Source organism: Pseudomonas sp. LBUM1641 (assembly GCF_059716235.1).
Map to the genome: position 1 here is coordinate 6,336,573 of NZ_CP166815.1, position 56,291 is coordinate 6,392,863.

Sequence of the window (56,291 nt, forward strand, 5' to 3'; positions counted from 1 at the left end):
TTGCGGCTCAGACAACCAAGCGTAATAACCACTGGGATGGACTTTCAGCGTCAGGCAAAGCCGTCGAATGGAATAGTCGCCCGCGCGCTGCTTGATAAAGGCGTACTTCAGCCGCACTCCTTGGCAAAGTACGCGGCGGCCTTTTTTAAGATGTCTCGCTCTTCAGTGACCCGCTTGAGTTCCGCTCGCAGACGACGCAGTTCAGCGTGCTGATCGTCGTCTTGCTGCCGTTCTGCCTGAGGTTTGCTGTAGCGCTTTATCCAGGCATAGAGGCTATGCGTCGACACGCCAAGACGCGCCGCCACATCAGCGACAGGCAGCTTCTTTTCGGTCACTTGATTGACCGCTTGGATTTTGAATTCTTCGGGATAACGTGGGTTGCTCATGGCACCTCCTGATTGGCCTCAGTTTAAGGCATGGAGGTGTCTACGAAACCCGGGGCGATTCATTCTTCAGGTCAACGCCGTTTTCATGGATTACCACTTCAAGAAGCGAAGGATCGTAGAAGCTGTCTCGTACCTTAAGAATCGAAAGCATTCTTCTTAGTTCAGAATGAATCTCGAAGAAACGCATCAGCATCAGGTTATCGACAATACTGGACAGGTCCGGGGTCGGAGAACTGACCTCCGAACCAAAAACGTCACGCATCTCCCATGAGGCAAACACCGTTACGCCACGGGCACGAAGCTCGCTCATCAGGGCGCTGTAGAAATCAGTGATACGTGCCGGGTTTGTCGACACTCGGGTCATGCCGCTCAAGCTGTCGATGAACAGGCGCTTGATGCCCTTTTCCTCAACCATTTTCAGCAGCCGTGCGCCGAGACCATCAAGCAGGCCTTCTGTAGTGGGTTGCCAGGCAATACTCAGCGCACCACTTTCTTCCATACCCTTGATATCAATACCCAGCGATTGGCCTTTGAGGCGTAACCGCTGCGGGCTTTCATAAAAACCGAAATGCAGGCCCGGCGCTTCCACTGTCGACTCAGCGAGGAACTTGAGCCCCAACGTGGTTTTCCCGACGCCCGAAGGCCCCATGACGAGCGTAACGGAAGAACTGTGCAGGCCACCGCCGATGATGGCGTCCAGCGAACCGATGCCGCTGGTGATACGCGTCAGATCGGCACTGTCAGGTAACGATGGATGGCTGTAGAGGCTTTCCAGACGCGGATAGACCACCAGGCCATCGTCGGTAATTTCACACTCGTGCAGTCCGGTCAGTGCACCACTGCCTCGAGTTTTGCGCAGGTGAATACGGCGCACCGAACGGCTGCCGTGAAGCTCTTCACCCATCTCGATCACACCATCAACCATGGTGTGCTCAGGACTGCCGTCGTCCAATCGGGAACTGGTGAGAAACAGCACCGTACAACCGGCGAACGCGGCGTGCCCCTGCAGCTCGGAAATGAATTTTTTGGTGTCGATGGGCGAGTCAGCCTTGGAGCGTGCATTGAGCAAGCCGTCGACCACTAACACGGTGGCCTTCTGACGACTGATCTCACGCCGGAGCAGCTTGACCACTTCATCGAGACCTTCGTTCTCAAGGGTGTCAAACGCACTGACGAACTGAATTTCGGCTCCCACCCGGGAAACATCAAAGAAGTTCAGGGTGGAGAGGAATTGAAATAAACGGTCGTGGGACTCGGCCAGCAACGTGGCGACCAGGACACGGCCCCCGTTGCGCGCATGATTAAACCCCAGTTGATTGGCGAGGATGGTTTTACCCGATCCTGGGCGCCCCTGGATAATGTAGGAGGCACCTGCGACTAGCCCGCCCTTGAGCAGAGCATCCAGCCCTTCTATTCCGCTTTGAAGGCGATTTAGCTTTTCCACAATGCAACCCTGATGTGAACAACAGGCTCTTAAGCCGAAGGTTTACGATGCTAACTCCATTTGCGCAATCGGGCTATCTGCTCATCCAGTTCAAGGGCGGGGCAAATAAAGCGTGAACGTACTTCCCTGACCCAGACGACTCTCTACCCTGATCTCTCCCCCCGACTGTTTGGCAAAACCAAATACCTGACTGAGCCCCAGCCCGGTTCCCTGGCCTTTGCCTTTGGTGGAGAAAAACGGTTCAAAGATTCTATCGAGACTGAACGGAGCGATACCCGAGCCATTGTCTGTGATGGACACGGCAACGAAACGCCCCTTGATAATCGGATAACCATCGGACGCAGGGATAAGGTCCATCGACTCAACACGGATGACCACCTCGCCCTTATCCATCATGGCGTCTCGGGCGTTCACGACCATATTGAGAATGGCGGCTTCAAACTGTCCTGGGTCAACGTGAACAACGCAGGGTACTGCTGTGGACTCGATGCGTACGTTGATACCTGTGCCAACCCGCAAAGCAATCGTATCGGCCATGGCCAATGTGCTTGAATTGACATCCAGCGGTGCAGGATGCAGGGCTTGCCGGCGAGCGAAGGACAACAATTGACTGGTGAAATGAGAACCACGCTCCACCGCCTCGGAAATGGCTTCCACCAGGCGCAGCCGCCGCTCTTCTGATACGGAAGGACGCTTCAAAAGATCCGCTGAAGAACGGATCACCGTCAGCAAATTGTTAAAGTCATGAGCCACTCGGCCAGTCATTCGCCCCAGCGTTTCCATCTTCTGCGACTGAAGTAACTGCTCTTGGGTAACATCCTGAACGGTTCCCGCCATCGCGACGGGTAGACCATCATCGGCATAACGGGGTCTCGCGCACACGTGCAGCCAGCGAGTTTCACCACATGGTGTGATGACGCGGTAGTGAACGTCGTAGTCGCAACGTTGAGCGATCGAGCGATCCCACGCTTCAGCCACTCGACTCCTGTCTTCGGAGTGCACCGAGCGCTGCATGTGTTCATAACTGAACGGTATCTGTGGTTCGAGTCCGAAGTTGAGGCGGCAAGTGGCCGAGGTCTTCAGCTCACCCGTCGTCAAATCCAGGCGCCATATACCAAGCCCGGCGGTACTCAAAGCGAACTGCAGTTCGTGCTCCTCCTCATACACATCATCGTGAGGCGGCGGCGAACCATTCACCGGAGAATTTGTTGCCATGATGGGCAGGGCTCCTCTTTTAGGCTGCCCATGGCTGGATGGGCGAAGTCTTCTTCTGAATCCAGACTTTTGCTTTGCTGAACGAGCCGTAAGCACAATCAATCTCTATTGGGATGGATGACCGCGCGCACCAAAGGTTTCAAATTTTTCGTATGCCGTGGCGCACCCCACTTGGCCAACACGCATTAACTGAATCCGTCCGGACTCCGCCACAAAAAAGGCGCCGGTTACAGGCGCCTTTTTTTATGTTTGACCGTGTCGGTAGAACCGGTCGAGCAACGCCGGCAACCCGGCCCGCCATGCCCGTGGCTTGATGCCGAAGGTGTGGAGGATTTTCTTGCAGGCCAGCACCGCGTGTTGCGGTTCATCGGCGGCATCCGGACGGGCGGCGTGGGCCTGGGCGGTCGGGGCTTCCACGGCCAGCGGGTGGAAGTTGCGCGCTTCGGTCAGGATCGCCTGCCCGAGCGCCAGCGGGGTGGTCGCTTCGTGGCCGGCGTAGTGATAAGTGCCCCACAACGGCGCGGCGCAATCGAGTTGCTTGAGCACCGAAATGATCACCCGCGCAGCATCGTCTACCGGCGTCGGGTTGCCCCGGCGGTCGTCGGCCATCAGCAGTTCGTCAGGTTTTTCGGCCCGGGCCAGGAAGCGCCCGAGTGTGCCGTCGACGCTGTCATCCAGCAGCCAGCCGAAACGCAACAGCACGTGCTGCGGGCAGGTGGCGCGTACGCTCTGCTCGATGCGCCACAACGCCTGACCCCGCAGGCCCAAGGGCACGGGTTCGTCTTTTTCGCTGTAGGCGGTGGCGCGGGAGCCATCGAACACCCGGTAGCTGGACGGTTGCAGCAAAGTGATGCTGTGGTGCTGGCACAGTTCCGCCAGGCGCTCGATCGCATATTCCTGGGCAGCCAGACGCGTTTCGCTGACCGTCTCCGCCTGAAACCAGTCGAAGTAATAGGCGAGATTGATCAAGGCATCGGGACGGGTGTCGTCGAGCAGTTGCGTGAGGCTCGCGGCATCCCAGCCGTCTTGGGGCGGACGCGGGGCGAGGAAACCGATGTCTTCCTCCGCACCGAGGCGAATCAGCGCCTGCCCGAGGGCATTCCCGCCGCCCAGTAACATAAGGCGCATTCGCATAGATTGAGCAGGCCCGGTCTGTTTGGAACGATGGTTATTATCGACAGGCTTGTGAGCCATGCCGTTGGCATTTGCCAGAATCGTTGCATTTTGCGTGTTTGTAGCGCAACCGTCACTTATAAAGTGCGCCGCCCATTGCGGCCTGGGTGCTTTAGATAGAGAGAGCGCATTTTTGTGGCTAGGGTGCTTGTTGTGGCGAGGGAGCTTGCTCCCGCTGGAGTGCGCAGCCCTCCCGCTTTTTTTGGGGCCGCTACGCAGCCCAGCGGGAGCAAGCTCCCTCGCCACAACAAGCTCCGTCACCACAGCAAGCCTCCTCATCACACCAAGCACCCTCACCACTGCAAGGTCCCTCGCCAAAGGGAATACGTGCCGGGGTTGCAAGTTGCCGGGGCTGGCCGCATAAATTGGGGTATGAACCTTCCTGAATCAACGGACACGGTCTTGAACGGTTTCCACCCCGCCGTCAGCGCCTGGTTCCGCAGTACGTTCCCGTCGGTGACCGCCGCCCAGGCCCAGGCGTGGCCGCTGATCCGCCAGCGCCGCTCGACGCTGATTGCCGCGCCCACCGGCTCGGGCAAGACCCTGACCGCCTTTCTCGCCGTGCTGGACGACCTTGTGCACCAAGGCCTGGCCAATGGCGGCCAACTGCCAGACCAGACGCTGGTGGTCTACGTCTCGCCGCTCAAGGCGTTGTCCAACGATATCCAGATCAACCTGCAAAACCCGCTGGCCGGCATCACCGACCACTTGCAACGACTGGGCCTGCCGCCGCTGGCGATCCGCACCGCCGTGCGTACCGGCGACACCCCGCAGAAAGACCGCGCCCTGATGCGCAAGCACCCGCCACATATCCTGGTCACCACCCCGGAATCGCTCTACGTGCTGCTGGGCTCGGACTCGGGCCGGCAGATGCTCGCCAGCATCCGTACGGTGATCGTCGACGAAATCCACGCCATCGCCGCCAGCAAGCGTGGCAGCCACCTGGCCCTGACACTGGAGCGCCTGCAGGGTTTGTGCAGTGAACCGCTGACCCGCATCGGCCTGTCCGCTACGCAAAAGCCCATCGAAGCGGTGTCGCGTTTTCTAGCAGGCACCGGCCGGCCCTGCGAGATTGTCGACATCGGCCACGCGCGCCCACGGGATCTGGATATCGAAGTACCGCCGGTGCCGCTGTCGGCGGTCATGGCCAACGACGTGTGGGATCTGGTCTACGACCGCCTCGCCGAACTGGCCAAACAACACCGCACCACGCTGATTTTCGTCAACACCCGGCGCTTGGCTGAACGCCTGGCCCGGCACTTGAGCGAGCGCCTCGGCAAAACCGCCGTCGCCGCCCACCACGGCAGCCTCGCCAAGGAACTGCGCCTGGACGCCGAACAACGGCTCAAGGCCGGCGAGCTGCAAGTGCTGATCGCCACCGCGTCGCTGGAGCTGGGGATTGATATTGGCGATGTTGATTTGGTGTGCCAGATCGGCTCGCCCGGCTCGATCAACGGTTTTCTGCAACGGGTCGGACGCTCCGGGCATCAGGTTGGCGGCACGCCCAAGGGCCGGTTGTTCGCCACCACCCGCGACGACCTGATCGAATGCGCCGCCCTCCTCGACTGCGTGCGCCGGGGCGAACTGGACACCTTGCTGATCCCGGTCGCGCCGCTGGATGTGCTGGCCCAGCAGATCATCGCCGAAGTCAGCTGCCAGGAATGGCAGGAACAGGCCCTGCTCACGCTGATCCGCCGCGCCTCGCCCTACGCCGAGCTGGATGAACGTCACTATCAGGCACTGCTGCAGATGCTCGCCGAGGGCTACAACGGCCGCCAGGGCATCCGCAGCGCCTACCTGCACCGCGACGCCATTACCCGCACCCTGCGCGGCCGGCGGGGCGCCAAGCTCACTGCGGTGACCAGCGGCGGCACCATTCCCGACAACGCCGACTACAGCGTGCTGCTGGAGCCGCAAAGCCTGAACATCGGCAGCGTCAACGAAGACTTCGCGGTGGAAAGCATCGCCGGGGATATCTTCCAGTTGGGCAACACGTCCTACCGCATCCTGCGGGTAGAAGCCGGCAAGGTGCGGGTCGAGGATGCCCACGGCCAGCCGCCGACCATTCCGTTCTGGCTCGGCGAAGCACCGGGGCGCAGTGCCGAGTTGTCGTTTGCTGTCGCGCGCTTGCATGGGCAACTGGACGAATTGCTGGCCGCCATGCCGGGCAACCTGCAACCGGCGCTCGACTGGCTCACCGGCACCCTCGGTTTGAACCTGGCCAGCGCCGAACAACTGGTGGATTACCTGGCGCGGGCGCGGCTGGCGTTGAGCGCGCTGCCGTCCCAGGACACGTTGATCATGGAGCGGTTTTTCGACGAGTCCGGCGGCACCCAATTGATCATCCACACGCCGTTCGGCAGTCGCATCAACCGCGCCTGGGGCCTGGCGCTGCGCAAGCGGTTTTGCCGCACCTTCAACTTTGAACTGCAAGCCGCCGCCAGCGAGGATGCGATCGTGTTGTCGCTATCCACCAGTCACAGCTTTGAGCTGGATGAGGTATGGCGCTACCTGAACAGCAACACCGCCGAGCACATCCTGATTCAGGCGGTGCTGGATGCGCCGCTGTTCGGCGTGCGCTGGCGCTGGAATGCCGGGGTTGCCTTGGCATTGCCGCGTTATACCGGCGGGCGCAAGGTGGCGCCGCAGATCCAGCGCATGAAGAGTGAAGACCTGATCGCCAGTGTGTTCCCGGACCAGATCGCCTGCCTGGAAAACCTCGCCGGCGAGCGGGAAGTGCCGGCGCATCCGCTGGTAGAGCAAACCCTCGATGATTGCCTGCACGAAGCCATGGACAGCGAAGGCTGGCTGGCCCTGCTGCGGCGCATGGAGCGCGGTGAGATCCGCCTGATCAGCCGCGACCTGCCGGCGCCGTCACCCTTGGCGGCGGAGATTCTCAGCGCGCGCCCCTACACCTTTCTCGATGACGCGCCCCTTGAAGAGCGCCGCACCCAGGCCGTGCTCAACCGCCGCTGGAGCGACCCGCAAAGCACCGACGACCTCGGTGCGCTGGACGCCGAGGCCATTGCCGGTGTGTGCGAGGAAGCCTGGCCGGCACCTAATGGCCTGGATGAGATGCATGAAGCGTTGATGAGTTTGGCGTGCATCGCCGAATCCGAGGTCACGCCGCAGTGGGCCGAATGGCTGCAAACCCTGGCCGATGGCGAGCGCGCCAACCGTTTGCAGATGGGTACTGATCAGGCCGTTTGGGTGGGCGTGGAACGTCTGAGCTGTTTAACGGCGATCTACCCGAACGAGCTGCCACTGTTGCCCGGTTTTGATGAGCCCTGGACCTTCGACGAAGCGCTGGTGGAAGTACTGCGGGCGCGCCTGAGTGGCTTCGGCCCGTTGACGTTGATCGAGATCGCCGCGCCCCTGGCCTTGCCGGTGGCCGACGTGTCACAGGCCCTCGCACGGCTGGAAAGCGAAGGCTACGTACTGCGCGGCCGTTTCAGCCCCGGCGCCAGCGACGAACAATGGTGCGAACGCCACCTGCTGGCGCGGATTCACCGCTACACGGTCAAGCGCCTGCGCCGGGAAATCGAGCCGGTGGCGTTGCAGGATTTCATGCGGTTTCTGTTCGACTGGCAGCACCTGTCGGACGGCACCCGTGGCCAGGGCAGCGCGGTGTTGCCACAGATCGTCGCGCAGTTTGAAGGGTATGCCGCAGCCACGTCGGCCTGGGACAGCGATTTGCTCAGTGCGCGGATCAAGGATTACGCGCCCCACTGGCTGGACGATTTGTGCCGCAGCGGCAAGGTGGTGTGGACACGCCTGAGCAACAAGGCTGGCGCGACGGCCTTGCGTAGCACGCCGGTGGTGCTGTTGCCCCGCAGCCAGGTGCCTTTGTGGAGTGGATTGACCGACGCGCCCGACAGCGCCGAGCTGTCGCCCAAGGCACAGAAAGTCCATCAGGCACTGCGGGAAAACGGCGCGCTGTTTTTCGATGAATTGATCCACGAAGCCCATCTGCTGCGCAGCGAACTGGAAACCGCCTTGCAGGAATTGGTGGGCGCGGGGCTGGCGAACGCCGACAGCTTCGCCGGCCTGCGCGCCCTGACCACGCCCGCGAGCAAACGCCAGGCCCGCAGCAGTCGGCGCGGGCGTGGAGCGTTTGTCGGCGGGATGGACGATGCCGGGCGTTGGGCCCTGGTGCGGCGTGCGCCGGTGGCGGACGGCACACGTCCGGCTGCGCACTCGGCCGAGACGCTGGAGCATGTGGCGATGACCTTGCTGCGGCGATACGGCGTGGTGTTCTGGCGCCTGCTGGAGCGCGAGGCGGACTGGCTGCCCAGTTGGCGGGAATTGCTGCGCACCTTCCACCGGCTGGAAGCCCGGGGCGAGATTCGTGGTGGGCGGTTTGTGAGTGGTTTGGCAGGGGAACAGTTTGCGTTGCCGGAAGCGATTCCCCTGCTGCGGGAAGTTCGGCGGCGGCCTCACGATGGCAGCTTGATTGCGGTATGCGGCGCGGATCCGCTGAACCTGGTGGGCACGCTGTTGCCGGGTAGCAAGGTGCCGGCGCTGAGCGGCAATCGGCTGGTGTACCGCGATGGTGTGCCGGCGGCGGTGGAGATTGCCGGCAAGCAGCAGGTGTTGCTGGAGTTGGATGCACAGGCGGCGGGGTTGGTGCGGGAGAAGCTGATCAGGCGCTGACTCCCCCCTAGCCCCCGTAGCAGCTGTCGAGCCCCAGCGAGGCTGCGTGGGGCGCGACTCGGTCCCAGCGCCAGGCTCAACTTTGGCGGTGCTGCCAACGCAGCCTCGCTGGGGCTCGACAGCTGCTACGGGGGTATCTGCACTATTGGGTTCTCGGCTGCTCAGTAAGCACCACCGACGAAGGCACTTCCTCTTCCGGCTCATCCACCTGCTGCCCAACCCGCTGCGGCACCATCACCTGCTGTGGATAAGTTTGCGCGAAGTGAACGAACGCGCAGTTATCCACAAGCTTTTTCAACCGCTGGTTAAACGCACGACTCACCGCATATTGCCCGCCCGACACCGTACGGAATTGCGCCGTCAGCACCACGCCGTTGAGGTCCATCTTATCGACGCCAAATACCTCCAGCGGCCCTTGCAGGTTGTACTTGAGGAACACGTCGTCGCGGATCGACTGCCCCGCCTCGCGAATCAACTCCACGGCCTTGTCGACGTCGGTGTCGTAGGTGAACTGCACCGAGAAGAACGCGTAGGCAAATTGCCGCGACTGGTTGGTGACGGCCTTGATCTGCCCGAACGGCACCGAATGCACAAACCCCTTGCCGTCCCGCAGGCGCAGGGTGCGGATGGTCAGGCCCTCGACGGTACCGGCGTGGCCGGAATCGAGCACCACCCAGTCGCCGATCGACAGCGTGTCTTCGATGATGATGAACAGCCCGGTGATCACATCCTGCACCAGTTGCTGGGAACCAAAACCAATAGCCAAACCCACCACCCCGGCACCCGCCAGCAGCGGTGCGACATTGATCCCCAGGTTCGCCATGGTGGTGATCGCGCAGATCACCACCAGGATGATTTTCACCGCGTTGCGCAGCAGCGGCAGGATGGTTTTCACCCGTGTGCTGGGCTGGCGGCTGGAGCGTTTGTTGACCGGTGGTTTCAGCGCTTCCTGGATTGCGGTGTCGAGCACCACCCAGAACAGCCAGGTCACCAGCAGGATCAACCCGATGCTGCTCAGGGAATCACTGATGGCCCGGCCCACGGAATTGCGCTGGGCAAATTCAAACAGCGAAACGCCCCAGATACGCCCGAGGATTTCGATAAAGGCGATGGCCATCACGATGCGCAACAGCGCGTGCAGCAGGCTGAGGAAACGCTCCTTGTAGGCGCTGCTGCGCTGGACCGCCACCGTGCTGCGGGACTGGAACAGGTGCTGCAACACCGTGCTGAGGAACACCGTGCCGATCAGCAGGATCGTGGTGAACAGTGCGCAGCGCAGGGCTTTTTGGCTGTCGTCGCCGGCGCCGATCAAGTTGATCGCCGACACCAGCACCATCAACAGAATCGGCCAATACCACAGGCCGGAAAACACTCGCAGGGTTTGCTGCACCGCCGGGTGTTTCAAGCGCTGGGCCAAGGGTCGGTTGCGGATCAAATGCGCCACCGGACGGCGCAGGCGAATCACCAGCATGCCGAAAATCACCGAGGCAAACAGCCCAGTGAAGATCGCCACGCTGTCGGTGATATTGCCCCCCAATTGGCGGGCGATCTGCGGGCTGGTCAGCGCATCGCTGAGGGCCGCAAGGAAGCCGATCAGGAACAGCGGCTTGGGGCAGTAGTCACGAATAATCTGCACGGCCGGGCGCTTGTGTCCGACGTTGAACATCACGATCACGCACAGCAAGATCGAGGTGGAAAAAATACCGCTGCTGGTGGCGTAGGCAAAACACAGCGCCAGCGCACGGCCCACGGAAGTGGGCAGGAAGTGGCTGACGTATAGCGTTAACGGCAGGCAGATCAACGCCGGGACCGTATAGGGAATCAGGTATCCCAACAACGCCTGGAGGCGCTGGCGCGGTGCGATATGTCGCTGCAGGCTCAGGCGCTTGACGATAACCCGCCCGAGCAGGGTCAGCACGGCGAAGGCGCCGACCCACACCCCGGACAACAACAGGAAATCCCCGGCCACGCTCCATGAGGAGCGCTCGGACGGCTGGTTGACCAGCTTGTCCACTTCATCCGCCGCCCGATCGGCCCGCAGGCGCCAGGCGTCGACCAGGTTCTGGTTGAGGTCGAGTTTGTCCTGCACATTATCGATGCTGGAGCTGATGGCGCCGAGCAGGCCACCTTCCACCAACAGTTCTGGCGTGGCCGGGGCGGCAGGCGCTGGAGCCGCGGGGGCGGTGGCCGCTTGCAGCGCGCCACTGCCGCAAAACAGCAGCGTGCCGAGCAGTAGCACAGTCTTGAAATTCAACAAAACACCGGGCTCCTTCAGAAGGGTCTGTAAGGAACTGACGGGTTTGGGGCCGGATCGTTCCCCCAGCACGTCGATCCGTGCGTTCCAGGCAAATATCAAATGCCAATACCTGTCTTTTTCCGCACAAGCCAAAACCCGAGACTGCGCTCCTGATTGAAACCCACCGGAGTTGCAGCCATGCCCATTGCCTTGCTCGCGCTGACCCTCAGCGCTTTTGCCATCGGGACGACCGAGTTCGTCATCGTTGGCCTGTTACCCACCATCGGCGCCGACCTTGGCGTCAGCCTGCCGTCCGCCGGCCTGCTGGTCAGCCTCTACGCCCTGGGCGTGGCCATCGGCGCGCCGGTGCTCACCGCCCTGACCGGCAAAGTGCCGCGCAAATTGCTGCTGTTGTCGCTGATGGTGCTGTTCACCCTCGGCAACTTGCTGGCCTGGCAAGCGCCGAGCTATGAATCCCTGGTACTGGCGCGGATCGTCACCGGCCTGGCCCACGGGGTGTTCTTCTCGATTGGCTCGACCATCGCCACCAGCCTGGTGCCCAAGGAAAAAGCCGCCAGCGCGATTGCCATCATGTTTACCGGCCTGACCGTCGCGTTGGTGACCGGTGTACCGCTGGGGACATTTATCGGCCAGCACTTCGACTGGCGTGAAACCTTCCTCGCCGTCTCGGCCCTGGGTCTGATCGCGTTTATCGGCAGCCTGCTCTACGTGCCGAAAAACATCGCCCACAGCAAACCCGCGTCGCTGTTGCAGCAACTGCAAGTGTTGAAACAACCACGCCTGATGCTGGTGTACGCCATGACGGCGGTGGGTTACGGCGGCTCGTTCATCGCGTTCACCTACCTGGCGCCGATCCTTCAGGACATCTCCGGGTTCAGCGCCGGTACCGTCAGCCTGGTGCTGCTGGTGTACGGTATCTCGGTGGCCGTCGGTAACATCTGGGGCGGCAAACTGGCGGACAAACGCGGCCCGATCAGCGCCCTGAAAATCATCTTTGCCCTGCTCGCTGCTGTGTTGTTTGTATTGACCATGACCGCAAGCAACCCATGGCTGGCCCTGGCCACTGTGCTGGTGTGGGGCGCGGTGGCTTTCGGCAACGTGCCGGGCTTGCAGGTGTATGTGGTGCGCCAGGCGGAACATCACACGCCAAACGCGGTGGACGTGGCTTCCGGGCTGAACATCGCGGCGTTCAACCTGGGGATTGCCGGTGGTGCGTGGGCCGGTGGTTTGATCGTCGCCCACATGGGCTTGATCCACACCGCGTGGATTGGCGGTTCGGTGGTGTTGGTGGCTTTGGCGCTGACCGCCTGGAGTGGGCGCCTTGACCGGTTGGGGCCGGTGTATGCCGAGAGTTCGACCCGGGTGGTTGGCGGGCACTGATCCCGCAGCGATAAAGAACCCAATGTGGGAGCGGGCTTGCTCGCGAATGCGGTGTGTCAGTCCACAGAGATATCGACTGACCCACCGTCTTCGCGAGCAAGCCCGCTCCCACATTTTGAGAGGTGCCGTCTGTAGGACCGTCGAAACTTTCTCCCGATCATCACAGTCACCCTAAAACGGAGGTCACCACACAGTTAACCCACGGGAGTCATCATGGCCGCGATTCATATCGGCATTTCCGGCTGGCGCTACACGCCCTGGCGGGGGGATTTCTACCCCGAGGGCCTGACCCAGAAGCGCGAGCTGCAGTTTGCCTCACGGGCGGTCAACAGCATCGAGATCAACGGCTCGTTCTACGCGCTGCAGACACCCAAGCGCTATGCCGAGTGGTATGGCGACACGCCTGAAGGCTTCATGTTCAGCGTCAAGGCGCCGCGCTATATCACGCATATCCTGCGGTTGCGGGAGGTACACAAGCCGATGGCGAATTTCTTCGCGTCCGGCGTACTGGAGCTCAAGGAAAAACTCGGGCCGATCCTCTGGCAGTTCCCACCCAGTTTCAAATTCGACCCGCCTTTGTTTGAAGCCTTTCTCGCCGAATTACCCACTACGACCCAACAGGCCGCCGCCCTCGCCCGCGAGCATGAGCCGCGTTTGAACGGCAAGGCGAGCATGCAGGCCCACGGTAAAAAGCCGCTGCGCCATGCGGTGGAGATTCGCCATAAGAGTTTTGCCGTACCGGCGTTTGTCGAAATGCTCGACAAGCATGGCGTGGCCCTGGTGGTGGCAGACACGGCCGGCAAGTGGCCCTATCTGGAAGATGTCACGGCGAACTTTGTCTATCTGCGGTTACATGGGGACAAAGCGTTGTATGCCAGCGGCTATACGCCCGAAGCGCTCAAGCGCTGGGGAGATCGCATCGAACGCTGGAGCCACGGCAAACAGCCCACCGATGCACAGTTGATCGACCCGAAGCACAAGCCCCGCGCCCGCAAGCAACGCGAAGTGTTTTGCTATTTCGATAACGACATCAAGGTGCGCGCGCCCTTCGACGCGCGCCAATTGCTCCAGCGTTTTGGCCTGGACCAGGCATTGGCCACCGAACCCGGCACGTTGCCGGACGCGGGGGTGTTGCCATGACCCATCCGGAGCTGATGCCGACCACGCCCACCGAAACCATCACCCGCTTCAGGGTGCTGACGGTCAATACCCACAAGGGCTTCACCGCGCTCAACCGGCGCTTTATCTTGCCCGAGCTGCGGGAGGCGATTCGCAGTGTGGCCGCCGACGTGGTGTTCCTCCAGGAAATCCACGGCACCCACGAGCGTCATCCCAAGCGCTACAGCAACTGGCCGAGCATGCCGCAGTACGAGTTCCTCGCCGACAGCATCTGGCCGCAATATGCCTACGGGCGCAATGCGGTGTATCCCCATGGCGACCACGGCAACGCGTTGCTGTCGAAATTCCAGATCATCCGCTACGACAACCTCGACATTTCCCAGAGCGGCCACGAAAGCCGCGGGCTGCTGCATTGCGTGCTGCGTTTGCCGGGCAACGTGCAGGAGGTGCATGCCATCTGCGTGCACCTTGGGTTGCGGGAAGTGCATCGCCAGCAGCAGTTGCGCCTGATCACGCAGCGGATCGCCGAGATTCCCGCCGACGCGCCGGTGATTGTCGCCGGTGACTTCAATGACTGGCGCCAGCGGGCCGATCTCGCCCACTGCGGGCTGCGGGAAGTGTTTATCGAAACCCATGGCAAACCGGCCCGCACGTTCCCCGCTCGCCTGCCGCTGCTGCCGCTGGACCGTATCTATGTGCGCAACCTCAAGGTGCATCAGCCACAAGTCCTGACCAGCCGCCCATGGTCGCATTTGTCGGATCACGCGCCGCTCTCGGTGGAGATTGAACTATGAACAGCGCGCCCCTGGAAAAGGTCGCGGTAGAACATATTGCGACCGACCAACCGCCGGACGATGCCGTCGCCCGGGACCTGGATTATGGCTGGCAGAGCGGCAACCAGATTGAATTGCTGGAGAACGGCGAGGCCTACTTTCCCAAGGTGTTCGAGGCGATGCGCCTGGCTCAGCGGGAGATCCTGCTGGAGACCTTTATCTTGTTTGAAGACAAGGTCGGCCACGAGCTGAAAGACATTTTGATCGAGGCGGCGCAGCGTGGCGTAAAGGTCGTCGCGAGCCTTGATGGCTTCGGTTGCGGCGAGCTGAGCCCGGGGTTCCTCAGCGAACTGAGCCAGGCCGGCGTGAACGTGCAGATGTTCGACCCGGCGAACAAGACCCTGGGCTTTCGCACCAACTGGTTTCGCCGTCTGCACCGCAAGATTGTGGTGGTGGACGCCAGCGTCGCGTTTATCGGCGGGATCAATTTTTCTGCCGATCACCTGGGGGATTTCGGCCCCGAGGCCAAGCAGGATTATGCGGTGCAGGTCAATGGCCCGGCAGTCGCCGACCTGCATCATTTCGCCCTCGCCCAAAGTGGCCGCCGCGTGCGCAAACGCCGTGGCTGGCGGCGTGAGCAACGGCCATCGCCATGGGCCGCGGGTGACGGCGATGGGTTGGTGCGATTGATTTACCGGGACAACCTGCAACACCGTTCCGACATCGAAGAAGCCTACTTGCACGCCCTGCGCCAGGCCGAACGGCGGGTGGTGATTGCCAACGCTTACTTCTTCCCCGGCTACCGCCTGCTGCGGGAAATCCGTAATGCTGCGCGGCGCGGCGTGCAGGTGCAATTGATCATGCAGGGCCAGCCGGATGTGCTGCTGGCCAAGCTCGCCGCACGCATGCTCTATGACTATTTGCTCAAGGAAGGCGTGGTGATCCACGAGTACTGCCAGCGCCCACTGCACGGCAAGGTGGCGTTGGTGGATGAGCAATGGAGCACGGTGGGTTCGAGCAATCTCGACCCGCTGAGCCTGTCGCTGAACCTTGAGGCCAATGTGCTGATTCGTGATCGTGGCTTCAATCAGCAACTGTTCGAGCGCCTGGAATATTTGAGTCAGAACCACTGCAAGACCATGCCGGAAAACCGCACGCCTCGTGGCTGGTTCTGGCGAGTGACCGTGGGCTTCGTCGTGTTCCATGTGCTGCGGCATTTTCCATCGTGGACCGGCTGGCTGCCGGCCCACAAGCCGAGGTTGAAACCCTTCGTCCATGAGGAGCGCCCGGATCATGACGCAAGCTCGCACCGCTGAAGAAAGCGCTCAACCCGGCTTTTTCAAACGCTGGAAAAAACCGCTGACGGTGGTGTTTTTCCTGGTGTTGATCGTGTTGTTCACCCTGCTCGCCCGGCGTATCGACTGGAGCGAAGTGTTCGACACCCTTGGGGATTTCAAGCTCCGCACCTTGCTCATCGCAGGTGCGCTGACGGCGTGCAGTTTCCTGGTGTATTCCTGCTTCGATCTCATCGGCCGCACCTACATCCGCCAGCCTTTGCGTTGGAAGCAGATCCTGCCGGTGGGCATCATCAGCTACGCCTTCAACCTCAACCTGAGCGCCTGGGTCGGAGGCATCGCCATGCGCTATCGGTTGTATTCACGGCTAGGTGTGAGCAGCGGGAATATCGCAAAAATTCTCGGTTTGAGCCTGGCCACCAATTGGTTCGGCTACATGGCGATTGCCGGCGCGGTGTTCAGCAGCGGGCTGGTGACATTGCCGCCGGGGTGGAAGCTCAGCAGCGGCGCGCTGCAAGGCGTCGGTGTGTTGCTGGTACTGGCGAGCCTGGGTTATCTGCTGGCCTGTCGCTTATCGAAAAAGCGCGCGTGGTCGGTGCGCGGGATTGAAATCAGCCTGCCGTCGCTGCGCATGGCGGTGTTGCAGCTGGCACTCGGTGCGCTGAACTGGTCGCTGATGGCGGCGGTGATCTTCACGCTGCTGCCCAAGCAACTGGATTACCCGGTAGTGCTTGGGGTGCTGCTGATCAGCAGCATTGCCGGAGTGGTCACACACATCCCGGCGGGGCTTGGTGTGCTGGAGGCTGTCTTCATTGCCTTGCTGCAGCACGAAGCGTCCCGCGGCAGCCTGCTCGCGGGATTGATCGCCTACCGCGCGATCTACTTCATCCTGCCGCTGCTGGTGGCCCTGGTGATGTACCTCGCGGTGGAAGCCAAGGCCAAGGCGCTCCGGGTGAAAAAGGCGCCTACGACTGGATGATGCTCAAGCGTTCGCCCACCACCATCTCGGTGATCCAGTCCACCAGGATCGAGGTGTAGGCCTGCTGGGACACCGGGTCGCTCAGGGAGTGATCCGCACCGTCGATAATCCGGTGGGTCAGCGAGTGCGTCTGCTGGCAGGCGGCGCGGTAGCTCATGATGGTGGCGTGGGGCACATGGTCATCCGTTTCGGACTCAACGATCAGCACATCACCGGTGAACGCTGCGCAGGCATGCAGCGCGCGATTGGTTTCGGCGTGCACAAAGGTCCCGCGATAATCCATCAAGTCGGCCTTGTCGAGGTCGCGCTTGGGCTTGAGCCATTCCTGGTCGCGGTACAACGCCGGCACCCGCAGCGCCAGCCAGCGCACGGGGCGCAGCGAGGTAAGGATGGCAGCCAAATAACCGCCGTAGCTGGTGCCGACCACCGCCACCGCCGAGGTGTCGATGGCCGGGTGTGACAGCAGGCGATCATAGGCTGCGAGCAGATCGCGCAGGTTGTCTTCACGGGTGACGCGGGATAACGGAATGCCGTTGCCGGCGTGGCCGCGAAGGTCGAATGTGAGGCATACACAACCGAGTCCGGCGATGCCTTTGGCGCGTTCCAGATCACGCTCCTGGCTGCCGCCCCAGCCGTGGACAAATAACACCCCCGGTACTTTCGATTTGGGACTGAGGAAGGTCCCGCTCATCTGTTCGTCGTCGATATCAATGGCAATGGTTTCGCTTCTAGCCGTCATAAGATTTGACCGTTACGTACTTGAGAAGAAAGTCGCTGTTTTCTGCCGGGCCCCGGTACACCTCGATCGCGTCAGCGGGCAGTGGCTGGTCGATGTAGGTTTCTACCGACGAGACGTAAATTGCCCGCAGCCCTGGGTTGTTGACGAAGCTTTGCAGCGCCGCGACTTCCGCGCTGCTGGCCCCGCCCATGCGCCAGGATTGCTCGAGCACGCCACTGCGGCGCTGTCCGTCGCTGTCGAGGCCCTGGGCGATGTCGTAATTGCGCCGCGAGGCATAGAACCCGGGATACGCCTCGTCCGCCGCGTTATCGAAGGCTTGTGCCTGTTCGATAGCCAGGCGCACGTCATCAGGCAGGTCGAGCTTGAGCAGGTCTTCGTAGTAGCCCTGGACCACCAACAGGTTAGAACCACCATAGACCTCTTCGCCCTGCCCGTCCCGAGTCAGGTATTGATCACCGCAGTAGCTGATGACGTGATCACCGATAAAGCTCTGGCCCACACTGTGGGTGACCACGTCACTCAGGTCCTGCTCCAGTACCACGCCTTCGCTGAATAATTGCGCCGCGTCGGGGCGCGCGAGAATGGCGTCGAATTCATCCAGACTGCGGATCACTTCCTGGCCGCGACCGGCGCAGGCATGAACGGGCTTGAGGCGGATCGGGCCGGTGTAGAGCAAATGGGTCGCTGCCGGTCGTGCATCTTCCAGGGAGTGCACGCTCAAGCCATCCAGCACGACGTTGCGGATGCGCTCGGAGAACAGTGGCGACCAACCTTCGGGGGCAAACGCGTTCTTGTTCAACAAGCCGTGGCTGATGGCCTTGGTGCAGATGAAATCGTGATCGACATAGCCGCCCCACAGATCCTCAGGTCCTTTGACGCCCAATTGCCGCGCCTGCGCCGCGCCGACCAGCGTCTGGGTGGGTAATAGATAGAGGTCGCGCCCACTGTGCAGCTCAGGGTTATAGCTGCCGCCATATTTGAGCCCGAAGACGTGCGCCAGCCAACGGGCCAGGGCGCGGTTGGTTTCCACCTCGTGCAAGGGCGCTTGCGGACGGATTGAATGCGCCACCACGATTTTTTTGCGATTTGTCGGGGTCATGCGTCCCCCTTGGCTGTGCTGCCATGTGTGTAGGGAAACGGTAGCAGGGATCAAGCCAAGGCGGCGTTTGTTTAAACGCCCGGGGAATCAAACGGTTGCGGGAAAAGCGATAGCACTTGGCCTGCTTTATTCTGCACGAAGTGCTCAAGGTGTCGCGGCGTTCTGCACGATTTCAGGCTTGGGTCTTGGTGGGTGTCACGCCAAAACGGTTGCGGTAGTCGCTTGGCGCCAGCCCGGTGATTTTCTTGAAGGTGGCGCGGAAGGCGCCGGGGTCCTGGTAACCCACGGTCCAGGCGATGTGGTCAATGGTGCCATTGGTAAATTCGAGCATCTGCCGTGCCTTGCCGACCCGAAGGTGTTGGCAGTATTCCGTGGGTTTCAAGCCGGTGGCAGCACGGAACCGTCGCAAGAACGTGCGTTCCTCAAGGCCCGCCTGTTGCGCCATGGCAGCCAACGAAACATCCACCGCACCGCTGGTCTGCAGCCAATGCTGCACCTTGAGAATCGCGCCGTCGCCATGAGCGAGGATCGGCGCAAAGTTACTCCCGCATTCACTGGCGCTGTCGCTGTGTTCGATCACCAGGAAACGCGCAGTGCTGGCAGCGATGCTCGGGCCGAGCAAACGGTCCACCAGGCGCAGGCCCAGTTCGGACCAGGCCATGAGGCCGGCGGTGGTGATCAGGTCGCCGTCGTCGACGATGGGTTTGTCGGCTTCCAGGCGAATCGCCGGATAACGGGCGGCGAAGGATTTCGCCGACGTCCAGTGCGTCGTGGCGCTGCGACCGTCCAACAGGCCGCTTTCCGCCATCAGGATCGAGCCCACGCACACCCCGCCCAGAATGGTCCCGGAGCGATGTTGCTGGCGCAGCCAATCCAGCAATTCGGCGGACGCCTGTCCCTCGGAAAAGCCGGCAATGGAGGGTGGAATCAGCAAGGCCGTCAACCTATCCCCGCTACCGGGCTCGCTATCGAATACACGGGTCGGCGCACCGCCTGTTTCAGCCTGCCAATGGCTGATGCGCAGGGACGGCAGTTGCTCGGACTGATGCTCGGCCGCAATCCGGTTGGCGACCGCGAACAGGTCGGTCAAGCCATGCACGGCGGCCATTTGCGCACCGCTGTAGATCAGCACGCCGAGCTCGACGATCGCCATTGTCAGTTTTCCCTCTGTTATTGTCGGTGCGGCCAATCCCCAGGCGCCGCGCCAGCCAGGATACTGGACGCATCAACCCTTACAAGGAAACCAACATGGCCAAGCAAGCACTCATCCTAATCGATATCCAGAACGACTACTTCCCCCAGGGCAAGTGGCCGCTTGACGGAGTGGACGCAGCGGCGGACAAGGCACAACAAGTGCTCCAGGCGTTTCGCCAGGCCGGCGATGCGGTGATTCATGTACGTCACGAATTCACCTCCGACGATGCACCCTTCTTCACCCCGGGTTCGGAAGGTGCGCATCTGCACCCCAAAGTATTGAACCAGGCCGATGAGCCGGTGGTGCTCAAACATTTCGTCAATGCGTTCCGCGAAACCAACCTGCGGGCGCTGCTGGAACAACGCAGCATCACCGAGCTGGTGGTGGTGGGCAGCATGAGCCATATGTGCATCGACGGCGTGGTGCGCGCCGCGTCGGACCTCGGCTACAGCGTGACCGTGATCCACGATGCCTGCGCGACGCGGGACCTGGAATTCAATGGCACCACTGTGCCGGCAGCCCAGGTGCATGCGGCGTTTATGTCGTCGTTGGGGTTTGCTTATGCGAGCGTGGTGTCGGCTGAAGCGTATTTGAACGCGCAAAAATAAACCTGAAACCGTGCGGCCTCACAAGAGGCCGCCGATTAAATGGTTTCCTCGAAAATCGCTACCGCCCGCACAAAACCGGCAGAGGCGTGTTTGATCTTGTAGGGGAAACAGGACACTTCAAAACCGTGGGCCGGCAGAGCGTCCAGGTTGGCCAATTTTTCCATCTGCCCATAGCCGATATCCCGTCCAGCTTTGTGCCCTTCCCAGATGATCGAGCTATCACCGCTGGCCGCAAACCGCGCCCGGGTATGGCTGAACGGTGCATCCCAACTCCAGGCATCAGTGCCTACCACCCGCACCCCGCGCTCCAGCAAATACAAGGTGCCTTCGCGGCCAATCCCCACGCCTGCGTCCAGGTAGCCCGGCTGGCCGAACAAGGCACCGGCACGGGTATTCACCAGCACAATGTCCAGCGGCTGCAATACATGGCCGATGCGCTGCAGCTGGGCCTCGATTTGTGCAGCGCTGACCACATGGCCGTCCGGCAGGTGGCGAAAGTCGAGCTTTACGCCGGGCCGCAGGCACCAGTCCAACGGGATCTCATCAATGCCATAGGCCGGCTTGCCGCCATCGGTGGTCGAGGCGTAATGCCACGGCGCATCCATGTGCGTGCCGCTGTGGGTGGTGATGTTCAGGCGCTCGGCCGCCCAGGCCTCCTGGCCGGGCATATCGTCGATACACAGGCCCGGAAACATCGCGAGTAGCTCCTGGATACCGCCTTGGTGGTCGACGTACTCGATCTTCGGCAGCAGCGGGGGCGGGTCGGTATAGGGGTTGTTTTCAAGGGTGACCGACAGGTCCACCAGACGACGTTTGCGTTCAGTCATGAAAGCGCCTCTTGAGTGAGCAAGGTGGAGTCAACCAGGCGCTGGTCGATGGCGCCGAATACCGACTCGCCCTCGCTGTCCAGTGCTTCGATGCGTATGCGGTCGCCAAACTTCATGAACCCGGTCAGCGGCTGCCCATGGTCAATCATCTCGATGGCCCGGCGCTCTGAAATACACGCCGAACCCACAGCGCGGTCGACATTGGACACGGTGCCAGAGCCAATGATGGTGCCGGCGCGCAAGCGTCGGGTGCGCGCGGCATGGGCGATCAGGTCAGCGAAGCTGAAGCTCATTTCAGCGCCATGGGGCGCACCGAACCAGCTCTGGTTCCAGGTGACGCTCAGGGGCAGGCACACTCGCCCGTTGTGCCAGGCGGCGCCAAGCGCTTGCGGAGTGACGGCCACCGGCGAAAAACTCGACGAAGGCTTGGCCTGGAAAAACCCGAAGCCGGTGCTGACTTCGTGCAGCAGGAAGCCCCGCAGGCTGACGTCGTTGACCAACAGCACCAGCCGCACGTATTGCAATGCCTGATCGACGGGGCAGCCCATCGGTACTTCATCGACGATCACGGCGAATTCGCCCTCGAAATCGATTCCGTGATTCACGTCCGGCAAGGGCACATCGTCGCAAGGCCCGAGGAAGTCGTCGCTGGCGCCCTGGTACATCAACGGAATGCGCTCATCGGCCATGGGCGGCAGGCTGAAGGCTTTTTGCAGCAGGTGCGCATGGTTGAGAAACGCCGAACCGTCGCACCACTGATAAGCCCGGGGCAATGGCGCTGCGGCGTGTGTGGGGTCAAACGCAAACGCCTCGGACGCCTGCCCCAGGTTGAGCAACTGGTAGTGCCGGCTCAGCACCGGCTCGGCCTCGGCCCAATGCTCCAGCGCCTGTTGCAAGGTCGCAAAAGGCGGAGCGATTAACGCATGGCGCAGGTCCCTGGAGACCACTACCAACTGGCCGTCACGCAGGCCGTTTTTCAACGTAGCGAGTTTCATCGAGCATTCCTCAAGGAATTAAACGGTTAATGCAGGACCATGTCGTCCGACACTTGAATCGGATCAAGCAGCCGCACACCGGCCAGCCACGGAGCGACCAGCGAAACCAGGGCCGCCAGCAGCAGGCCCCAGCCGACCATGGCCACCGCGCCTACACGCCCATCGGACACACCGGACAACGCCATGACCAATAACGGGCTGGCAAACTGGCCGCCGAAAAAGCCCGCGTTGAACAGGCCGGTGCCTTTGCCGCGGTGTTCGAAACTCAGGGTGGAAAGTGCCCAGCTGAGCACCGTGGGCAACGCCAGCCCGCCGCCCAGGCCGTTGACCATGACGGCGATGACCGCCGTGCGGTAGTCGACGGCGTTGGCCAGCAGCAAAATGCCGATGCCGGAGACCACAAACGCCAGCGCCAGCAGCAAGCCCGGCCCGAAACGGCTCAGGCGCCGGAAGCACAGGGCACCGACAAACACCGCCGAATGGCCCAGACCGATGGCCATGCCAATGCGCTGCGGTGAATCAATGCCGATGTGCTCCAGCAAGAAACCGGTTTGTACCGGAACAATGAAAAAGCCCAGGGACGCCAGCACGGTCATGCCGCAAATCACCGACAGCGAGCGCAAGGGAAAACGCGTGCCCAGCGCCACTTCGACCGCCGCACTGGCGCCACGCAACGACTCGCGCAACGCCAGGTGCATCAACGGCGCAAGCAGCAGGCCCACGATGTACACCGCAAACGGCAGGCGCCAACCGTGCTCACCGATGATCCCGCCCAGCATGAAAAACGCAGTGGCCGAGAGTGAGGTGACGATGGTTTGCCACGACAGCAGTTGCACCCGGTCGCGGCCGTCGAAGTAGTCGCCGATCAACGCCGTGCAGCAGGTCATGATCGCTGCTTCCGCCAGGCCCAGGCCGGCGCGGCTGAGCAGGATCGCGTCGAGGTTATCCAGCACCAGCGGCAGCGGCCCGCAGATGCCATACAGCAACATCGCCAACACCAGCAGACGCTTGCGCCCGATGCGGTCGGAGAGCCAGCCGGCGAACGGCGAAAACAACGCGATCATCAGCGCCGGCAACGTCAGCACGATGGGCACGATCAGCCCCACGTTGGCGGTACCGGAAAAATGTTCGGCGATGCGCGGCAACACCGGGGCAATCAACACCCCGCCGAGAATCGGCAGGCAACTGCCGAGCAACAACAACGGGCCTGATCCGCGCGGGCGAGGCGCGGGGGCAGCTTGCGAGGACGGGTTCATGCGGGGTTTCCTATTGTTGTTATCGGGTGTTCGGAAGGTGCATCAGGCAGCAGGAAGTGCGCCAGGGCCGGCAGCAACACCAGTGCGCCGAGCATGTTCAGCAGGAACATGAAGGCCAGCAGAATGCCCATGTCTGCCTGGAACTTGATCGGTGAAAACGCCCAGGTGGCAACGCCGACCGCCAGGGTGACGCCGGTGAGCATCACCACTTTGCCAGTGAACAGTAGCGCCTGGTAATAGGCACGGGACAGGCTGTCACCTGCCTTGCGCCGCGCCAGCAAAATGCTCATGACGTACAGCGCGTAGTCCACGCCGATACCGACGCCCAAGGCAATCACCGGCAGGGTCGCTACCTTGACGCCGATGCCCAGCCAAACCATCAGCACCTCGCACAGGATCGAGGTGAGCATCAGCGGCAGGATCACGCAAACCACCGCCGCAAAGGAGCGGAAGGTCAACAGGCACAGCACGATCACCGCGCCGTAGACCCAGTACAACATGTCGTGGTTGGCCTGCTTGACCACGATATTGGTCGCGGCCTCGATGCCCGCATTGCCGGCCGCCAGCAGGAACTTCACGTCGGCGGTGTTATTGGCCTGGGCGAAGGCCTCGACTTCGTTCACCAGCCGCGTCAGCGTCACGGCTTTGTGGTCACGCAAGTAGGTGTAGAGCGTGAGGGTGTTGCAACTCTGGTTGAACAACTCACGCGGTGCGCGCCCGGTGATGGAGTTGAGCAGCGCCTGGTTCTGTGTCAGGTCATACCACTTTGGGTTGCCTTCGCTCATGCCCACCAACAGGCTGCGGTTCAGGGTGGCCAGCGACGCCGTGGACTCCACGCCCGGCAGTTGGCGCAAGCGCCACTCCAGTGCATCCACGCGCATCAAGGTGGTGTAGTCGGAACAGGAGCCGTCAGGTGTGCGCACAATCACCGCGAACACATCGCTGCTGGCGCCGTAGTGAGCCACCATAAACCCGTTGTCGCGGTTATAGCGTGAGTCGGCCCGCAGCTCCGGGGCGCCGGCGTCAAGATCGCCGACTTGCAACTGCTGGCTGATCCACCAGCCGCCGCCGGCCAGCAATGCACTGACCATCAGCGTGCCGGTGGCCCAACGGCGCTGGGTAAAGCGGTCGAGGAACGCCCACAACGGATGCTTGCGCCCATGGCGGTCAGCCTCTTCACTGCGCAGGCTGCGCGCGGCGGCCCGGGCGCTGACGCCGCAATAGCTGAGGAGAATCGGCAGCAGGATCAGGTTGGTGAACACCAGCACTGCAACACCAATGCTGGCGATCAATGCCAGGTCCTGGATGACCTTGATGTCGATCAGCATCAACACGCCAAACCCCACCGCGTCACACAGCAAGGCGGTAAGGCCGGCGAGAAACAACCGCCGAAAGGTGAAACGCGCCGCGACTTGCCGGTGCATGCCGCGCCCGATGTCTTGCATGATGCCGTTCATTTTCTGCGCGCCATGGCTCATGCCGATGGCCAACACCAGGAACGGTACAAGCACCGAATAGGGGTCGAGTTCAAACCCCAGCAACGCCACCAGGCCCAGTTGCCAGACCACCGCAATCAATGAGCAGGCCATCACCAACAAGGTGCTGCGCAGGCAGCGGGTAAATGCGTAGAGCATCAGCGTGGCGATCAGAATCGCCGCCGCAAAAAACAGCAGTACCTGGCGCAACCCGTCGATCAGGTCGCCCACCACTTTAATGAAACCGGTGATGTGAATCGTCAGGCCCTGAGCCTGGAACTCGCTGCGCAGCTGCTCCAGCTGTTGGGACAACGCGCTGTAATCGAGGGCCTTTCCGGTCTGCGCGTCGAGATCCATCAAGGGCACGAAGATCAGGCTGGAGTGGCCGTCCAGGGCGATGGTCTGGCCTATCTCACCGGAGCGGGTGACGTTGCGGCGCACCGTTTCCAGGCTGCTGGCCGAACCGTCGTAGTCATCGGGGATCACCCGACCGCCTTCCACGCCCTCCTCGGTCACCGCCATCCAGCGCATGTTGGGGGTCCACAGGGACTTCATGAAAGGCCGGTCGACACCCGGCAACAAAAATACTTTGTCGTTAAGACGGGCCAGCAACTCCAGGTAGTGCGCGTCATAGATGGAGGAGGCAGGCGCCTCAACGGCGATGCGTACCGCGTTGCCCAACCCGGTGAGTTCCTTTTGGTTGGCCAGGTAATTGGCGATATAGGGATGCCCCGTGGGAATCATTTTTTCAAAGCTGGCGTTAAGCCCAAGGCGGGTGCTGGCAGCGCCCAGGCCGAGGGTCAACAGCAGGCACAGCCACAGCACCAGGCTGCGATGGTTGAACAAAGCCCGTTCAATCAGCGAGCCGGAATCGCGATCGAAGTCCTGAAGACTGTGCTCAGGGCCGCGCTGCAGGTCGAGCGGATTACGAAGATGCGTCATTGCCCGTTCACCTGTTCCAATCGCTTGATGCCGCGCGCGCCCACCACGACCCATTGGCCGTCGCCCGCCTGGCTGAGGGAGGCCACTGCGCCAACGGCCGGCAGCCCTTGCTCACGTAAAGCAGCGCCTTCGGTACTGAGTAGAAGGTGGCCACTCTGGTCCGCGAGCATCACCCCTGCGCCGGCTGAACGCGCCGCCACCACGCTGCTGCTGAACGGGTTGTTCACTGCCTGCCATTGCTGGCCCTGATCGGTACTGCGCCAGACATTTCCGCGCAATCCCGCCACCAGGACCGAGCCATCAGCTGCCAGGTGCAGGGTAAAAAAGCTGCCGTCGTACGGGCTGGGCAACCGCGTGAAATGCGCGCCGCCGTCTGCGGATGTCCACAACGTGCCCTGTTCTCCCGCGATGAACATCCGGGTGCCTTGAGCAACGATCGCGTACAGGTGATTGCCCGCCGGGTTGTCCAGGCGGTCGACCCAGGACTGCCAGCTCACACCACCGTCTTCGGTATGCAGGATCAGGCCGAAAGCGCCCACCACCGTGCCTTCCCGTTCGTTGCTGAAATGCACGGCCAGCCAGGGTTTGTCTGCACCGTCTGCGACAAATCCCTGGGCCACCTTGAGTTGCCGCGCCGAGGCGCCCGGGGACGCTTGCACGGCATCGAGTACGAGTTGCGCGGCAACCTTGCCGTCCAGTTGAAGATGCCAGGTTTCACCACCGTCCACGGTGTGTACGATCACGCCGGCATGCCCCACTGCCCAGCCTTGCGAAGCAGTGGCAAAGCTGACCGAGGTCAGGCTTGCGCTGGTGGGCACCGGGGCTTGGCGCCAGTGTTGGCCGCTGTCGTCCGAGAGCAGGATCAAGCCCTGCTCACCGACGGCCACCAGGCGTTTTCCAGCCTGGGCGATATCGATGAGAACCGCCTGCGTCGGCGCTGTCACCTGCAACGCCGGGCGCTGCAGTACATCACTGACGGGCGCCTCGGCGGCATGCGCTGCCAGGCAGATGCCCAGCACGCCCAGCGCCAGCCATACGGGTTGCCCACGCATCAACGCACACCATCGGCAGCCAGGCCGTCCGGGCTGAAATCACTGTCGGGGAACGGTGCGACCACTTCATTGTGCACGCGCTTTTCGGTGACCACGTTGTGGGCCATCCAGGCTCCGGTCTGCAGGTCGTACTGGCCGTATAAACCACGCACCAGCCCGGGTAATTGCGGCATCAGGTACGGCAGTTGAAAGTAGGTGCGCCACAATTGGTGGTTAGCGTCCCAGCTATCGCCAAGTACGGCCATCCAGGTGTCTTCGTCTACGTAGAAGCGGCGCTTGGGCATGCTGTGGCGTTTGCCGGCGACCAGGTTGCCTTCAATCACCCACACGCGATGCAGTTCCCAGCGCATGTGGTCGGGGTTGAGGAAGCGCTCGCCAAGGATCGCGTCGTCCTTGGCCGGTTGCAGGATCTTGTTGCTGTTGTAGGGAATCAGCATTTCCTGCTTGCCGACGATCTTCCAGTCATAACGGTCGAGCGGGCCGGTGAATACCGAGACCTCGTCGAAGTTAGCCACGCCCGAACTGGTGGGCGTGGGCGTGTCGTAAGACGACACCGGCAGTTTGCGCACACGGCGCTGGCCAGCCAGGTAGACCCAGGATTGCGGGCCGCCGTTGGCGTAATCCAGCGGTTCACGGCCCAGCAAGGCTTCACCGGCACGTTGCGGCGGACCGAGGTTGACCAGGCGGGTCATCCAGTACACCCCTTTGTATTCGGGTTTACCGTCCTGGAAGTAATACGGCATCTCGCGCTGCGCCTGTACCGTGGCTGACAGAATGCGCTGGCCGCTGGCGGTGATCACGTACACGTTGTAGTCGTTCTTCCAGGCCACACCGCGCCAGCTCAGGTGATGGTTCCAGATCACTTCGGCGCCGGTGGTCGGGATCGGGAACGGAATGCCGCCACTGGCGCCTTCCAGGGTGTTGCCCTCATGGGTGAGGCGCGCGCCGGTGGCGTTTTTCAGGGTGTTGTCGTAGACCCATTGCGGCGCGGCGGCGGTGCGTCGGCTCGGGTACACGTCGATGCGGTAGGTCGGGTATTTGGCGAAGAGCGCTTTTTGCCCATCGCTGAGTTTGTCGGCGTACTGCGCGACGTTTTGCGGGGTGACGGAATACAGCGGCTTGTCACTGGCAAAGTAGTCCGGCAGGCGCGGGCCGGGGTTGACGCCAGCCGGTACCTGGGTAAAACCCTTGTCCCATGCGGGAATACTGCCATCGGCGTTGCCGGCGCGCTCGGCGCCTAACGGCGTCAGCGTGGACTTGAGTTGCTGGGCCTCGGCGTCAGTTGCAGCCCAGCCTGCGGGCGCAACGGCCACCAACAGACCCGCGAGCATCAACGGTTGGAGTTTCATGAAACGCACCTCTGTTTATTGTTGTTATGCAGCCACGGTCAAAATGATCGCTGGACGGTAAAGGCGATAAAGTCGCGGTCCTTGAGCGGTTGCCCATAGGTGTTGGCGTTCTGGCTATCGAGGAAGTTGTCGCTGCCGCCGATGTAGTGCGTGTAGTTGAGGCCGGCCTTCCAGGTTTGCAGGTACTCAAGCTGCAGGCCGATGCTCACATCGCCGCCTTTGTCGCCCACGCCGTTGTTGAATTTACTGATCACCGACGAGCGCCCTTTCGGGTTGTAGCCCAGGCCCAGCGGTACACTCAGGTCGACGCCGGGGTACACCTGGAAGAAGTTGGGGGTGAAGCTCATGCGCAGGCCCCAGGCATCGCGCTCGCTGTTGGGGTCGAGCGCGGCAGCGTTTTTGGTGATGCTGGTGCGCCGGTGCCAGGCCACTTCACCCGCCAGGCTGGCGGAATCCCAGATGCCGTTGCTGTTGAACGAGTAGAGGCTGGAGAGCTGGGCGTGCAGCGAGTTGCCCACGGCGTACAAGGCATGGCTGTCGTTGTCTCCCTGGCCCGTCGGGTTGGCCTGGGACACGCTCACCAGCGGCGTATTGCGCCGCACTGAAACTTCACCGGCAACGTTGGCATCGCCCACCGAGGTGCTGAAGCTGGCGCCAAATGCGCGAATCCCTTCGGCGTACACCAGTTGGTATTCGCCCAGTTGACCGGTCAACGGGTTGGGCCCACCGGCATTGGCGCGGGTGTAAACCATCGGGTCCTTGGCGTGGTAGCGGATAGCATAGAGACCGAAATCGGTGTTCCAGTCTTCAGGCGAAAAACGCAGCGACAGACCGTACTGGCCCTTGTCATCGGCCTTGATGTCTTTGCCGTGAAAGAACGCCAGCGGTTGTTGGTTGGGGCCGATCGGGCCACCCACAATCAAGCGTTCACCGCCCTCGCCCACCACATCCGAGGTGGAAAAATAACTGCCTACGGCAGGGATGCGGTTCTCTTCCCACGCAAACTGGTAGTACGCCGCCACCGAGACGTTCGGCCGCAACTGGATCTGCCCGGAGAATTGATTGACCGGGCGAATCAATTCCTTGAACGGCGTATTGGGTACCGAGGTGGCCTTGATGATGTCCACGGGTGCTTGCCCGCCCGCAATGCCGTTGGCCCCGAAGAACAGGCTTTCGCCCCACAGCACGGTGTGCCGGCCCAGGCGGAAGCTGGTGGGCAGTTCGCCGAGGTTGCCCTTGCCGAAGACAAACGCGTCGAGGATCTCGGCATCGCTGCCGTGCAGCTTGCGGGTGTCGTCAGTGAAGCGGTCATAACTGACTGAACGCTGGTTGGCGGTGGCCGGAGAATCGTTGTCGTTGCCGCCTTCGTACGCGCTGTCATACCAGCCGGCCGCACTGACGCGGGCGCCGAAGTTGTTACAGCGCGCATCAAATTCGGACAGGATATTCAGCCGGTTGGAGATCAGGCCCTTGTTGAAGTTACGGTCGCTGTCGTCCTGATTGACCGTGCTGACGAGCTTGCTGTCCCGGTCTTTGACCCGCCAGGCAGCGTTGTACTTGAGGGTGTTGTCCCAGCGCAGACGCAAGTCTGAATCGCCGGTGTCGATTTCAAAAGCACCCGCATGGTGGACCCAGCCCATTGCCGCAAGCGCCGCGGCGAGGGTGGCCCACTGGCAAGGCGGCCGGACGCTGCTCATACGTTCCCGTTTCATCAATACCAACCTCTGACTTGTTATTTTTGTCTTGAAAGGTCTTTTGAGAACCGGCGCTCCTGCCGCTTCTGGAATCGATAATAGGGAGGGCCAAACAATCCGAACAATCGATTATCGGGATGCCATCCATCCAAAAAAAGTGATACAACGCGCCATGCTCATCTGGAGGCAAGGCCATGCGTTTTCATCACCTGGATTTGAATTTGCTGGTGGTCCTCGACACCCTGCTCACCGAACAGAACATCACGCGCGCAGCGCAGCGCCTGAACGTCAGCCAGTCGGCCGCCAGCGGCTTGCTGGCGCGGTTGCGGGATTATTTTGATGATGAACTGCTGGTGCAGGTGGGACGCAAAATGCTGCCGACGCCACTCGCCCAAGGCCTGGCCGAGCCGGTGCGTCGGGTGCTGCTGGATATTCAATCGACCATCGTCAACAAACCCGAGTTTGACCCGCTGACCTGCAAGCGCCACTTCAAGCTGATCGCCACAGACTTTGTGACCACGGTCATTCTCGGCCCGCTGACCCAGCGGTTGCAGCAACGAGCGCCACACATCACGCTGGATATCCAGCACGCCTCCGATCACTACAACCAGATGCTGACCCAGGGTGAGGTGGATTTTGTGATCATGCCCGATCAGTACCTGTCCGACCTGCATGCCAAGGAGCTGTTGTTCGAGGATGACTACCAATGCGTGATCTGGTCGCAGAACAACCTGGTGGGCGACCACCTCAGCCTGGAGGAGTACCTGAACCTGGGGCACATTGCGGTCAACTTCGGCAGTGCCCGCGAACCCAGTTTCAGTGAAAAAATCCTTCAGGGTTATGGCCAGGCGCGCCGGGTCGAGTTGACCACCAGCAGCTTCAATACGGTGCCGCATCTGCTGGTGGGCACTCAACGGGTCGCGGTGATCCCGCGAAGCCTGGCGACCTTGTATGGCGATTTCCTGTCATTGCGCGCACTGGCGCCGCCCTTTCAATTGCCGCTGCTGCGCGAGTTCACCTTGTGGAACAAAGTGCTCGACAGCGACCCGGCGCACCGCTGGATGCGCCACTTGCTTCAGGAAGTGGCAGCGGAATACAGCGAGCGGGTGGCCGGGTTGTTCATCGGGTCGCGATGATGAACAAGCGCGGGAATGGCAGCAACACCGTGCCATCGGCGAGCGCTGGATAGGCCTTGGTGATCCGCGCCAGGTACTCGTCAAGGAACGCGCTCTTTTCCGATTCGGTCAGGGGCGCCAGGAACGGACGCAACGCAGAGCCCTTGAACCACTCCACCACCGCAGCAGAACCGGCCAGCGGATGGTGGTAAGTGGTGCGCCATACATCCACCGTGGAGCAGTGTTTGCTCAACAGCTCAAAGTAGTAGCTCGCGGTATGGCGTTCGTTGTGTTTCACCGCGCCGATCTTTCCAGCCCATGGGCCGTCCGCCGCCACTTCCCGCGCCAGCTTGTGGGCCGGTTCATCGAGGTTGTCGGGCGTCTGCACCGCCAGGGTGCCGCCTGGCGTCAACTGGTTTACCAAATGCGGATACAGCGTGGCGTGGTCGGGCAGCCATTGCAGCGATGCATTGGCAAGGATGACGTCGAATGTCTGAGCCGGGTTCCAGGCGCCGATATCAGCCAATTCGAAGTTCAACCCAGGCAGGCGCTTACGGGCGTCGACCAGCATGTCATCGGAGCTGTCCATACCGGTGACCAATGCCTGTGGAAAACGCTCGGCCAACACTTCAGTGGAATTGCCAGGACCACAGCCCAGGTCGACGGCGCTGCGCACGTCGCCCTCAGGGATGGCCGCCACCAGATCCCGGACGGGACGGGTACGCTGTTGTTCGAACATCGAGTATTGCTTGGCTGACCAGGTCATTGCGGCGTTCCTTCTTCTGTGAGGAGTGACGACAGCCTAAATCTTGTGATCCATGAGAACAAATGCCAGGATTGACCACCTCCCATACCTGAAAAGTATTCCTTATGCTGGAGCTCAGGCAGCTCAGGGCCTTCGTCGCGATTGCCGAAGAAGGCTATATCACCCGTGCAGCAGAACGGCTGGGCATGCAGCAACCACCATTGACGCGATTGCTGCAAAGTCTGGAAGCCGAGTTGGGCGTGGTGTTGATGGAGCGCCTGCCACGGGGCGTGCGCCCGACCACTGCGGGTTTGGCCTTGCTGGAAGAGGCGCGACATATCTTGGCCAGTGTCGATGGTGTGGCCGACATCGTGCGCCGCGCTGCCCGTGGTGAACGTGGACGCTTGGCCATTGGCTTCACCAGCTCTGCTGCCTTGCATCCATTTGTTCCCAGCGTGTTGCGCCTGTTTCGGGAAACCTTTGTCGGTGTTTCTGTTGTTTTGGAAGAAGCTGGCACTGGTGAACTGCTGGACGCGCTGCTCCATGAAAAGCTCGACGCGGCATTTATCCGCTCGCCGCTAAGCGGGACGCAGGCGTTGCAGGATGAACCAATTCTGGTGGAGCCGATGTTGCTGGCGCTGCCCACTGATCATCCGCTGGCTATCGATCCGTCGACGCCGCTGCCGATGGCGGCATTGGCCACCGAGGCGTTTGTGTTGTATCGGCGCCGGGTGGGGCTTGGGCTGTATGACGCGATTCTGGTGGCGTGTCGCGAAGCGGGTTTCAGCCCGCAGGTTGTGCAAGAGGCGCCGCGCATGACGGCAACGTTGAGCCTGGTGGCGGCGGGGCTTGGGGTTTCGATTGTGCCAGCGTCCATGCAGCGGTTGCGAGGTGACGGGATTGTTTATCGGGAGCTTTCGGAATGTCGGAGCCTGGTAGCGCCATTGCACTTGGCTACGCGGGTGGGCGATACGTCGTCGGTGCTGGAGCGGTTTCGGGAGTTGGTGGTGAGCGCCGCATCTACCGATGAGTAGACGGTTACCTGCCACGAAATGAAAAACCCCCGAGGCCAAGGCCATCGGGGGTTTTCAGGTGTTACGCGACAGTTCGGGTCTCAAGCGACCTTAGAACGGAATATCGTCATCAAAGCTGTCGAAGTCGGCTGCTGGCTGAGGAGCGGCCTGCTGTGGCGCTGGACGCGACTCACGCTGTGGCTGCTGGGTTGGCTGCGGACGCGACTGCTGCTGTGGACGCGGTGCCGAGTTGGACATGCCGCCCTGGCCCTGTTGGTCGCCCTGTGGACGGCCGCCCAGCAGTTGCATGGTGCCTTGCATGTCGACCACGATTTCAGTGGTGTAACGCTTGATACCGTCTTTTTCCCACTCGCGGGTTTGCAGTTTGCCTTCGATGTAGACCTGCGAACCTTTGCGCAGGTATTCACCGGCGATCTCTGCAACCTTGCCGAACATCGACACACGGTGCCATTCGGTTTTCTCGACCTTCTGGCCGGTTTGCTTGTCGGTCCACTGCTCGCTGGTCGCCAGACTCAGGTTGGTCACGGCGTTACCGTTCGGCAAGTAGCGAACTTCGGGATCCTGGCCGCATGTACCGACCAATATGACTTTGTTAACCCCACGGGCCATAACGTTCTCCTAGGCTGGGCGCGCTGTCGGCACTGGGTTGACCAGTTGCTCGAGCGTCGCGCGATCCAATAATTCGGTGTCCAATTTGATGTAGATGGCGGCTTCTTCAGTAACAACCACAGCATCCGTAACCCCAACAACGGCCTTAAGGCGCTCGACCAGACCGGCTTCGCGGATCGCTTCGGGCGATAACGGCAAGCGCAGGCTCGTCACATAGGGAGGTTCGCGCATGGTAACAGCAAAGGCTAGCCAGAGGGCAGCCAGACCTGCGCATCCCAGGAACACAACCGACAAACCGCCATGCTGGAACATCCAGCCGCCCATGATCCCGCCCAGTGCAGAACCGAGGAACTGGCTGGTGGAATACACGCCCATCGCCGTGCCTTTGCCGCCGGCCGGTGAAACCTTACTGATCAGCGAAGGCAATGAAGCCTCCAGCAGGTTGAACGCAGTGAAGAACACCACCGTGCCGATCACCAGCGCCCGAAGGCTGTCGCCGAACTGCCAGAAGAATAGCTCAGTGAGCATCAATGTCGCGACGGCGCCCAGCAGAACTCGTTTCATTTTGCGTTTCTTCTCGCCGTAGATGATGAACGGGATCATGGCGAAGAATGAAATCAGCAGCGCGGTGAGGTAGACCCACCAGTGCTGCTCCTTGGGCAACCCGGCTTTTTGCACCAGGGCCAGGGGCAAGGCGACGAAGCTGCACATCAGCATCGCGTGTAATACGAAGATACCCAAATCCAGCCGCAGCAGGTCCGGGTGCTTGAGGGTGGGCAACAGCGCTTGTTTCGCGACGCCCGACTCACGATGCTGCAGCGGCCCGGTGGAATGCGGCACCATAAAGGCAACGATCACGATGCCGAACAACGCCATGCCACCCGTCGCCAGGAACAGGCCGTGCAAGCCGAACGCGCGGGTCAGCAGCGGGCCGACTACCATCGCCACGGCGAACGAAAGACCAATGGTCATGCCGATCATAGCCATGGCCTTGGTGCGGTGTTGTTCGCGGGTCAGGTCGGAGAGCAGCGCCATGACGGCGGCGGAAATCGCGCCGGCGCCTTGCAGGACGCGTCCGGCGATCACGCCCCAGATCGAGTCGGCATTGGCGGCGAGCACACTGCCCAGGGCGAATACGATCAAGCCCAGGTAGATCACCGGCCGGCGGCCGATGCGGTCGGAAATGACCCCAAACGGAATCTGAAACAGCGCCTGGGTCAGGCCATAGGCGCCAATCGCCAGGCCGATCAGGGCCGGGGTCGCTCCTGCGAGATCCATTCCATAGGTCGCCAGCACCGGCAACACCATAAACATGCCAAGCATACGGAATGCGAACACCAGGGCCAGACCGCTTGCTGCGCGGGTCTCGCTGGCACTCATGCGTTCGCTGTGGGGATCGTGCATGGATAAACCTCGTGTGAACCGGCGGCGATTCTACCAGTCCCATCGATTGAGAGGGTATATGCGGCGCTTTGCCGCGCAGCTTTCATGTAAGGCTGCACCCGGCACTTTGACAGTGTATATTCATCCAGTCTTTAGCCGTATACTCCTGCATTATTTACGCCCGCCGTGCGAGGCCATCTTGGACAAGATCCTGATTCGTGGGGCTCGAACCCACAACCTGAAGAACATCGACCTGACCCTGCCACGGGACAAACTGATCGTCATCACCGGCTTGTCCGGGTCCGGCAAGTCGTCCCTGGCGTTTGACACGCTGTACGCCGAAGGCCAGCGCCGCTACGTGGAATCCCTGTCGGCCTATGCCCGCCAGTTCCTGTCGATGATGGAAAAGCCCGACGTCGACACCATTGAAGGCCTGTCGCCCGCGATTTCCATCGAACAGAAATCCACGTCCCATAACCCGCGTTCCACCGTGGGCACCATCACCGAAATCTACGACTACCTGCGTCTGCTGTATGCCCGCGTGGGTATCCCCCGTTGCCCGGACCACGACATCCCCCTGGAAGCCCAGACCGTCAGCCAGATGGTCGACCTGGTGCTGGCCCAGCCGGAAGGCGCCAAGCTGATGCTGCTGGCACCGGTGATTCGCGAGCGCAAGGGTGAACATCTTTCCGTCTTCGAAGAACTGCGTGCGCAAGGTTTTGTTCGCGCCCGGATCAACGGCAAGCTCTACGAACTGGACGAAGCGCCGAAGCTGGATAAACAGAAGAAGCATTCGATTGATGTGGTGGTCGACCGTTTCAAGGTGCGTGCCGATTTGCAGCAGCGCCTGGCGGAATCTTTCGAGACCGCATTGAAGCTGGCAGACGGTATCGCCCTGGTGGCGCCAATGGACGACGAGCCAGGGGAAGAAATCATCTTTTCCGCACGCTTCGCCTGCCCGATCTGCGGCCATGCCATCAGCGAACTGGAGCCGAAGCTGTTTTCCTTCAACAACCCGGCCGGCGCCTGCCCGACCTGTGATGGCTTGGGGGTTAAGCAATTCTTCGACATCAAGCGCCTGGTCAATGGTGACCTCACACTGGCGGAAGGTGCGATACGCGGCTGGGACAGGCGTAACGTCTATTACTTCCAGATGCTGGGTTCGCTGGCCTCGCACTATAAGTTCAGCCTCGAAGTACCCTTCAACGAACTGACGGCCGAACATCAGAAATTCATCCTGCATGGCAGCGGTTCGCAGAACGTCGACTTCAAGTACTTGAACGACCGTGGCGATATCGTCAAACGCTCCCACCCGTTCGAAGGCATCGTGCCGAACCTGGAGCGGCGCTACCGCGAGACCGAATCCGCCAGCGTGCGCGAAGAACTGGCCAAGTTCCTCAGCACCCAGCCGTGCCCGGATTGCCGTGGCACGCGCCTGCGCCGTGAAGCGCGGCACGTGTGGGTCGGCGAAAAGACACTGCCGGCGGTGACCAACCTGCCGATTGGTGATGCCTGCGAATACTTCGGCACGCTTAAGCTGACGGGCCGCCGCGGGGAGATTGCCGACAAGATCCTCAAGGAGATTCGTGAGCGGCTGCAGTTCCTGGTTAACGTTGGGCTGGACTATCTGTCGCTGGACCGCAGTGCCGATACGCTCTCCGGTGGTGAAGCCCAGCGGATTCGCTTGGCCAGCCAGATTGGCGCCGGTCTGGTGGGTGTGTTGTACATCCTCGATGAGCCATCGATTGGTTTACATCAACGGGACAACGATCGCCTGCTGGGTACGCTGAAGCACCTGCGGGACATCGGCAACACGGTGATCGTGGTTGAGCATGACGAAGATGCGATTCGCCTGGCCGACTATGTGGTCGACATCGGCCCGGGCGCGGGTGTGCACGGTGGGCATATTGTCGCCGAGGGCACGCCGGCAGAAGTGATGGCGCATCCTGACTCGCTGACCGGCAAATACTTGTCGGGCCGTGTGAAGATCGCCGTGCCGGCCAAGCGTACGCCGCGCAACAAGAAGATGGCACTGCACCTCAAAGGCGCGCGTGGCAACAACTTGCGCAATGTCGATCTGGAAATCCCACTGGGACTGCTGACCTGCGTGACCGGTGTATCCGGTTCAGGCAAGTCGACACTGATCAACAACACGCTGTTTCCACTGAGCGCCACTGCACTGAACGGCGCGACGACTCTTGAAGCCGCCGCTCATGACAGCATCAAGGGTCTGGAGCACCTGGATAAGGTGGTCGATATTGACCAAAGCCCGATTGGCCGCACACCGCGTTCCAACCCGGCGACCTACACCGGGCTGTTCACGCCGATTCGCGAGCTGTTCGCCGGCGTGCCGGAATCCCGCTCACGCGGTTACGGGCCTGGCCGGTTCTCGTTCAACGTCAAGGGCGGGCGCTGTGAGGCGTGCCAGGGCGATGGCTTGATCAAGGTTGAGATGCACTTCCTGCCGGACATCTACGTGCCGTGCGACGTGTGCAAGAGCAAGCGCTACAACCGCGAAACCCTGGAGATCAAGTACAAGGGCAAGAGCATCCACGAAACCCTCGAGATGACGATCGAGGAAGCCCGGGTGTTCTTTGACGCGGTACCGGCCCTGGCGCGCAAGCTGCAGACGCTGATGGATGTCGGCCTGTCGTACATCAAGCTCGGGCAGTCGGCGACCACGCTGTCGGGTGGCGAGGCGCAGCGGGTCAAGCTGTCTCGCGAGCTGTCCAAGCGTGATACCGGCAAGACCCTGTATATCCTCGATGAGCCGACCACTGGTTTGCACTTCGCGGATATTCAGCAATTGCTGGATGTGCTGCATCGCTTGCGTGACCACGGCAACACGGTGGTAGTGATCGAGCACAACCTGGATGTGATCAAGACCGCCGACTGGCTGGTGGACCTGGGGCCGGAAGGCGGCTCCAAAGGTGGGCAGATCATTGCGGTCGGCACACCGGAGCAAGTGTCTGAGATGAAGCAGTCTCACACAGGCTTCTATCTCAAGCCGCTGCTGGCCCGCGACAAGGACTGATTGTTCAGGCCCACGAAAAAGCCCCTGTCACTTACACAGTGACAGGGGCTTTTTGTAGCCGGAGGAATCAGAACTGCGATTGCAGGTAGTTCTCCAGGCCAATCAACTTGATCAGGCCCAACTGCTTTTCCAGCCAGTAGGTGTGATCCTCTTCAGTGTCGTTCAACTGCACCCGCAGGATTTCCCGCGTGACGTAGTCGTTGTGCTGCTCACAGAGCTCGATGCCCTTACAGAGCGCGGCACGGACCTTGTACTCAAGGCGCAAGTCGCTGGCGAGCATCTCTGGCACCGTGGTGCCGGTGTCCAGGTCGTCGGGACGCATACGCGGCGTGCCTTCGAGCATCAGGATACGGCGCATCAGCGCGTCGGCGTGCTGTGCCTCTTCTTCCATTTCATGGTTGATACGCTCGTAGAGCTCGGTAAAGCCCCAGTCTTCGTACATCCGCGAGTGAATGAAATATTGGTCACGAGCTGCCAGTTCGCCCGTCAGCAACGTGTTGAGGTAATCGATTACGTCGGGGTGACCTTGCATCGCCCTACATCTCCCTGCTTGAAAGTCTGTAGTTTGAACCATGATGACCCGGAGGTCACGGGACCAACGGCAGAAAAGTGAAGATTTCCGGTGAAAAGTAGCTGAAATAACGCAAAAACCGCCCAAATGAGGGCGGTTCTGCTTATCGTTTAGAGTTAGTTAAGCGATACACCCAGTGCAGATGCGATCCCTTCTCCATAAGCCGGATCGGCCTTGAAGAAGTATTGCAACTGGCGCTGCACCACATCACTGGAAACACCCGCCATGGCGCCGGCGATGTTGTTGATCAGCAGGGCTTTCTGCTCATCATTCATCAGGCGGAACAGCGCACCGGCGTGGCTGTAGTAGTCGGTGTCTTCGCGGTGATCGTAACGATCAGCCGCGCCGCTCAGGGCCAAAGATGGCTCCGCATACTGAGGAGCCTGTTTCGGCGCATCGGCATAGCTGTTTGGCTCGTAGTTGGGAGCCGCACCGCCATTGGCGCCGAACGCCATCGAACCGTCGCGCTGGTAGCTATTGACCGGGCTAAGTGGCGCGTTAACCGGCAGGTGCTGGTGGTTGGTGCCTACACGGTAGCGGTGGGCATCAGCGTAAGCGAACACACGGCCTTGCAGCATGCGGTCTGGCGACAAGCCAACACCCGGAACCATGTTGCTTGGACCGAAAGCCGCTTGCTCAACTTCAGCGAAGTAGTTCAGCGGGTTGCGGTTCAACTCCAGCTCGCCGACTTCGATCAGCGGGAACTCTTTCTGCGACCAGGTCTTGGTCACATCGAACGGGTTCTCGTAGTGAGCGTTCGCCTGGGCTTCCGTCATGATCTGGATGCAAACGCGCCATTTCGGGAAATCACCGCGCTCGATAGCGGCGAACAGATCACGCTGGGCGTAGTCAGGGTCGGTACCCGCCAGACGTGCAGCCTCAGCCGGCGCCAGGTTCTTGATACCTTGCTTGGTCTTGTAGTGCCACTTCACCCAGTGACGCTCGCCATTGGCGTTGATCAGGCTGTAGGTGTGGCTGCCGAAGCCATGCATGTGACGGTAGCCATCAGGGATCCCACGGTCCGAAAACAGGATGGTGACCTGGTGCAGCGCCTCAGGGGAGTGCGACCAGAAGTCCCACATCATCTGCGCACTTTTCAGGTTGCTTTGCGGCAGGCGCTTTTGGGTGTGAATGAAGTCCGGGAATTTCAGCGGATCACGGATGAAGAACACCGGGGTGTTGTTGCCAACGATGTCCCAGTTGCCTTCTTCGGTGTAGAACTTCAAGGCGAACCCACGTGGGTCGCGCTCAGTATCAGCCGAACCGCGTTCGCCACCTACCGTGGAAAAGCGCAGGAAGGTCGGGGTTTGCTTACCCACAGACTCGAACAGCTTGGCGCTGGTGTACTGAGTGATGTCTTGGGTGACGGTAAAGGTGCCGTAAGCACCCGAGCCTTTAGCGTGTACGCGGCGCTCAGGAATGTTTTCACGGTTGAAGTGCGCGAGCTTCTCGATCAGATGAAAATCGTCGAGCAGCAATGGGCCGCGTGGGCCGGCCGAACGGGAATTCTGGTTATCGGCAACGGGGGCGCCGCTGGCGGTAGTAAGGGTTTTATTCTGGCTCATGCTCAATCTTCCTCAGGTCAGTCTTGGAACTGCCGGCTAATCGGCTTGGGGGGAGTATTGACCAGGAGGATGACACCATCAAATTCATTAAATCATGAGCGTCGATAGAAATTAACTAACGAACCATCCGTACGGATAGCGAAAAGCAGTTTCATACGCCAAATACCTATTCGTTCGAGTTAATTCCAGTTTTCTACCGCGCACAAAAAACCGGGCACTAGGCCCGGTTCTTCGTTACAGACTGACGTCTTACTCAGCGGATACAGCTTCACCGCCAACTGGACGATCGATCAGCTCAACGTACGCCATAGGAGCGTTGTCACCAGCGCGGAAACCGCACTTGAGGATGCGCAGGTAGCCACCCTCACGGGTAGCGTAACGCTTGCCCAGGTCGTTGAAGAGCTTACCAACGATAGCTTTCGAACGAGTACGGTCGAAAGCCAAACGGCGGTTAGCCAGGCTGTCTGTCTTGGCCAAAGTAATCAGCGGCTCAGCAACGCGACGCAGTTCTTTAGCTTTCGGCAGTGTAGTTTTGATCAGCTCGTGCTCGAACAGCGACACCGCCATGTTCTGGAACATAGCCTTACGGTGCGAGCTGGTACGGCTCAGGTGACGACCACTTTTACGATGACGCATGGTTCATTCCTTACCAAACTCACGTTCGGTGATTACGACGATCAGGCAGTCGCCTTGTCGTCCTTCTTAAGACTTGCAGGCGGCCAGTTGTCGAGGCGCATGCCGAGGGACAGACCGCGGGAGGCCAGAACGTCCTTGATTTCAGTCAAGGATTTCTTGCCCAGGTTCGGAGTCTTCAACAGTTCTACTTCGGTGCGCTGAATCAGATCGCCGATGTAGTAAATGTTTTCCGCCTTAAGGCAGTTAGCCGAACGTACAGTCAGTTCCAGATCGTCAACCGGGCGAAGCAGGATCGGATCGATCTCGTCTTCCTGCTCGATTACCACTGGTTCGCTGTCACCTTTGAGGTCGACGAACGCAGCCAACTGCTGTTGCAGAATGGTTGCAGCGCGGCGGATAGCCTCTTCAGGATCCAGAGTACCGTTGGTTTCCAGATCAATAACCAGCTTGTCCAGGTTAGTACGCTGCTCGACACGGGCGTTTTCCACCACGTATGCGATACGGCGAACCGGGCTGAACGAAGAGTCGAGCTGCAAGCGACCAATGCTGCGGCTTTCGTCTTCATCGCTCTGACGCGAGTCGGCCGGTTCATAACCACGACCACGAGCTACGGTGAGCTTCATGTTCAGGGCGCCGTTAGACGCCAGGTTAGCGATTACGTGATCGGGATTAACGATCTCGACATCATGATCCAGCTGAATATCGGCAGCGGTAACCACCCCCGAACCCTTCTTCGACAAGGTCAGCGTAACTTCGTCACGGCCGTGCAGCTTGATAGCCAGACCTTTAAGGTTCAACAGGATTTCAATTACGTCTTCCTGTACACCTTCGATGGCGCTGTACTCGTGGAGCACACCGTCAATCTCGGCCTCGACTACTGCACAGCCGGGCATTGAGGACAACAGGATGCGGCGCAGCGCGTTGCCCAGGGTGTGGCCAAAACCACGCTCGAGAGGCTCGAGAGTGATCTTGGCGCGGGTTGGACTGACAACCTGCACATCAATGTGACGGGGTGTCAGGAACTCATTTACCGAAATCTGCATGGATGCACCTATTTTCTAGCCCTTACTTGGAGTAGAGCTCGACAATCAGGCTTTCGTTGATGTCGGCGGACAGATCACTGCGAGCAGGAACGTTCTTGAAAACGCCCGACTTCTTCTCAGTGTCTACTTCTACCCATTCTACGCGGCCACGTTGGGCACACAGATCGAGAGCTTGGACAATGCGAAGTTGATTTTTTGCTTTCTCGCGAATCGCGACCACGTCACCAGCACGAACCTGGTAGGACGGGACGTTAACGGTTTGGCCGTTTACGCTGACGGATTTGTGCGATACCAGCTGACGGGATTCGGCACGAGTCGAACCAAAGCCCATACGGTATACAACGTTGTCCAGACGGCATTCGAGCAGTTGCAGCAGGTTTTCACCGGTTGCACCTTTCTTGCCAGCAGCTTCTTTGTAGTAGCCGCTGAACTGACGCTCGAGAACGCCGTAGATACGACGGACCTTCTGCTTTTCACGCAGTTGGGTGCCGTAATCGGACTGGCGACCGCGGCGTTGGCCGTGGATACCAGGTGCTGCTTCAATGTTGCACTTCGATTCGATCGCGCGCACGCCGCTCTTCAGAAAGAGATCGGTGCCTTCACGACGAGCGAGTTTGCATTTTGGACCAATGTAACGAGCCATTCTTTACAATCTCCTGGATTACACGCGGCGCTTCTTCGGCGGACGGCACCCGTTGTGCGGGATTGGCGTCACGTCGGTGATGCTGGCGATCTTATAGCCACAGCCGTTCAATGCACGGACAGCAGACTCACGACCTGGACCTGGACCTTTGACGTTGACGTCGAGGTTTTTCAGGCCATATTCCAGCGCAGCTTGACCAGCACGTTCAGCAGCTACTTGAGCAGCAAACGGGGTGGACTTGCGGGAACCGCGGAAACCCGAACCACCGGAGGTAGCCCAAGAAAGCGCGTTACCTTGACGGTCGGTGATGGTCACGATTGTGTTGTTAAAAGATGCATGGATGTGGGCGATGCCATCAACCACTGTCTTTTTAACTTTTTTACGAGGACGAGCAGCAGGTTTTGCCATGATTAATTTCCTGTCGATTCGCGTGGGCGATTACTTGCGGATCGGCTTACGCGGACCTTTACGGGTACGCGCGTTAGTCTTGGTACGCTGACCGCGTACTGGAAGACCACGACGATGACGCAGACCACGGTAGCAACCGAGGTCCATCAAACGCTTGATTTTCATGTTGATTTCGCGACGCAGGTCACCTTCAGTGGTGAACTTCGCCACTTCGCCACGCAACAGCTCAATCTGCTCGTCGCTCAGATCTTTGATCTTTGCGGCTGGGTTTACCCCAGTGTCTGCGCAAATTTTCTGCGCAGTAGTGCGACCAACACCATAGATGTAGGTCAGCGAGATAACAGTGTGCTTGTTATCTGGAATGTTAACGCCTGCAATACGGGCCATTCAGTGGGACTCCAATTGACAGCTACCTACGCCCCGGAAGCCAAGAAATAGGGCGCGAGATAATATCGCTGTAATAACAAATAATCAACCCGGCAGCGCACTAGCTGCCGGGCTTCAAGCGGATCACACTCAGCCTTGGCGCTGTTTGTGACGCGGTTCCGCGCTGCAAATTACTCGAACAACACCTTCGCGGCGAATAATTTTGCAGTTACGGCACAGCTTTTTCACCGATGCACGAACTTTCATCACCAACTCCTCGAACCTTATGGGTACTCAGCGCAACATGCCGCTGCCGTAACCCTTCAGGTTGGCTTTCTTCATCAGGGATTCGTACTGGTGCGAAACGAGGTGCGATTGTACTTGGGACATGAAGTCCATCACAACCACGACGACGATCAGCAACGAGGTCCCGCCAAGGTAGAACGGAACGTTTGCTGCAACCACCAGGAACTGGGGCAACAAGCACACGGCCGTCATATATAGAGCACCGAACATGGTCAAGCGAGTCAGAACGCCATCAATGTAGCGCGCAGACTGCTCACCTGGACGAATACCCGGAATAAAGGCACCGGACTTCTTCAGGTTTTCCGCTACGTCTTTCGGATTGAACATCAACGCCGTATAGAAGAAGCAGAAGAAAATAATCCCTGCACTAAACAGCAGAATATTCAACGGCTGACCAGGAGCGATCGACTGCGAGATGTCCTGCAACCAGCCCATACCTTCAGACTGACCGAACCAGGCACCCAACGAAGCCGGAAACAGCAAAATGCTGCTCGCGAAAATGGCGGGAATAACCCCGGCCATGTTCACTTTCAGCGGCAAGTGGCTGGTCTGCGCGGCAAAGACCTTGCGGCCCTGCTGACGCTTGGCGTAGTGAACAGCAATACGACGCTGGCCACGCTCAATGAACACCACAAAACCGATAATCGCTACTGCCAACAAACCGATGGCAACCAGGGCGAAGATATTGATATCACCCTGACGTGCAGACTCGAAAGACTGCCCAATCGCTCTCGGAAGACCGGCAACGATACCTGCGAAAATCAACATCGAGATACCGTTACCAACACCACGCTCAGTAATCTGCTCACCCAGCCACATCATGAACATCGCACCAGCCACAAAAGTGGATACCGCGACGAAATGGAAGCCAAAGTCACCAGTGAACGCAACACCCTGCCCGGCCAAGCCAACGGACATGCCGATAGCTTGGACCAGGGCGAGGATGACAGTGCCGTAGCGGGTGTACTGGCTTATCTTGCGACGGCCAGCTTCACCTTCCTTCTTCAACTGCTCCAGCTGCGGGCTAACGGCGGTCATCAGCTGCATGATGATCGATGCCGAGATGTACGGCATGATCCCCAGTGCAAAGATGCTCATCCGTTCCAGCGCGCCGCCGGAAAACATGTTGAACAAGCTAAGAATGGTCCCCTCATTCTGTCGAAACAGGTCTGCGAGTCGGTCCGGGTTGATACCTGGAACCGGGATGTGTGCGCCTATTCGGTAGACGATAATCGCCAGGAACAGAAAACGCAGACGAGCCCAAAGTTCAGACATACCGCCTTTGCCGAGCGCTGAGAGAGCACCTTGCTTAGCCATTTATTCCTCGAACTTGCCGCCAGCTGCTTCGATAGCCGAACGCGCACCTTTGGTGGCGCCGATTCCCTTGCCGATAGTGACAGCGCGAGTCACTTCACCGGACAGCATGATTTTCACACGCTGTACGTTGACGTTGATCACGTTGGCATCTTTCAGGGTCTGCACGGTAACGATGTCGCCTTCCACTTTGGCCAGCTCGGACAAACGCACTTCTGCGCGGTCCATGGCTTTCAGGGAAACGAAACCGAACTTCGGCAGGCGACGATGCAGCGGCTGTTGACCGCCTTCAAAGCCTGGAGCGATGGTGCCACCGGAGCGGGAGGACTGACCTTTGTGGCCACGGCCACCGGTCTTGCCCAAACCACTACCGATACCACGGCCCGGACGATGCTTTTCGCGACGGGAACCCGGCGCTGGACTCAGATCATTGAGTTTCATCGAATTAACCCTCGACACGCAGCATGTAGTAAGCCTTGTTGATCATCCCGCGATTCTCGGGAGTATCAAGTACTTCTACAGTGTGACCGATGCGACGCAGACCCAAACCCTTAACGCACAATTTGTGGTTAGGGATGCGGCCGGTCATGCTTTTGATCAGCGTTACTTTAACGGTAGCCATGATCAGAAGATCTCCTTGACGCTTTTGCCACGCTTGGCGGCAATGGATTCAGGAGACTGCATAGCTTTCAAACCTTTGAAAGTGGCGTGAACCACGTTTACCGGGTTAGTCGAGCCGTAGCACTTGGCCAGAACGTTCTGAACGCCAGCAACTTCGAGGACAGCACGCATAGCGCCGCCAGCGATGATACCGGTACCTTCAGAAGCAGGCTGCATGTACACCTTCGAAGCGCCGTGAGCGGACTTCATTGCGTACTGCAGCGTGGTGCCGTTCAGATCAACTTGGATCATGTTGCGACGAGCAGCTTCCATTGCCTTCTGGATCGCAGCAGGCACTTCACGTGACTTGCCACGGCCGAAGCCAACGCGCCCTTTACCATCACCAACCACGGTCAACGCGGTGAAAGTGAAGATACGGCCGCCTTTAACGGTTTTGGCTACGCGGTTAACTTGAACCAGCTTCTCAATGTAGCCTTCGTCGCGCTTTTGGTCGTTATTTGACATAACTTAGAACTCCAGCCCAGCTTCACGAGCAGCATCAGCCAGCGCTTTCACGCGGCCGTGGTACTTGAAGCCAGAGCGGTCGAAAGCCACTTGCGAGACGCCAGCGGCCTTAGCACGCGTAGCGACCAGCTGGCCAACCTTAGTGGCCGCGTCGATGTTGCCAGTGGCACCATCACGCAGTTCTTTATCCAAAGTCGAGGCGCTTGCCAGGACTTTGTTGCCGTCGGCCGAGATGACCTGGGCGTAGATGTGCTGCGACGAGCGGAACACGCAGAGACGCACGACTTCGAGTTCGTGCATTTTCAGGCGTGCTTTGCGAGCGCGACGCAGTCGAGTAACTTTTTTGTCGGTCATTTGCTATGCCCTACTTCTTCTTGGCTTCTTTACGACGGACGACTTCGTCCGCGTAGCGCACACCTTTGCCTTTGTACGGCTCTGGTGGACGGAAGTCGCGGATCTCAGCGGCCACCTGACCTACCAGCTGCTTATCAATACCCTTGATCAGGATATCGGTTTGGCTTGGGGTCTCAGCGGTGATGCCTTCCGGCAGTTCGTAATCCACTGGGTGCGAGAAGCCAAGGGCCAGGTTCAAAACCGTGCCTTTTGCTTGCGCTTTGTAACCAACACCGACCAGCTGGAGCTTACGCTCGAAGCCTTGGCTTACGCCTTGGACCATGTTGTTTACCAACGCACGAGTGGTACCGGCCATTGCGCGAGTTTGTTGATCGCCATTGCGAGCAGCGAAACGCAGCTCACCAGCTTCTTCAACGATCTCAACGGACGAATGGATGTTCAGTTCCAGAGTGCCCTTGGCACCCTTCACCGAAAGCTGTTGGCCTGCGAATTTTACTTCGACACCGGCTGGCAGCTTAACGGGGTTCTTAGCGACGCGTGACATGCTTATCCCCCCTTAGAACACAGTGCAAAGAACTTCGCCGCCGACACCGGCAGCGCGCGCAGCACGATCCGTCATCACACCTTTGTTGGTGGAGACGATAGACACACCGAGACCGCCACGAACTTTTGGCAGATCATCGACGGACTTGTACTGACGCAGGCCTGGACGGCTAACGCGCTTCACTTCTTCGATGACCGGACGGCCTTCGAAGTACTTCAGCTCGATGGACAGCAGTGGTTTGATTTCGCTGCTGATCTGATAACCCGCAATGTAGCCTTCGTCTTTCAGGACTTTGGCAACAGCAACCTTCAACGTGGAAGATGGCATGCTTACGACGGACTTTTCAGCCATCTGGGCATTACGGATACGAGTTAGCATGTCCGCTAACGGGTCCTGCATACTCATGGCTAGACGCTCCTAATACAAAAAAATTAGCCTTGCGGCCATTACGTGTCGCCGAGAATCTCCGAGCACAAAACACACGGGCTCAGGCGAGCCGCGTATTTTAGACACACTCCGGAAATGAAACAAGCCCCAAAAGGGGCTTGTTCCAGATTCTAGGCCACCGGCGGTCAGTATCTTGCGATCCTGACCACCGAGACTTCGAAAGTACTTACCAGCTGGCTTTAACCAGACCTGGTACGTCACCACGCATTGCCGCTTCACGCAGTTTGTTACGGCCGAGGCCGAACTTGCGGTAAACGCCGTGTGGACGACCGGTCAGGCGGCAGCGGTTACGCATGCGCGAAGCGCTTGCGTCACGTGGCTGCTTCTGCAGAGCAACTGTAGCTTCCCAACGTGCTTCTGGACTTGCGTTCAGATCAACGATGATTGCTTTCAGTGCTGCACGCTTCTTGGCGTACTTGGCAACCGTGAGCTGACGTTTCAGCTCGCGGTTTTTCATGCTCATCTTGGCCATGGTCCTACTCCAATCAGTTGCGGAACGGGAATTTGAACGCACGCAGCAGAGCGCGGCCTTCATCATCGTTCTTGGCAGTGGTGGTCAGGGTGATGTCCAGACCGCGGAGAGCATCGATCTTGTCGTAGTCGATTTCCGGGAAGATGATCTGCTCTTTAACGCCCATGCTGTAGTTACCACGACCATCGAAGGACTTGGCATTCAGGCCGCGGAAGTCGCGGACCCGAGGCAGGGAGATCGACAGCAGACGATCCAGGAATTCGTACATACGCTCACGGCGCAGAGTCACTTTGACGCCGATCGGCCAACCTTCACGGACTTTAAAGCCAGCGATGGATTTGCGAGCGTAAGTCACAACGACTTTTTGACCGGTGATCTTTTCCAGGTCGGCAACAGCGTGCTCGATGACTTTTTTGTCACCGACCGCTTCGCCCAGACCCATGTTCAGGGTGATTTTTGTAACGCGTGGAACTTCCATCACGTTCGAAAGCTTAAGTTCTTCCTTAAGCTTCGGTGCGATTTCCTTCCAGTAAATCTCTTTTAGTCGTGCCATGGTCTTCTACCTAGCAGTGTTCAAGCATCAACCGCTTTTTGGGTCGACTTGAAGACACGAATTTTCTTGCCGTCTTCTACTTTGAAACCAACGCGATCAGCCTTGTTGGTTTCGCCGTTGAAAATGGCGACGTTAGAAGCGTCCAGTGGAGCTTCTTTTTCGACGATACCGCCTTGTACGCCCGACATCGGGTTAGGCTTGGTATGACGCTTAACCAGGTTCAGACCACCGATAACCAGACGGTTATTGGCGAGAACCTTAAGCACCTTACCGCGCTTACCTTTGTCTTTGCCGGCGATCACGATGATCTCGTCGTCACGACGAATCTTTTGCATGTCGGATCTCCTTACAGCACTTCTGGGGCGAGCGAGACGATCTTCATGAACTTCTCAGTACGAAGTTCACGGGTCACTGGCCCAAAGATACGGGTGCCGATCGGCTCTTGCTTGTTGTTCAGAAGAACAGCAGCGTTGCCATCAAAGCGGATAATGGAGCCATCAGCACGACGTACGCCGTGACGAGTGCGGACTACAACAGCAGTCATCACTTGGCCTTTTTTCACTTTACCGCGAGGAATTGCTTCCTTCACGGTAACTTTGATGATGTCACCGATACCAGCGTAACGACGATGGGAGCCACCCAGCACCTTGATGCACATAACGCGGCGTGCGCCGCTGTTATCGGCCACATCGAGCATGGATTGAGTCTGAATCATATAATTTCTCCGACCCCTAGTCCTTAGACTTCCACAGCGCGTTCGAGAACATCAACCAGCGCCCAAGACTTGGTCTTGGCCAGCGGACGAGTTTCACGAATAGTGACTTTGTCGCCGATGTGGCACTGATTGGTTTCGTCGTGCGCGTGCAGCTTAGTCGAACGCTTAACGTATTTACCGTAGATCGGGTGCTTTACGCGACGCTCGATCAGAACGGTGATGGTCTTGTCCATTTTGTCGCTGACAACACGGCCAGTCAGCGTACGGACGGTTTTTTCGGCTTCAGCCATGATTACTTACCTGCCTGCTGTTTGAGCACAGTCTTCACGCGAGCGATGTCACGCTTAACTTGCCGGAGCAGGTGAGACTGCCCCAACTGGCCAGTTGCTTTCTGCATACGCAGATTGAACTGGTCGCGCAGCAGGCCGAGCAGTTGCTCGTTAAGCTGCGGCGCGTCTTTTTCACGAAGTTCATTCGCTTTCATCACATCACCGTCCGTTTAACAAAGGCGGTGGCGAGCGGCAGCTTTGCAGCAGCCAGGGCAAAAGCCTCACGCGCCAGCTCTTCAGTTACACCCTCGATTTCATACAGGACTTTACCTGGCTGAATCTGGGCAACCCAGTACTCCACACTACCCTTACCTTTACCCATACGAACTTCGAGGGGCTTTTTGGAAATAGGCTTGTCCGGGAATACACGGATCCAGATCTTGCCGCCACGTTTAACGTGACGGGTCAGTGCACGACGCGCTGACTCGATCTGACGAGCGGTGAGACGACCACGAGCTACAGACTTCAGCGCATATTCGCCGAAGCTGACTTTGCTACCGCGCTGAGCCAGACCACGGTTGTGGCCTGTCATCTGCTTGCGGAACTTCGTACGCTTTGGTTGCAACATTTGGCGTACCCCTTACTTAGCAGCTTTTTTACGAGGCGCTGGTGCTTGTGGTTTCAGTTCTTCTTGGCGACCACCAATTACTTCGCCTTTGAAGATCCAAACCTTTACACCGATCACACCGTAAGTGGTGTGAGCTTCGTAGTTGGCATAGTCGATGTCGGCACGCAGGGTGTGCAGTGGCACACGACCTTCGCGATACCATTCAGTACGTGCGATTTCAGCACCGCCGAGACGACCGCTCACTTGGATTTTGATGCCTTTGGCACCAATGCGCATGGCGTTCTGTACTGCGCGCTTCATAGCGCGACGGAACATTACGCGACGCTCCAGCTGCTGAGCTACGCTCTGCGCAACCAGCATACCGTCGAGCTCCGGCTTGCGGATCTCTTCGATATTGATGTGCACAGGCACACCCATTTGCTTGGTCAGGTCCTGACGCAGTTTCTCAACATCTTCACCTTTCTTCCCGATAACGATACCTGGACGAGCGGTGTGAATGGTGATACGTGCAGTTTGAGCAGGACGATGGATATCGATACGGCTCACGGACGCGCTTTTTAGTTTGTCTTGGAGATACTCACGCACCTTCAGATCAGCGAACAAATAGTCCGCATAAGTCCGACCGTCTGCGTACCAGACGGAGGTGTGCTCCTTGACGATTCCCAGGCGAATGCCAATGGGATGTACTTTCTGACCCATCTCTTCGACTCCGTTACTTGTCAGCAACCTTGACAGTGATATGGCAAGACCGCTTGACGATGCGATCAGCTCGGCCTTTGGCACGAGGCATGATGCGCTTCAGCGAACGCCCTTCGTTGACGAAAACGGTGCTGACCTTAAGGTCATCAACGTCTGCGCCTTCGTTGTGCTCGGCGTTGGCTACGGCCGACTCCAGCACTTTCTTGATGATCTCGGCGGCTTTCTTACTGCTGAAAGCCAACAGGTTGAGCGCTTCGCCCACCTTCTTCCCGCGGATCTGGTCGGCGACCAAGCGGGCTTTCTGGGCGGAGATTCGAGCGCCCGACAACTTAGCGGCTACTTCCATCATTCCTTACCCCTTAACGCTTGGCTTTCTTGTCTGCCACGTGCCCACGATATGTGCGGGTACCGGCAAACTCGCCTAGTTTGTGGCCGACCATGTCTTCGTTCACGAGAACTGGAACATGTAGGCGACCGTTATGCACTGCAATGGTCAAACCGACCATTTGTGGCAGGATCATCGAACGACGCGACCAGGTTTTCACCGGTTTGCGATCGTTCTTTTCCGCCGCCACTTCGATCTTCTTCAGTAGGTGAAGATCAATAAAAGGACCTTTTTTCAGAGAACGTGGCACTGTCGTATCCCTCTATTTACTTGCGACGACGGACGATCATTTTGTCGGTACGCTTATTACCACGAGTCTTCGCGCCCTTAGTCGGGAAGCCCCATGGCGATACCGGATGACGACCACCAGAGGTACGACCTTCACCACCACCGTGTGGGTGGTCAACCGGGTTCATGGCAACACCACGAACGGTTGGGCGAACGCCACGCCAGCGTTTGGCACCAGCTTTACCCAACGAACGCAGGCTGTGCTCGGAGTTCGAGACTTCGCCCAGGGTCGCACGGCACTCAGCCAGTACTTTACGCATTTCACCAGAGCGCAGACGCAGGGTCACGTAGACACCTTCACGAGCGATCAGCTGAGCCGAAGCACCAGCGGAACGAGCGATTTGCGCGCCTTTACCCGGCTTCAATTCGATGCCGTGTACGGTGCTACCAACTGGAATGTTGCGCAGTTGCAGAGCGTTGCCCGGCTTGATCGGCGCCAAAGCACCTGCGATCAGCTGGTCACCAGCACTCACGCCTTTAGGGGCGATGATGTAGCGACGCTCGCCATCTGCGTACAGCAGCAGAGCGATGTGAGCAGTACGGTTTGGATCGTATTCGATACGCTCGACAGTGGCAGTGATGCCATCTTTGTCGTTGCGACGGAAGTCGACCAGACGATAATGCTGCTTATGGCCACCACCGATGTGACGAGTGGTAATGCGACCATTGTTGTTACGACCACCAGTCTTCGATTTCTTCTCGAGCAGCGGTGCGTGAGGAGCGCCTTTATGCAGCTCCTGGTTGACCACCTTGACCACAAAACGGCGGCCAGGGGAAGTCGGTTTGCATTTAACGATTGCCATGATGCACCCCTTCCTTACTCAGCACTGCTGCTGAAATCGAGATCTTGGCCTGGCTGAAGGGAGATAACTGCCTTCTTCCAGTCATTACGCTTGCCCAGACCGCGAGCAGTGCGCTTGCTCTTACCCAGAACATTCAGGGTAGTAACACGCTCTACTTTCACGCTGAACAGGCTTTCGACGGCCTTCTTGATTTCCAGCTTGGTTGCGTCAGTTGCAACCTTGAAAACGAACTGGCCTTTCTTGTCAGCCAGAACCGTAGCCTTTTCGGAAACGTGCGGGCCAAGCAGAACTTTAAATACGCGTTCCTGGTTCATCCCAGCAGCTCCTCGAATTTCTTCACGGCCGACACGGTGATCAACACCTTGTCGTATGCGATCAGACTAACTGGATCGGAACCTTGCACGTCACGTACATCAACGTGTGGCAGGTTGCGAGCAGCCAGGTACAGGTTCTGATCAACAGCTTCAGACACGATCAGGACGTCAGTCAGGCCCATGCCGTTCAGCTTGTTCAGCAGATCTTTGGTTTTCGGCGCTTCAACAGCGAAGTCCTGAACCACGACCAGACGATCAGTACGCACGAGTTCAGCAAGGATGGAGCGCAGTGCTGCGCGATACATCTTCTTGTTGAGCTTCTGGGTGTGATCCTGTGGACGTGCTGCGAAAGTGGTACCGCCGCCACGCCAGATTGGGCTACGGATAGTACCGGCACGAGCGCGGCCAGTACCTTTCTGACGCCAAGGGCGCTTACCGCCACCACGAACGTCGGAACGGGTCTTTTGCTGCTTGCTACCTTGACGGCCGCCGGCCATGTAGGCCACGACTGCTTGGTGAACCAGCGTCTCGTTGAATTCGCCGCCAAATGTCAGTTCGGAAACTTCGATCGCTTGAGCGTCATTTACATTTAATTGCATGTCAGCTTCCCCTTAACCGCGAGCCTTGGCCGCTGGACGTACAACCAGGTTGCCGCCAGTAGCGCCAGGAACAGCACCCTTGACCAACAACAGATTGCGTTCAGCGTCGACGCGCACTACTTCGAGGGACTGCACGGTCACGCGCTCAGCGCCCATATGACCGGACATTTTTTTGCCCTTGAATACACGACCAGGAGTCTGGCACTGGCCAATAGAGCCCGGGACGCGGTGGGAAACGGAGTTACCGTGAGTGTTGTCTTGGCCACGGAAATTCCAACGCTTGATCGTACCCTGGAAGCCTTTACCCTTGGACTGACCGGTTACATCAACCAGTTGACCAGCGGCGAAGATTTCAGCGTTGATCAGATCGCCAGCCTGGTAGTCGCCATCTTCAAGACGGAACTCCATAACAGTACGACCAGCTGCAACGTTTGCTTTAGCGAAGTGACCTGCTTGAGCAGCAGTCACACGCGAAGCACGACGCTCGCCGACAGTGACTTGCACTGCACGATAGCCATCGGTTTCTTCAGTTTTAAACTGGGTGACGCGATTCGGCTCGATCTCAATGACCGTAACCGGAATGGAGACACCTTCTTCGGTGAAAATACGGGTCATACCGCATTTACGACCGACTACACCAATAGTCATGTTGTAAACCTCATGAGTGTACGGGGCTTTCACCCGCTATGGCCGCCCATTTCAGAGCGTTACACGACTAAGACCCAAGTCTTAGCCGAGGCTGATCTGTACTTCCACACCGGCCGCCAGATCAAGCTTCATAAGTGCATCAACGGTTTTATCCGTTGGCAGGACGATGTCCAGCACGCGCTTATGAGTACGGATCTCGTACTGGTCACGCGCGTCTTTGTTGACGTGCGGGGAGACCAGAACGGTGAACCGCTCTTTACGGGTAGGCAGTGGAATTGGACCACGCACTTGAGCACCAGTACGTTTCGCGGTTTCCACGATTTCCTGGGTGGATTGGTCGATCAGTTTGTGGTCAAAAGCCTTCAACCTGATACGAATTTGCTGATTTGCCATTGGATTTCAGACTCCGGCTGCTATTCCCAGCGAGCGCAACACGCCCGTTAAAAGGAGGCGCAATTCTATAGACGCCCCATATGGGTGTCAACTCAATAAAAAAGCCCCCGCTAAGCGGGGGCTTTTTCAAGTCATCACTTATTAAGCGATGATTTTGGCTACGACGCCAGCGCCGACGGTACGACCGCCTTCACGGATAGCGAAACGCAGACCATCTTCCATTGCGATGGTTTTGATCAGGGTGACAACCATTTTGATGTTGTCGCCTGGCATTACCATTTCAACGCCTTCCGGCAGTTCGCAGTTACCGGTCACGTCTGTGGTCCGGAAGTAGAACTGTGGACGGTAGCCTTTGAAGAACGGAGTGTGACGACCGCCTTCTTCTTTGCTCAACACGTACACTTCAGCTTCGAAGGTAGTGTGCGGCTTAACCGAGCCTGGCTTAACCAGAACCTGGCCACGCTCAACGTCGTCACGCTTGGTACCACGCAGCAGAACGCCGCAGTTCTCGCCTGCACGACCTTCGTCGAGCAGTTTACGGAACATTTCAACACCGGTGCAGGTGGTGACGGTAGTGTCACGCAGACCAACGATTTCCAGTGGATCTTGAACCTTAACGATACCGCGCTCGATACGACCAGTCACAACAGTACCACGACCCGAGATCGAGAATACGTCTTCGATTGGCATCAGGAACGGCTTGTCGATAACACGAACTGGATCTGGGATGTAGCTGTCCAGAGTCTCAACCAGTTTCCGTACGGAAGTGGTGCCCATTTCGTTGTCGTCTTTGCCTTCCAGAGCCATACGAGCAGAACCGATGATGATCGGAGTGTCGTCGCCTGGGAAGTCGTAAGTGCTCAGCAGATCGCGCACTTCCATCTCAACCAGTTCCAGCAGCTCAGCGTCGTCTACCAGGTCAGCCTTGTTCAGGTAAACCACGATGTACGGAACGCCAACCTGACGGGACAGCAGGATGTGCTCACGGGTTTGTGGCATCGGACCATCAGCGGCCGAACAAACCAGGATCGCGCCGTCCATTTGGGCAGCACCGGTGATCATGTTCTTCACATAGTCAGCGTGACCTGGGCAGTCAACGTGAGCGTAGTGACGGATCAGCGAGTTGTATTCAACGTGAGCAGTGTTGATGGTGATACCACGAGCTTTTTCTTCTGGCGCGCTGTCGATCTTGTCGAAGTCAACGATAGCCGAACCGAAAATTTCGGAGCAAACACGAGTCAGAGCAGCAGTCAGCGTAGTTTTACCGTGGTCAACGTGACCGATGGTGCCAACGTTGACGTGCGGTAGGGAACGATCAAATTTTTCTTTAGCCACGACAATTAACTCCTTGCCTAAAGGACTGAATCAGCCTTGTTTTTTGGATACAGTTTCAGCGATGTGCGCCGGAGCTGTGTTGTATTTTTTGAATTCCATAGAGTAGCTTGCGCGACCCTGAGACATGGAACGAACGTCGGTCGCATAACCGAACATCTCGCCCAACGGAACCTCGGCACGAATCACTTTGCCGGAAACCGTATCTTCCATACCCAAGATCATGCCGCGACGACGGTTAAGGTCGCCCATCACGTCACCCATGTAGTCTTCAGGCGTAACGACTTCTACTGCCATGATTGGCTCAAGCAACTCACCACCGCCCTTCTGGGCCAGTTGCTTGGTAGCCATGGAAGCAGCCACCTTAAACGCCATCTCGTTGGAGTCGACGTCGTGGTAAGAACCGTCAAAAACGGTCGCCTTCAGGCCGATGAGCGGATAGCCGGCAACAACACCGTTCTTCATCTGCTCTTCGATACCCTTCTGGATAGCCGGGATGTATTCCTTAGGAACAACACCGCCCACTACTTCGTTCACGAATTGCAGACCTTCCTGACCTTCATCAGCAGGAGCAAAACGGATCCAGCAATGGCCGAACTGGCCACGACCGCCGGATTGACGAACGAATTTGCCTTCGATTTCACAGTTCTTCGTGATGCGCTCACGATAGGAAACCTGAGGCTTACCGATGTTGGCTTCGACGTTGAACTCACGGCGCATCCGGTCAACCAGGATGTCCAGGTGAAGCTCGCCCATGCCGGAGATGATCGTTTGACCAGTCTCTTCATCAGTCTTGACGCGGAAAGATGGATCTTCCTGAGCGAGTTTGCCCAGAGCGATACCCATTTTTTCCTGGTCATCCTTGGTCTTAGGCTCAACGGCGACCGAAATAACCGGCTCCGGGAAGTCCATGCGAACCAGGATGATTGGCTTGTCAGCGTTGCACAAGGTTTCACCAGTGGTGACGTCCTTCATGCCGATCAAGGCCGCGATGTCACCAGCGCGTACTTCCTTGATCTCTTCGCGGGCGTTTGCGTGCATTTGCA

General features: G+C 59.2%; 60 protein-coding genes (2 of these 60 cut by a window edge). 10 read left to right on the forward strand and 50 right to left on the reverse strand.

All coding sequences use genetic code 11. The features are described 5' to 3' along the window. The 4 genes from ACA046_RS29210 to ACA046_RS29225 all read right to left on the reverse strand — a co-directional run. Positions 1-386, reverse strand: a protein-coding gene (locus tag ACA046_RS29210) for an IS3 family transposase (RefSeq protein WP_497675450.1) whose coding sequence is annotated in 2 segments (ribosomal slippage) — positions 1-152 and positions 152-386 — 1,152 coding nt in all; it reaches 765 nt to the left of the window's first position. Because the reading frame shifts where the segments join, the coding sequence is not laid out codon by codon here. 40 nt (positions 387-426) lie between these two features. Then, positions 427-1,830: an ATPase domain-containing protein gene (locus tag ACA046_RS29215; RefSeq protein WP_497675451.1), complete on the reverse strand. Its 1,404-nt coding sequence runs from the start codon at positions 1,828-1,830 to the stop codon at positions 427-429. A gap of 90 nt (positions 1,831-1,920) precedes the next feature. Then, a complete protein-coding gene (locus tag ACA046_RS29220; protein WP_497675452.1) occupies positions 1,921-3,045 on the reverse strand; it encodes a PAS domain-containing sensor histidine kinase in 1,125 nt (374 codons plus the stop codon). A 243-nt stretch (positions 3,046-3,288) separates the two neighbouring features. Next, complete coding sequence (locus ACA046_RS29225) at positions 3,289-4,179, reverse strand: sugar nucleotide-binding protein (protein WP_008436463.1); 891 nt, start codon at positions 4,177-4,179, stop codon at positions 3,289-3,291. A 411-nt stretch (positions 4,180-4,590) separates the two neighbouring features. Here ACA046_RS29225 and ACA046_RS29230 point away from each other — a divergent pair, with 411 nt between their 5' ends. Beyond that, positions 4,591-8,871: a DEAD/DEAH box helicase gene (locus ACA046_RS29230; protein WP_497675453.1), complete on the forward strand. Its 4,281-nt coding sequence runs from the start codon at positions 4,591-4,593 to the stop codon at positions 8,869-8,871. A gap of 142 nt (positions 8,872-9,013) precedes the next feature. Here ACA046_RS29230 and ACA046_RS29235 read toward each other — a convergent pair whose 3' ends face one another. Next, positions 9,014-11,128 carry a mechanosensitive ion channel family protein gene (locus ACA046_RS29235; protein ID WP_497675454.1) on the reverse strand — a complete coding sequence of 705 codons (2,115 nt, stop codon included), beginning with the start codon at positions 11,126-11,128 and terminating at the stop codon, positions 9,014-9,016. A gap of 177 nt (positions 11,129-11,305) precedes the next feature. Between ACA046_RS29235 and ACA046_RS29240 the strand changes: the two genes are divergently transcribed. From ACA046_RS29240 to ACA046_RS29260, 5 genes are all read left to right on the forward strand, one after another. Further along, positions 11,306-12,508, forward strand: a complete 1,203-nt coding sequence (locus tag ACA046_RS29240; RefSeq protein WP_497675455.1) for an MFS transporter — start codon at positions 11,306-11,308, stop codon at positions 12,506-12,508. 213 nt (positions 12,509-12,721) lie between these two features. Beyond that, positions 12,722-13,648 (forward strand): DUF72 domain-containing protein, encoded by a 927-nt coding sequence (locus ACA046_RS29245; RefSeq protein WP_459024114.1) that lies wholly within the window; start codon positions 12,722-12,724, stop codon positions 13,646-13,648. Continuing rightward, positions 13,645-14,421 carry an endonuclease/exonuclease/phosphatase family protein gene (locus ACA046_RS29250; protein ID WP_459024116.1) on the forward strand — a complete coding sequence of 259 codons (777 nt, stop codon included), beginning with the start codon at positions 13,645-13,647 and terminating at the stop codon, positions 14,419-14,421. Before ACA046_RS29245 ends, ACA046_RS29250 begins: the two co-directional genes overlap by 4 nt. Next, positions 14,418-15,716 carry a cardiolipin synthase ClsB gene (gene clsB / locus ACA046_RS29255; RefSeq protein WP_497675456.1) on the forward strand — a complete coding sequence of 433 codons (1,299 nt, stop codon included), beginning with the start codon at positions 14,418-14,420 and terminating at the stop codon, positions 15,714-15,716. Before ACA046_RS29250 ends, clsB begins: the two co-directional genes overlap by 4 nt. Beyond that, positions 15,694-16,674 (forward strand): lysylphosphatidylglycerol synthase domain-containing protein, encoded by a 981-nt coding sequence (locus tag ACA046_RS29260; RefSeq protein WP_459024119.1) that lies wholly within the window; start codon positions 15,694-15,696, stop codon positions 16,672-16,674. Before clsB ends, ACA046_RS29260 begins: the two co-directional genes overlap by 23 nt. Here the strand turns inward: ACA046_RS29260 and ACA046_RS29265 are convergent. The 3 genes from ACA046_RS29265 to ACA046_RS29275 all read right to left on the reverse strand — a co-directional run bounded on the left by ACA046_RS29265 (position 16,661) and on the right by ACA046_RS29275 (position 19,665). Further along, the gene (locus ACA046_RS29265) at positions 16,661-17,413 is read right to left on the reverse strand and encodes an alpha/beta hydrolase family protein (RefSeq protein ID WP_003210032.1); all 753 of its coding nucleotides are present in this window, start codon (positions 17,411-17,413) and stop codon (positions 16,661-16,663) included. The two genes, ACA046_RS29260 and ACA046_RS29265, sit on opposite strands and share 14 nt — an antisense overlap. Beyond that, a complete protein-coding gene (locus ACA046_RS29270) occupies positions 17,403-18,512 on the reverse strand; it encodes a DUF3182 family protein (RefSeq protein WP_497675457.1) in 1,110 nt (369 codons plus the stop codon). The genes ACA046_RS29265 and ACA046_RS29270 overlap by 11 nt, the downstream gene beginning before the upstream one ends. A 172-nt stretch (positions 18,513-18,684) precedes the next feature. Next, on the reverse strand, positions 18,685-19,665 hold the full coding sequence (locus tag ACA046_RS29275; RefSeq protein WP_459024124.1) for a GlxA family transcriptional regulator: 981 nt from the start codon (positions 19,663-19,665) through the stop codon (positions 18,685-18,687). A 95-nt stretch (positions 19,666-19,760) separates the two neighbouring features. On the opposite strand from ACA046_RS29275, the gene ACA046_RS29280 reads away from it, so the two are divergent. Continuing rightward, entirely contained in the window at positions 19,761-20,315 is a 555-nt protein-coding gene (locus ACA046_RS29280) for a cysteine hydrolase family protein (protein WP_459024126.1), read from the forward strand. A 35-nt stretch (positions 20,316-20,350) separates the two neighbouring features. Here ACA046_RS29280 and ACA046_RS29285 read toward each other — a convergent pair whose 3' ends face one another. Genes ACA046_RS29285 through ACA046_RS29315 form a run of 7 tightly spaced genes read right to left on the reverse strand, consistent with a single transcriptional unit; the run spans position 20,351 to position 29,923 of the window. Then, positions 20,351-21,142, reverse strand: a complete 792-nt coding sequence (locus tag ACA046_RS29285) for a cyclase family protein (RefSeq protein ID WP_497675458.1) — start codon at positions 21,140-21,142, stop codon at positions 20,351-20,353. After that, positions 21,139-22,137, reverse strand: coding sequence for a fumarylacetoacetate hydrolase family protein (locus ACA046_RS29290; protein ID WP_497675459.1), 999 nt, complete (start codon positions 22,135-22,137; stop codon positions 21,139-21,141). Before ACA046_RS29290 ends, ACA046_RS29285 begins: the two co-directional genes overlap by 4 nt. A gap of 26 nt (positions 22,138-22,163) precedes the next feature. Beyond that, positions 22,164-23,393, reverse strand: coding sequence for an MFS transporter (locus tag ACA046_RS29295; RefSeq protein ID WP_459024129.1), 1,230 nt, complete (start codon positions 23,391-23,393; stop codon positions 22,164-22,166). Beyond that, positions 23,390-25,810 carry an efflux RND transporter permease subunit gene (locus ACA046_RS29300; protein ID WP_459024131.1) on the reverse strand — a complete coding sequence of 807 codons (2,421 nt, stop codon included), beginning with the start codon at positions 25,808-25,810 and terminating at the stop codon, positions 23,390-23,392. The genes ACA046_RS29295 and ACA046_RS29300 overlap by 4 nt, the downstream gene beginning before the upstream one ends. Next, on the reverse strand, positions 25,807-26,862 hold the full coding sequence (locus tag ACA046_RS29305) for a WD40/YVTN/BNR-like repeat-containing protein (RefSeq protein WP_497675460.1): 1,056 nt from the start codon (positions 26,860-26,862) through the stop codon (positions 25,807-25,809). The genes ACA046_RS29300 and ACA046_RS29305 overlap by 4 nt, the downstream gene beginning before the upstream one ends. Next, on the reverse strand, positions 26,862-28,211 hold the full coding sequence (locus tag ACA046_RS29310; RefSeq protein WP_497675461.1) for a DUF1329 domain-containing protein: 1,350 nt from the start codon (positions 28,209-28,211) through the stop codon (positions 26,862-26,864). The genes ACA046_RS29305 and ACA046_RS29310 overlap by 1 nt, the downstream gene beginning before the upstream one ends. A gap of 38 nt (positions 28,212-28,249) precedes the next feature. Continuing rightward, a complete protein-coding gene (locus tag ACA046_RS29315; RefSeq protein ID WP_497675462.1) occupies positions 28,250-29,923 on the reverse strand; it encodes a DUF1302 domain-containing protein in 1,674 nt (557 codons plus the stop codon). A 176-nt stretch (positions 29,924-30,099) separates the two neighbouring features. Here ACA046_RS29315 and ACA046_RS29320 point away from each other — a divergent pair, with 176 nt between their 5' ends. Further along, positions 30,100-31,041, forward strand: coding sequence for a LysR family transcriptional regulator (locus ACA046_RS29320; RefSeq protein ID WP_459024139.1), 942 nt, complete (start codon positions 30,100-30,102; stop codon positions 31,039-31,041). On the opposite strand, the gene tam is transcribed toward ACA046_RS29320, so the two are convergent. Next, positions 31,025-31,786: a trans-aconitate 2-methyltransferase gene (gene tam / locus ACA046_RS29325; RefSeq protein WP_459024141.1), complete on the reverse strand. Its 762-nt coding sequence runs from the start codon at positions 31,784-31,786 to the stop codon at positions 31,025-31,027. The two genes, ACA046_RS29320 and tam, sit on opposite strands and share 17 nt — an antisense overlap. Before the next feature lie 104 nt (positions 31,787-31,890). Between tam and ACA046_RS29330 the strand changes: the two genes are divergently transcribed. Next, complete coding sequence (locus ACA046_RS29330) at positions 31,891-32,799, forward strand: LysR family transcriptional regulator (RefSeq protein ID WP_459024143.1); 909 nt, start codon at positions 31,891-31,893, stop codon at positions 32,797-32,799. Positions 32,800-32,889: 90 nt separating this feature from the next. Here the strand turns inward: ACA046_RS29330 and ACA046_RS29335 are convergent, their stop codons facing one another. Together ACA046_RS29335 and ACA046_RS29340 are read right to left on the reverse strand one after the other, a co-directional pair. Then, a complete protein-coding gene (locus ACA046_RS29335) occupies positions 32,890-33,408 on the reverse strand; it encodes a single-stranded DNA-binding protein (RefSeq protein WP_003210042.1) in 519 nt (172 codons plus the stop codon). 9 nt (positions 33,409-33,417) lie between these two features. Next, complete coding sequence (locus tag ACA046_RS29340) at positions 33,418-34,812, reverse strand: MFS transporter (protein WP_497675463.1); 1,395 nt, start codon at positions 34,810-34,812, stop codon at positions 33,418-33,420. 178 nt (positions 34,813-34,990) lie between these two features. Between ACA046_RS29340 and uvrA the strand changes: the two genes are divergently transcribed. Beyond that, complete coding sequence (uvrA, locus tag ACA046_RS29345) at positions 34,991-37,825, forward strand: excinuclease ABC subunit UvrA (protein WP_010174605.1); 2,835 nt, start codon at positions 34,991-34,993, stop codon at positions 37,823-37,825. A 67-nt stretch (positions 37,826-37,892) separates the two neighbouring features. On the opposite strand, the gene bfr is transcribed toward uvrA, so the two are convergent. From bfr to fusA, 32 genes are all read right to left on the reverse strand, one after another. Beyond that, complete coding sequence (bfr, locus tag ACA046_RS29350) at positions 37,893-38,357, reverse strand: bacterioferritin (RefSeq protein WP_003210048.1); 465 nt, start codon at positions 38,355-38,357, stop codon at positions 37,893-37,895. A 155-nt stretch (positions 38,358-38,512) separates the two neighbouring features. After that, positions 38,513-39,961, reverse strand: coding sequence for a catalase (locus ACA046_RS29355; RefSeq protein WP_497675464.1), 1,449 nt, complete (start codon positions 39,959-39,961; stop codon positions 38,513-38,515). A gap of 249 nt (positions 39,962-40,210) precedes the next feature. Next, positions 40,211-40,597, reverse strand: a complete 387-nt coding sequence (gene rplQ / locus ACA046_RS29360) for a 50S ribosomal protein L17 (protein WP_003210053.1) — start codon at positions 40,595-40,597, stop codon at positions 40,211-40,213. Between the two features lie 41 nt (positions 40,598-40,638). Then, a complete protein-coding gene (locus tag ACA046_RS29365) occupies positions 40,639-41,640 on the reverse strand; it encodes a DNA-directed RNA polymerase subunit alpha (RefSeq protein ID WP_003176403.1) in 1,002 nt (333 codons plus the stop codon). 22 nt (positions 41,641-41,662) lie between these two features. After that, positions 41,663-42,283: a 30S ribosomal protein S4 gene (gene rpsD, locus ACA046_RS29370; RefSeq protein ID WP_003210056.1), complete on the reverse strand. Its 621-nt coding sequence runs from the start codon at positions 42,281-42,283 to the stop codon at positions 41,663-41,665. Positions 42,284-42,301: 18 nt separating this feature from the next. Further along, a complete protein-coding gene (gene rpsK, locus ACA046_RS29375) occupies positions 42,302-42,691 on the reverse strand; it encodes a 30S ribosomal protein S11 (protein WP_002555466.1) in 390 nt (129 codons plus the stop codon). 30 nt (positions 42,692-42,721) lie between these two features. Then, complete coding sequence (rpsM, locus tag ACA046_RS29380) at positions 42,722-43,078, reverse strand: 30S ribosomal protein S13 (protein WP_003210063.1); 357 nt, start codon at positions 43,076-43,078, stop codon at positions 42,722-42,724. Positions 43,079-43,207: 129 nt separating this feature from the next. Beyond that, positions 43,208-43,324, reverse strand: coding sequence for a 50S ribosomal protein L36 (rpmJ, locus tag ACA046_RS29385; RefSeq protein ID WP_002555468.1), 117 nt, complete (start codon positions 43,322-43,324; stop codon positions 43,208-43,210). A gap of 27 nt (positions 43,325-43,351) precedes the next feature. Further along, the gene (gene secY, locus ACA046_RS29390) at positions 43,352-44,680 is read right to left on the reverse strand and encodes a preprotein translocase subunit SecY (RefSeq protein ID WP_003210064.1); all 1,329 of its coding nucleotides are present in this window, start codon (positions 44,678-44,680) and stop codon (positions 43,352-43,354) included. Next, complete coding sequence (rplO, locus tag ACA046_RS29395) at positions 44,681-45,118, reverse strand: 50S ribosomal protein L15 (RefSeq protein WP_003210066.1); 438 nt, start codon at positions 45,116-45,118, stop codon at positions 44,681-44,683. A 4-nt stretch (positions 45,119-45,122) separates the two neighbouring features. Further along, on the reverse strand, positions 45,123-45,299 hold the full coding sequence (gene rpmD, locus ACA046_RS29400) for a 50S ribosomal protein L30 (protein ID WP_003186033.1): 177 nt from the start codon (positions 45,297-45,299) through the stop codon (positions 45,123-45,125). A 2-nt stretch (positions 45,300-45,301) separates the two neighbouring features. Next, the gene (gene rpsE, locus ACA046_RS29405; RefSeq protein ID WP_003186035.1) at positions 45,302-45,802 is read right to left on the reverse strand and encodes a 30S ribosomal protein S5; all 501 of its coding nucleotides are present in this window, start codon (positions 45,800-45,802) and stop codon (positions 45,302-45,304) included. 3 nt (positions 45,803-45,805) lie between these two features. Continuing rightward, positions 45,806-46,156, reverse strand: coding sequence for a 50S ribosomal protein L18 (rplR, locus tag ACA046_RS29410; protein WP_003186037.1), 351 nt, complete (start codon positions 46,154-46,156; stop codon positions 45,806-45,808). Between the two features lie 10 nt (positions 46,157-46,166). Continuing rightward, positions 46,167-46,700: a 50S ribosomal protein L6 gene (gene rplF, locus ACA046_RS29415; protein WP_003176412.1), complete on the reverse strand. Its 534-nt coding sequence runs from the start codon at positions 46,698-46,700 to the stop codon at positions 46,167-46,169. Positions 46,701-46,712: 12 nt separating this feature from the next. Next, a complete protein-coding gene (gene rpsH, locus ACA046_RS29420) occupies positions 46,713-47,105 on the reverse strand; it encodes a 30S ribosomal protein S8 (protein WP_003186040.1) in 393 nt (130 codons plus the stop codon). 208 nt (positions 47,106-47,313) lie between these two features. Continuing rightward, complete coding sequence (rpsN, locus tag ACA046_RS29425) at positions 47,314-47,619, reverse strand: 30S ribosomal protein S14 (protein WP_003176414.1); 306 nt, start codon at positions 47,617-47,619, stop codon at positions 47,314-47,316. Between the two features lie 13 nt (positions 47,620-47,632). Further along, positions 47,633-48,172: a 50S ribosomal protein L5 gene (gene rplE, locus ACA046_RS29430; RefSeq protein ID WP_003176415.1), complete on the reverse strand. Its 540-nt coding sequence runs from the start codon at positions 48,170-48,172 to the stop codon at positions 47,633-47,635. A 20-nt stretch (positions 48,173-48,192) separates the two neighbouring features. Then, positions 48,193-48,507, reverse strand: coding sequence for a 50S ribosomal protein L24 (gene rplX, locus ACA046_RS29435; protein ID WP_003176416.1), 315 nt, complete (start codon positions 48,505-48,507; stop codon positions 48,193-48,195). Between the two features lie 11 nt (positions 48,508-48,518). Continuing rightward, positions 48,519-48,887, reverse strand: a complete 369-nt coding sequence (gene rplN / locus ACA046_RS29440; RefSeq protein WP_002555479.1) for a 50S ribosomal protein L14 — start codon at positions 48,885-48,887, stop codon at positions 48,519-48,521. A gap of 23 nt (positions 48,888-48,910) precedes the next feature. Next, entirely contained in the window at positions 48,911-49,177 is a 267-nt protein-coding gene (gene rpsQ, locus ACA046_RS29445; RefSeq protein WP_003176419.1) for a 30S ribosomal protein S17, read from the reverse strand. Positions 49,178-49,179: 2 nt separating this feature from the next. Beyond that, on the reverse strand, positions 49,180-49,371 hold the full coding sequence (gene rpmC / locus ACA046_RS29450; RefSeq protein WP_008030901.1) for a 50S ribosomal protein L29: 192 nt from the start codon (positions 49,369-49,371) through the stop codon (positions 49,180-49,182). Then, positions 49,371-49,784 carry a 50S ribosomal protein L16 gene (gene rplP / locus ACA046_RS29455; protein ID WP_045057467.1) on the reverse strand — a complete coding sequence of 138 codons (414 nt, stop codon included), beginning with the start codon at positions 49,782-49,784 and terminating at the stop codon, positions 49,371-49,373. Before rplP ends, rpmC begins: the two co-directional genes overlap by 1 nt. Before the next feature lie 12 nt (positions 49,785-49,796). After that, positions 49,797-50,483: a 30S ribosomal protein S3 gene (gene rpsC / locus ACA046_RS29460; RefSeq protein ID WP_003176422.1), complete on the reverse strand. Its 687-nt coding sequence runs from the start codon at positions 50,481-50,483 to the stop codon at positions 49,797-49,799. 13 nt (positions 50,484-50,496) lie between these two features. Further along, a complete protein-coding gene (gene rplV, locus ACA046_RS29465; RefSeq protein WP_003210077.1) occupies positions 50,497-50,829 on the reverse strand; it encodes a 50S ribosomal protein L22 in 333 nt (110 codons plus the stop codon). Positions 50,830-50,842: 13 nt separating this feature from the next. Then, positions 50,843-51,118 (reverse strand): 30S ribosomal protein S19, encoded by a 276-nt coding sequence (rpsS, locus tag ACA046_RS29470; protein ID WP_003232420.1) that lies wholly within the window; start codon positions 51,116-51,118, stop codon positions 50,843-50,845. Between the two features lie 16 nt (positions 51,119-51,134). Next, positions 51,135-51,959, reverse strand: coding sequence for a 50S ribosomal protein L2 (rplB, locus tag ACA046_RS29475; protein ID WP_032884535.1), 825 nt, complete (start codon positions 51,957-51,959; stop codon positions 51,135-51,137). 14 nt (positions 51,960-51,973) lie between these two features. Then, positions 51,974-52,273, reverse strand: a complete 300-nt coding sequence (gene rplW, locus ACA046_RS29480) for a 50S ribosomal protein L23 (protein WP_002555488.1) — start codon at positions 52,271-52,273, stop codon at positions 51,974-51,976. Next, complete coding sequence (gene rplD, locus ACA046_RS29485) at positions 52,270-52,872, reverse strand: 50S ribosomal protein L4 (RefSeq protein WP_003210082.1); 603 nt, start codon at positions 52,870-52,872, stop codon at positions 52,270-52,272. The genes rplW and rplD overlap by 4 nt, the downstream gene beginning before the upstream one ends. 12 nt (positions 52,873-52,884) lie before the next feature. Then, positions 52,885-53,520, reverse strand: a complete 636-nt coding sequence (gene rplC, locus ACA046_RS29490) for a 50S ribosomal protein L3 (protein WP_003194649.1) — start codon at positions 53,518-53,520, stop codon at positions 52,885-52,887. 81 nt (positions 53,521-53,601) lie between these two features. Then, positions 53,602-53,913 carry a 30S ribosomal protein S10 gene (gene rpsJ, locus ACA046_RS29495; protein ID WP_003210084.1) on the reverse strand — a complete coding sequence of 104 codons (312 nt, stop codon included), beginning with the start codon at positions 53,911-53,913 and terminating at the stop codon, positions 53,602-53,604. A gap of 141 nt (positions 53,914-54,054) precedes the next feature. Further along, entirely contained in the window at positions 54,055-55,248 is a 1,194-nt protein-coding gene (tuf, locus tag ACA046_RS29500) for an elongation factor Tu (protein WP_048724879.1), read from the reverse strand. A gap of 30 nt (positions 55,249-55,278) precedes the next feature. Then, positions 55,279-56,291: the end of an elongation factor G gene (gene fusA, locus ACA046_RS29505; RefSeq protein WP_076016466.1), read on the reverse strand. 1,093 nt of this gene lie beyond the right edge of the window; the window shows 1,013 of its 2,106 coding nt (coding positions 1,094-2,106); the start codon falls outside the window, past its right edge; the stop codon is at positions 55,279-55,281.

Coding starts and splice junctions, on each gene's coding strand:
- ACA046_RS29220 (WP_497675452.1), bottom strand. CDS start 3,045: ATGGCAACAAATTCTCCGGTGAATGGTTCGCCGCCGCCTCACGATGAT.
- ACA046_RS29225 (WP_008436463.1), bottom strand. CDS start 4,179: ATGCGAATGCGCCTTATGTTACTGGGCGGCGGGAATGCCCTCGGGCAG.
- ACA046_RS29230 (WP_497675453.1), top strand. CDS start 4,591: ATGAACCTTCCTGAATCAACGGACACGGTCTTGAACGGTTTCCACCCC.
- ACA046_RS29240 (WP_497675455.1), top strand. CDS start 11,306: ATGCCCATTGCCTTGCTCGCGCTGACCCTCAGCGCTTTTGCCATCGGG.
- ACA046_RS29245 (WP_459024114.1), top strand. CDS start 12,722: ATGGCCGCGATTCATATCGGCATTTCCGGCTGGCGCTACACGCCCTGG.
- ACA046_RS29250 (WP_459024116.1), top strand. CDS start 13,645: ATGACCCATCCGGAGCTGATGCCGACCACGCCCACCGAAACCATCACC.
- clsB (WP_497675456.1), top strand. CDS start 14,418: ATGAACAGCGCGCCCCTGGAAAAGGTCGCGGTAGAACATATTGCGACC.
- ACA046_RS29260 (WP_459024119.1), top strand. CDS start 15,694: ATGACGCAAGCTCGCACCGCTGAAGAAAGCGCTCAACCCGGCTTTTTC.
- ACA046_RS29265 (WP_003210032.1), bottom strand. CDS start 17,413: ATGACGGCTAGAAGCGAAACCATTGCCATTGATATCGACGACGAACAG.
- ACA046_RS29270 (WP_497675457.1), bottom strand. CDS start 18,512: ATGACCCCGACAAATCGCAAAAAAATCGTGGTGGCGCATTCAATCCGT.
- ACA046_RS29275 (WP_459024124.1), bottom strand. CDS start 19,665: ATGGCGATCGTCGAGCTCGGCGTGCTGATCTACAGCGGTGCGCAAATG.
- ACA046_RS29280 (WP_459024126.1), top strand. CDS start 19,761: ATGGCCAAGCAAGCACTCATCCTAATCGATATCCAGAACGACTACTTC.
- ACA046_RS29285 (WP_497675458.1), bottom strand. CDS start 21,142: ATGACTGAACGCAAACGTCGTCTGGTGGACCTGTCGGTCACCCTTGAA.
- ACA046_RS29290 (WP_497675459.1), bottom strand. CDS start 22,137: ATGAAACTCGCTACGTTGAAAAACGGCCTGCGTGACGGCCAGTTGGTA.
- ACA046_RS29295 (WP_459024129.1), bottom strand. CDS start 23,393: ATGAACCCGTCCTCGCAAGCTGCCCCCGCGCCTCGCCCGCGCGGATCA.
- ACA046_RS29300 (WP_459024131.1), bottom strand. CDS start 25,810: ATGACGCATCTTCGTAATCCGCTCGACCTGCAGCGCGGCCCTGAGCAC.
- ACA046_RS29305 (WP_497675460.1), bottom strand. CDS start 26,862: ATGCGTGGGCAACCCGTATGGCTGGCGCTGGGCGTGCTGGGCATCTGC.
- ACA046_RS29310 (WP_497675461.1), bottom strand. CDS start 28,211: ATGAAACTCCAACCGTTGATGCTCGCGGGTCTGTTGGTGGCCGTTGCG.
- ACA046_RS29315 (WP_497675462.1), bottom strand. CDS start 29,923: ATGAAACGGGAACGTATGAGCAGCGTCCGGCCGCCTTGCCAGTGGGCC.
- ACA046_RS29320 (WP_459024139.1), top strand. CDS start 30,100: ATGCGTTTTCATCACCTGGATTTGAATTTGCTGGTGGTCCTCGACACC.
- tam (WP_459024141.1), bottom strand. CDS start 31,786: ATGACCTGGTCAGCCAAGCAATACTCGATGTTCGAACAACAGCGTACC.
- ACA046_RS29330 (WP_459024143.1), top strand. CDS start 31,891: ATGCTGGAGCTCAGGCAGCTCAGGGCCTTCGTCGCGATTGCCGAAGAA.
- ACA046_RS29335 (WP_003210042.1), bottom strand. CDS start 33,408: ATGGCCCGTGGGGTTAACAAAGTCATATTGGTCGGTACATGCGGCCAG.
- ACA046_RS29340 (WP_497675463.1), bottom strand. CDS start 34,812: ATGCACGATCCCCACAGCGAACGCATGAGTGCCAGCGAGACCCGCGCA.
- bfr (WP_003210048.1), bottom strand. CDS start 38,357: ATGCAAGGTCACCCCGACGTAATCGATTACCTCAACACGTTGCTGACG.
- ACA046_RS29355 (WP_497675464.1), bottom strand. CDS start 39,961: ATGAGCCAGAATAAAACCCTTACTACCGCCAGCGGCGCCCCCGTTGCC.
- rplQ (WP_003210053.1), bottom strand. CDS start 40,597: ATGCGTCATCGTAAAAGTGGTCGTCACCTGAGCCGTACCAGCTCGCAC.
- ACA046_RS29365 (WP_003176403.1), bottom strand. CDS start 41,640: ATGCAGATTTCGGTAAATGAGTTCCTGACACCCCGTCACATTGATGTG.
- rpsD (WP_003210056.1), bottom strand. CDS start 42,283: ATGGCTCGTTACATTGGTCCAAAATGCAAACTCGCTCGTCGTGAAGGC.
- rpsK (WP_002555466.1), bottom strand. CDS start 42,691: ATGGCAAAACCTGCTGCTCGTCCTCGTAAAAAAGTTAAAAAGACAGTG.
- rpsM (WP_003210063.1), bottom strand. CDS start 43,078: ATGGCCCGTATTGCAGGCGTTAACATTCCAGATAACAAGCACACTGTT.
- rpmJ (WP_002555468.1), bottom strand. CDS start 43,324: ATGAAAGTTCGTGCATCGGTGAAAAAGCTGTGCCGTAACTGCAAAATT.
- secY (WP_003210064.1), bottom strand. CDS start 44,680: ATGGCTAAGCAAGGTGCTCTCTCAGCGCTCGGCAAAGGCGGTATGTCT.
- rplO (WP_003210066.1), bottom strand. CDS start 45,118: ATGAAACTCAATGATCTGAGTCCAGCGCCGGGTTCCCGTCGCGAAAAG.
- rpmD (WP_003186033.1), bottom strand. CDS start 45,299: ATGGCTACCGTTAAAGTAACGCTGATCAAAAGCATGACCGGCCGCATC.
- rpsE (WP_003186035.1), bottom strand. CDS start 45,802: ATGTCAAATAACGACCAAAAGCGCGACGAAGGCTACATTGAGAAGCTG.
- rplR (WP_003186037.1), bottom strand. CDS start 46,156: ATGACCGACAAAAAAGTTACTCGACTGCGTCGCGCTCGCAAAGCACGC.
- rplF (WP_003176412.1), bottom strand. CDS start 46,700: ATGTCACGCGTCGCTAAGAACCCCGTTAAGCTGCCAGCCGGTGTCGAA.
- rpsH (WP_003186040.1), bottom strand. CDS start 47,105: ATGAGTATGCAGGACCCGTTAGCGGACATGCTAACTCGTATCCGTAAT.
- rpsN (WP_003176414.1), bottom strand. CDS start 47,619: ATGGCCAAGATGAGCATGAAAAACCGCGAGCTGAAACGTCAGCTCACG.
- rplE (WP_003176415.1), bottom strand. CDS start 48,172: ATGGCACGACTAAAAGAGATTTACTGGAAGGAAATCGCACCGAAGCTT.
- rplX (WP_003176416.1), bottom strand. CDS start 48,507: ATGCAAAAGATTCGTCGTGACGACGAGATCATCGTGATCGCCGGCAAA.
- rplN (WP_002555479.1), bottom strand. CDS start 48,887: ATGATTCAGACTCAATCCATGCTCGATGTGGCCGATAACAGCGGCGCA.
- rpsQ (WP_003176419.1), bottom strand. CDS start 49,177: ATGGCTGAAGCCGAAAAAACCGTCCGTACGCTGACTGGCCGTGTTGTC.
- rpmC (WP_008030901.1), bottom strand. CDS start 49,371: ATGAAAGCGAATGAACTTCGTGAAAAAGACGCGCCGCAGCTTAACGAG.
- rplP (WP_045057467.1), bottom strand. CDS start 49,784: ATGTTGCAACCAAAGCGTACGAAGTTCCGCAAGCAGATGACAGGCCAC.
- rpsC (WP_003176422.1), bottom strand. CDS start 50,483: ATGGGTCAGAAAGTACATCCCATTGGCATTCGCCTGGGAATCGTCAAG.
- rplV (WP_003210077.1), bottom strand. CDS start 50,829: ATGGAAGTAGCCGCTAAGTTGTCGGGCGCTCGAATCTCCGCCCAGAAA.
- rplB (WP_032884535.1), bottom strand. CDS start 51,959: ATGGCAATCGTTAAATGCAAACCGACTTCCCCTGGCCGCCGTTTTGTG.
- rplW (WP_002555488.1), bottom strand. CDS start 52,273: ATGAACCAGGAACGCGTATTTAAAGTTCTGCTTGGCCCGCACGTTTCC.
- rplD (WP_003210082.1), bottom strand. CDS start 52,872: ATGCAATTAAATGTAAATGACGCTCAAGCGATCGAAGTTTCCGAACTG.
- rplC (WP_003194649.1), bottom strand. CDS start 53,520: ATGACTATTGGTGTAGTCGGTCGTAAATGCGGTATGACCCGTATTTTC.
- rpsJ (WP_003210084.1), bottom strand. CDS start 53,913: ATGGCAAATCAGCAAATTCGTATCAGGTTGAAGGCTTTTGACCACAAA.